The sequence below is a fragment of the Nitrospirota bacterium genome (assembly GCA_015233895.1).
Classification (GTDB): Bacteria; Nitrospirota; Thermodesulfovibrionia; order Thermodesulfovibrionales; family Magnetobacteriaceae; genus Magnetomonas.
Genome location: JADFXG010000007.1, coordinates 1 through 57,671, shown reverse-complemented (window position 1 = coordinate 57,671; position 57,671 = coordinate 1). Strand labels below are relative to the sequence as shown.

Sequence of the window (57,671 nt, the reverse complement as noted above, 5' to 3'; positions counted from 1 at the left end):
CATTTTCCATTAATCTTATGACCAATTTTTGATCAAGCCCTTTATCTGCAGCACTCTTATGGACGGCATCCCGCACCTCTTTTACGAAAAAATCTCCGCCCATAGTTGTTATTCTCTTTGTGACCACAACCTCACCTTCATCAGTACATTCAGAATTTACTATATCCTCCCCTATAAGGGAAATCTCCTCGTTAGTTAATAACTTAGTAAAATCTAAAACAAGTACCATCCTGTCATCACCGAGATTAGCAACTCCCTTTAGGCATTCATCCGTATTTGTGCCAACAAATCCGACCTCTGTTACAATTGAATCATTATCTATATTCATAACACCGGTTATGGAATCCACCTTAACTCCAAACGTAATGCGTCCCATATTGACCACTATAACATTGCCCTCTCCCTGTGAGTCGGCGTTAAATAGTCCTAGCTTTTGTTTTAAATCTATAACTGTAATCGTCTTGCCGCGCAAACTGATTATACCCATCACAAAATCCCTTGAATGCGGCAAAACTGTGGTCTGAGTTGGCTTCATGATCTCCTGCACAATCAGAATAGGAACTACATATTCCTCCCTGCCAATGTTAAAACCTATATACTGGCCCATGTTTTTCCTCCGGCAGCGAAATTATTTTTTCAGTCTTTCAAATATCTTATCCAGCTTATCCTTAAGCACATCCGCAGTGAAAGGTTTAATGACATAGTTATTAACACCAGCTTTAACAGCCTCAATGACCTGCTCTTTTTCTGCCTCTGCTGTTACCAGTAACACAGGGATAGCCTTTAATTTTGCGTCTGCTCTAACTCTTTTGAGTAACTCAAGGCCGGTAACGTTAGGCATATTCCAGTCGGTTATCAAAAAATCAAAGTCACCATTTTTAAGTTTGGTAAAGGCCTGTTCACCGTCCTCAGCCTCTTCAATTTTCTCATATCCGAGCTGCTTTAAGATGTTTTTAATGATTCTTCTCATTGTTGAAAAATCATCAACCACAAGAATTTTCATGTGCTTGTCATATGGCATTAAAATTTCCTCCTGAATTTAATTTTTTTTTGCAAATATTTTAACATTCTTATTGAGTGTATCGGCTGATATCGGCTTTACCAGATAACCGTTTGCACCTGCAGCCATAGCTTTGCTTCTTTCAGCCTCATCATTTTCCGTAGTTATCATTACTAATGGAATATCCTTAAAAGAAGGATCCGTTTTAAGGGTTTTAGTCAACTCTATGCCATCCATGTAGGGCATATTTAGATCTGTCAGGATTAAATCGACCTCGTTGGCAGCAAGTTTTTCTATAGCGTCAAGGCCGTTTTCTGCAAACACAGGTTCGTGCCCTCCGCCTTTCAGATAGAGGCCGAGTATTTTCCGAGTAGTCTTATCGTCATCCACTACCATTATCTTCATACTCTTTCCTCCATCCCGCGGCTTATGCCTTCTGATAAACCACTGTTTTATCTATGACTGCAGGCTTAAACGCACGTGTTACATCGTGCAGTGACTCAGCCATTCCTATTAGAAAATGGCCGCCGTTTTTCAGCGACTCATAAATACTTGTTACTACAGATATTTTTGCTTTTTTATCAAAGTATATCAACACATTTCTACAAAGCACAACGTCCATGTCCCTGACACTTCTCATCTTTGCTGCATCAAGAAGGTTAATCTGTACAAATTTCACCTTTGAGCGAACCTCGGTATTTAAGGCATAATTGGTACCTTCTAACTGTTTAAAATACTTTTTCAGATAGTTTTGAGGAACGTTTCTGATTGAGTACTGGCCATAGGTGGCTACTCTGGCTTTTTGTAAAACGGATTCGCTTAAATCCGAGGCAAGTATCTCAAATTTTATACCTGCCGTTTTGGGGTTTTCCATAAGCATCATTGCGATAGTGTAGGGCTCCTCTCCGGTTGAACTGGCTGATGACCAGATTCTTAAGGTTGCAGGTTTTAACTCCGCCTTTATCTTAGGTATTATGTGCCCCACAAGCACCTCTAATTGTTGGAGTTCACGAAAAAAAAATGTCTCATTTGTTGTTATTCTTTCAAACATAACATTCAGTTCACTGATATTGTTATTATATTTCAACATGTATAAATAATCGTCAAAGCTTGCCAGTTTGTTTTCCTCTATTCTTTTGCCTAATCTGTTTTCTATAAAATACTTTTTTGTATCCGGTATGTATATACCGCTTTTTTCATATATGAAATCTCTGAAATTTCTAAATGTTTCATCTTTAAGTTCCATTACAAGCTCTGTAAGACCTCTTCAACACGCTGCCTTATTGCGTCATCTGTATGATCTCTGATGGAATAGATGGCCTCATACGCATCCTGTCCGCCTAAAATTGAAAGCGCATCAATTGCCCCCATAACTACAAGGTTTTCACGGTCATTAAGTGCCTGAGCAAACAGATCAGGGTACTCAGCACCCTTTGTAGCAGCAATCGCTTTAAGTGCATAAAATCTAACCCACATATCACTATCGTTGACAGCCGTTAAAAGAGCATCAACAAAAACACCGTACTGGCTGAGAGTCATTGCTGAGGAGCGTCTTAGTTCTAAATCATTATCATTTAAGAGTTCAGAAAGTCTGTCATAAGCATTTTGCTGATTAAAAGAGCCGAGCCGTGAAATCGCCGCTATTTTAACACTTTTACTGTCATCCTTTGAAAGGTCAAGCAATAGCTCCGTCTCCTGAGCATATTTAGCTATATAGATTTTAAAATTTTCAGGATAAGAGGAGGCTTTATGCAGAAACTTTGATGAATCCATAGAAAGCAGGGCCTTAACCCCTTCATCAACAACATCCTCGTAACCCTCTTTGCTTATAAGATCAAGTATGGGTAAAAAAGATTTTTTGGCTTTCAACTTTCTTAGAGCATAGATGCTCTGTTTTCTGACGTGGCCGTCCTCATCAGAGAGTGCCTCAATCAGTGAGTCCACACAGCGCTCATCTGCAATTTCAACAAGTGCATGGGCAGCCTCCCTGCGAATATCCCTGAGTGAACTTCTAAGGAGTTTTACAAGTGTATCAATAGCCTCAACGCACTTAAGTTTTCCGAGTGTTTCCACCAAAATTGCCATGCCTCTGAATTTTAGGTTATTGATGTCACAAAGAGAGAGCAACGATGAGCAGTCGGCAATATTTAAAACAGCATCCTTTATGATGGCTGTATGTTCTTCATTTTCAGGATAAGAGGTGTCCAGGGAGCCTGCCATATCCAGAAGAGTATAAAGTGAATCTTTATCTTTTATTACTGAAAGACCTGAAATAGCTGCAAATCTATCCTCCCAGTCATCACTTTGGAGCATAACTCTGAGGTCAGGGGCAAGGAAAAGCATATCAGGCTCTATGCCAATCTGAACCAGGCTCTTTACTGCAACTGATTTTGTAAAGGAATCGGTGGTTTTAGTGCACTCGATGAGTGCATCTTTGGATTGTTTAGAGGGAATTTTACCTAGAGTTTCAAAAGCTGCAAACTTAAGCACCAAAGAGGAACCGTTGCAGAGTTCACTAATAGCGGTTACCCCCTCCTCAGACTCCATGGCACCAAGAGCCTCCAAAGCGGTAAAAGCGACCCATTCCTCAGGGTCAGAGAGAGCCTTCTTAAGATACTTTACACCCTCTTTAACGTTAAGAAGGCCGAATGAACGGCATGTTGCGGCTCTTACGTTTGCGTTTTCATCTTTAAACATAGGTATCAACAATTCATAATCAACTCCGATATGAATATCGCCAAGCAGGTCAACAGCAAACTTTCGCATATCTTCATCCCTGTCCTTTAAGAGATCATACAGAAAAGGAACTGAGACCTCGCCAAGGTCTTTGAGAATTAAGAGGGCTGCATTTCTTTGAGAAGCCTCTTTCCTTAAAACCGGTATGGTCATATAAGCTACAGCCTCGCCGCCTATTTGAATCAAAGATTGGGCAGCAGAGTCCTGTACGGCAAGGCTTTTGTCAAAGAGAGCCGTTATTAGTGGATAAATTGCCCGCTCATCACCCTCCCCAAGCATAGAGGCAGCCTGCCGCCGCCTTGAGACATCGGAGTGGTTCAAACTCTTTTTTAATTTCTCTAATCTTGCTTTGTTCATTCGAAACCATTGTATTATATAATTCAATACATGTTAAAATCAATTAGGATGTTTCTGTTTTGTTTAGAAATTATGATTTAATGTTTGCTAAATGGAAAATAATACAAAACATACAGAGAAAGTAGAGAGTTTCTTTAACAAATATTCCGGCTCATGGGAGAAAAACTACGAGGCAGACGGGGTAATGGCCGCAAGGACTATTAGATTCTCCAGCGTTCTAACAGAAAAATTACCGCAAGGTTCACTTGTGCTTGACTTTGGCTGCGGGAGCGGGGACTTGACCAATTCGCTAAAAGAGGCCGGATTTAATGTACAGGGCTATGACATTTCGGAGTTGATGATAAAAAGGGCACAGGAGAGGTATAGCTCATCAGGCATAATATTTACAGGCGCCGACAAGAACCGCCCGCAGACATTACCGTTTAATGACAAGACTTTTGATGCCGTAACAGCATCAAGCGTGTTTGAATACATTGGGGAGCCAGCTGTTTATTTCAAAGAAATATTTAGAGCTTTAAAACCAGGCGGGTACTTTGCTCTGACCGTCCCAGATGACAGGCATTTGGAAAGGCGGATTGAAAACGTCAAAATAAAATTCTATAATCATAACATTATAATCAAGCTCATCGGATCCCTTCCTGAGAATATAAAAAGGCGCTTAAATGTGGATTTCTATCGGATTTCAAAGACAAGACTTAAAGTTGACAAGTGGGTGGCTATGTTGAAAACATGCGGCTTTACGGTAGAAAGCACCCCAGAGTGCGACACTCCGCTTATAATGCTGACAGCCAGGAGAATTTGATTTAAGGAAGATATTTTAAGGAAGAGTTATGCCTGCAAAACGGATTGACAGATAAAAATATAATTTGCTACAATTTTTATACGGGTTAAAGAAAAAGGATTTTTTTGCATAAGGAGTGTATCATAAAATGGTTAAGACAGAAAATCCTCTTTATCAACTTGTCGGAGAGTTTTCTAATATAGCCCACACCAAAACAGATCTTTTCAGAGAGATAGCGGATTACTCCCCGGAGTTTAAGGTGCGTCTCAAAAGTGCAAGAAAAGAGGGAGTAGAGTCACTGCGTGAGATAGAGAATGAGATTCCTTCAATAGAGAAAGCGGAGGCAGGTGTTGTTGTTGACTTATTTCTTTCTTATCGGGCAGTTGGCGCCTATAAAAACATGATAGCATTGGTTGATAAGATGTCTAAGCCTTTAGCTTCTGAGCTTATGATTCAGGAACAACTTGGGTTTGCACTGAATCGCGATGGTAAATCTGAGGAGGCTGAAGCTGTTCTCTTAACACAGATAAACAAACGTGGTCCAAGCAGTGAGACATGCGGGATTTTAGGCAGAGTGTATAAAGACAGATGGGAGGCAGAAATAAAGAAAGGGCAAGAAATTGCTGCTGCTGATTATCTTAATAAAGCAGTCGAAACTTATTTAAAGGGTTTTGAATCAGATTGGCGGGATGCTTATCCCGGTGTTAATGCAGTAACTCTGATGGAACTACAGACTCCACCTGATCCAAGGCGTGAGCAGCTAATACCTGTAGTGCATTATGCAGTAGAGCGCCGGATAGTTACAGGAAAGCCGGATTACTGGGACTACGCAACGCTTCTTGAATTAAATGTATTAGCTAAAGAAAAAGAAAATTCACTTAAATCACTTACAAAAGCTCTGACATTAGTGCGGGAGCCCTGGGAGCCTGAAACCACAGCTCGTAATCTGCGCCTTATAAGAGAGGCAAGAGAAAGCAGACGTGAAGCGCTTTTGGCCTGGGACATAGAAATAGAAGAAGAGTTATTGAAAAAGGCTGGAAAATGAGGTATTTAGATGGTAAAGATGTACTTCCGTCATTTGTACCTAAACCCCGAAAGCTCAATAAACCTTGTGTCCAGAACCGGAGAGCGCCCTGTGGTGGTTAAATAATTTCCGATGAGCAGGCCATCGGCGCCTGCCATAAATATGAAGGAATTAAACTCTCCCAGTGTTTGCATCCTGCCGCCGCAGATGCGAATTTCCCTCTGGGGCAGTATGAATCTGTAGAGACTTATTATTTTTAGCGCATCTGCCGGGTCAAGCGGGGAAACATCTGCCATTTTGGTACCGGCAACAGGAGTGAGAAAATTTATTGGAATTGAGTCCGCCTCAATATCTCTCAGAAAAAAAGCCATATCTATTCTATCCTCCCAGTTTTCACCAAGGCCAAATATGCCGCCGGAGCACAGAGACAGCCCTGTCAATTTAGCGGCTTCGATGGTTTTGACCTTATCTTTAAAAGTATGAGTGTGGCAAACCTGTGGGAAAAACCGCTCTGATGTCTCAATATTGTGGTGGTAGCGGTTGAGTCCGGAATCTTTTAGTAAGCTCAGGGAATCTTCATTAAGAAGCCCCAGAGTGGCGCAAGGGAGCAGTCCCTCGGCGCTTATGGATTTGACCATATCGGAGAGTTTTATTAACTCGCCGTCCTGCACTCTTTTACCGCCAGTAACCAGACAAAAACGTCTGGCGCCGTTTTTTTTGGCGCTTATTGCAGCGGCGGCAATCTGCTTATAGCTTTTAAGCGGATAACGCTCAATATCGGCCTTAGACTCATAAGACTGTGCGCAGAAGGAGCAGTCCTCAGAACACCCGCCGGATTTGGCATTAACTATCGAGCACAGGTCTATTAAATCACCCCTGTGATGCTGTCTGATAGCAGAGGCGGCAGCCATTAGCTCATAAAGGCGGCTGTTGGGAAGGCTGCATATATCCACAGCCTCGTTCCTTGTCAGGCTTTTACCCTCAAGTACCTTATCTTTTAACTTTGTAACCATAACCCATAAAAAAAATGGCTGTAATTTAAAAAGGCCACTGTGTTTAAGTATAACAATTCCTGACATTTTTATTTTAGTTGCACACAAGAATTTTACTCTAACTTGACAATAATTTCTGTTATCATATATTATGTTATTGGCTATTTTGCATTTTTTCATGAAAATTCAAAAGGACAGAAACGTTCTGTGTTAAAGGGAATGCCCGTATGAGTGTTGTAAGAGAGACCGATTTCAGTGATTTAAAATTGCTCAGAAGGGGCAAAGTCAGGGATATATATGAAATTGGACAATACCTCCTGTTTATCGCAACAGACAGGCTATCAGCCTTTGATGTTGTACTGCCTGACTGCATACCCTCTAAAGGAGAGGTGCTTACTGCGATTTCCACTTTTTGGTTTTCGTTTCTAAAGGATATTGTTGGAAACCATCTTCAAAGCACTGATATATCAGAATTTCCAGAGGTTTGCCATAAATACAATGAGAGCTTGAAGGGTAGGGCGCTGCTTGTTAAAAAAGCCGTCACATTTCCGGTTGAGTGTATAGTGAGGGGATATATTTCCGGCTCAGCATGGAGCGAGTACAAAAAAAGCGGTAAAGTTTGCGGAATCAGTCTGCCTGAGGGGCTTAAAGAGTCTGATAAACTTAACGAACCGATTTTTACTCCCAGCACAAAAGCTGAACACGGCCACGACATTAATATATCGTTTGATGAGGCATCTAAGCTTGTCGGAGCAAGCCAAATGGAAAAACTCAAAGAGCTTAGTTTAAATATTTATAAAAAAGCTTCAGCCTATGCTTTGTCAAAAGGAATCATAATAGCTGATACCAAGTTTGAGTTCGGTTTATTTGACGGAGAGACTATTTTGATAGATGAGGTTCTGACTCCTGACTCTTCAAGATTCTGGCCAAAAGCAAAATACCGTAGTGGTGGCCCTCAGGAGAGTTTTGATAAGCAAATAGTGAGAGACTACCTGCTGACTCTCAGTTGGGATAAGACTTACCCAGGCCCTGTGCTACCGCCTGAGGTGATAGAAAAAACAACTCAGAAGTATAAAGAAATACTTAACATTTTAACGGGATAACGATGGATAATCAATTAAAAATGGTCTGCGGATGGTGTAAAAAAATCAGGGCAGACGACACTTCATGGCAAACTATAGAAGAGTACTTTGCAGCTAAGGGCCTGGGTGAGACCACTCACGGAATGTGCCCTGGCTGTTCAGAGAAAATTTTTGAAAAAAGAGTGTATCTTGAAAGCTATCAAAATATATGCAAAGTCATAAGTTCAAGTATTTCTTTAGAGGAAACCCTTAATCTGATTGTGACAAGCATAGTAAAAGTAATGAACGTAAAGGCAAGTCTTCTTAGACTTATAAATAAAAAGTCAGGAACTCTTGACGTAGCTGCACACTATGGTTTAAGTAAGGAGTATGTCAATAAAGGTTCGGTTGTAATTGATAAGAGCATTGAGGATGCCCTCTCCGGTAAACAAGTCTCTGTTTACGATATAACCTTTGATGAGGATTCAAAGTACCATAAGGAGGCTAAAAAAGAGGGAATCAGCAGTATTTTATCAATCCCGCTGAGATTCAAAGATGAGATCATAGGGGTACTCAGGATGTACACGGCAGAGCCTCGTGACTATGTCGAGGAGGACAGGAAATTTCTCATGGCTATTGCCGAACAGGCTGCTATAGTCATTATGAATGCCAAAGAGTATGAAACTATGGTCACAAGAGAAAAGGAATATCTGAGGCTGTTCAGGGAGATTTCAAAGGCGGTAAGTTCCTCACTTAAACTTGAGGAGGTTCTGAATAGTATAGTATTTAAGATAGCTGAGGCTTTCAGGGTTAAGGCTGTTACAATAAAGCTGATTGATGAAATAACAAAGAAATTCACTGTTGTGGCCTCATGCGGACTGAAAGAGAGATTTTTTGCAAACACTCCTCTGAAAGATATGAACATATCTCAGGCATTAAGATACCTGTATCTTGAGAATCCGGCATTACCCTTTCCTCACGAAAAGGACATAAGAATATTGCAGGAGCTTAATCTGTCCCCGGTTGCCATTTATGATGCAACAACGGACAGCCGGGTTCTAAATAAAAAGGACATCATAGAAGAGGGCATTAAGAGCATATTGACTGTTCCGATTCAGGTAAGAGATAAATTAATTGGCGTGCTAACCATATATACCGGGTGGTATAAAAACTTCACCCAGGAGGAGACCGATTTTTCATCTTTTCTGGCTGAACAGTGCGGGATTGCAATAGAAAATGCAAGAATGTACGAAAAGAAGTACAAAGAGGTAACCTATTTAAAAACAATACAGGAAATTACCAAGCTGATGAGTAAGCATAAGGACCCCAACGAGATTATGGATTTAATAGTGAAGAAACTTCCTGAGGTGATGAATACAAAGGCTGCCACTATAAGGTTAATAGATCCGGAGACGAATAAGTTAAAACTTATGGCATCCTCAGGGCTAAGCACCCAGTACCTTAGCCGCGGAGACGTTGAGGGCGAGGAAAATATAAAGGCGGCTCTTAAGGGCGAACCTGTTGCCATCTATGACGTAGGCAAGGACCCGCGTGTGGTGTATCACAAGGAGGCCGAGGAGGAGGGCATAAAGAGCCTGCTTGCAGTCCCCTTGATGTCGTATAACAACAACACTATCGGAGTGTTACGGCTTTTAACCACGCAGCACAGGGACTTTACTAAAGATGAAATAGACTTTGCAATGGCGCTTTGTGAAGAGGTCTCCATTGCATTAGAGAATGCCTTGTTGCTAAAACAACTTTCTCAATCGAAATAGTACCCACAGAATGCACTTTATAAAGCGTACCGGACTTTACCTGAAGATGATAAAGTTTTCCCACTCGGTGTTTGCCCTTCCATTTGCCTTTACCTCCGGAGTTCTTGCGTGCGCCGGGATTCCTACAGGCAGGCAAATTCTCTGGATAACGGCAGCCATGGTTAGTGCGCGCTCAGCTGCAATGGGATTAAACAGGATAGCTGACAGAAAAATTGATGCGCTAAATCCTCGCACTAAAAACCGTGAAATACCCGCTGGAGCCGTCAAACTGGCCGAAGCCTCAGTGTTTACCGCCATGTTTTCAGCCCTTTTTGTGCTCTCTGCCTACATGCTGAATCCACTATGTTTTAAACTCTCACCAGTTGTCTTAGCAGTGTTGTTTTTTTACTCATACACAAAGCGTTTTACGTGGAGTTCCCACCTGTTTCTGGGGATTGCGATATCCGGCGCTCCCCTTGGAGCATGGATAGCGATAAGGGGTGAGTTTTCTTTATCAATCTTGCCGCTGGTTTTTGCCGTAGTGTTTTGGCTTGCCGGTTTTGACATCCTGTATGCCCTTCAGGATGTTGACTTTGATAAGACACATGGCCTTTACTCCATACCGCAGAGATTTGGAGTTAAAAGAGCTATCACACTTTCAAGGGTTTTTCATCTGCTTACATTTATTTTGCTTGCAGTAACGGGAGTGTTTTTTAAGATGGGATTTGTTTACTTTATTGGAATCAGCGTTGTTGCTGCTCTTTTGATATATGAACACTCGCTGGTTAAACCCAATGATCTTAGTAAGCTTGATATGGCTTTTTTTAATATTAACGGCTATATAAGTGTCACGGTTTTTGTGTTTGTACTGCTTGAAAATACTGTATTTAAAAGATAGATGGAACAGGAACTTAAAGTAAAACTTCCTATTTATGAAGGCCCGCTGGATCTGCTTCTTTCCCTGATTCAAAAAAACAAAATAGACATCTATGACATTCCAATAGCGTTTATCACCAGACAGTACCTTGAGTACCTTGCAGCATGGACTAAGGAGCTGAACGTGGATATAGCAAGCGAGTTTCTTGTTATGGCAGCAACCCTGATACATATAAAGTCACGAATGCTGCTGCCGGTTGAGCATCAGGACGCATTGGATGAGGATGAGGACCCGCGGCTTGAGCTTGTACAAAGGCTGCTTTCGTATCAGTCATTTAAAGAGGCGGCACTGTTACTTAAGGAAAAAGAGAGTTTTGGAGAAACCTGCTTTTACCGGGACCCTCAGTGGATTGACGAGGATACCTCAGAAGTTAAACAGTCGTTGTTCAGCGTTGACCTATATGTGCTATTAAGGGCTTTTTCCTCTTTGATAGATAAAAAACCTGTTGAAGCGAGGCTTATTACCAGAGAGAGCTTGACCTTAAAAGACAAAATTGCTATCATCATGGAGAGGCTTGAAATAGAAAAAGAAATAACCTTTAACGATATTTTTGAAGAGACAGATGATAAGGTGGATATGATAGTATCTTTCCTTGCTTTGCTGGAAATACTGAGGCTGGGGCTTGCTTGTGTTTTTCAGGAGCAATATTTCGGTGAGATTAAAATTGTTAAACGCTAATGTGTAATTTAAATAAAATTACAAAGAAACACTCCGGAGGTAACAGAATTTGGATAAACTAAAAAATGCAGCAGTATTACTGACGGTAATGTCAGCCATGTTATTTTCCTGCGCAACTACACAGAGTGATTCGCCAAACAAGAACAAACTCCTGGTTTCACATTATAAGATGGGAATGTCTAAGATAAACGAACAGGATTTCCAGGGAGCACAGATTGAGTTTAAGAAAGCGCTTGAAATAGACCCTGACGATAAAGAGTCACTCAATGCACTTGGCCTTACCTGTCTGCATTTTCAGGATTTGAAAGGTGCAACAGAGGCTTTTAAAAAAGCTATACATTCTGACTCCAGTTACTCTGAAGCATACAACAATTTGGGGATAACTTATGCAAAATCCGGACTATGGGAGGGATCCATACATTGCTTTAAAAAAGCGCTGGAAAACCAATTTTATGAAAAACCAGATCGAGCCTACAATAATCTCGGCTACTCTCTCTACCGGGTTGGAAAGTTGCGGGAGGCCCTGAACGCATTTAATGAATCACTGATGAGAAATGTAAAAAGCAGCAGCTCCTTTGTCGGTATGGCACTGGTACTGAACGCTATGGGACGTTACGGTGAAGCCTCAGAAAAACTCATGCAGGCTCTGGCAATAGATCCCTACTTCAAAGGTGATGTTGCTAAGGCCAGAGAGGAATTTGAAAAAAGAAGACGCTCCGGCAATGATTACGAAAGAAGAGACAACTCAGACTTGCTTGAAATACTAAATTATTAAGGAACGAAACAAAGTGACAAGAGATAAATTAACAGCCTACATTCATACATGGGGCTGTCAGATGAATGTCCGTGATTCGGAACACATAAAGGGTATTTTGAAAGGGGAGGGCTACGATATTTCGGATACCCCTGAGGGAGCCTCCCTAGTGGTTCTTAACACTTGCAGCATAAGAGAGAAAGCGGAACAGAAATTCCTGAGCGAGCTTGGCAGATTAAGCCTGCAAAAAAAGAAACACCCCGAGTTAAAAATAGCCGTATCCGGCTGTATTGCTCAACAGCAGGGAAGGGCGCTTTTGAAATCGCATCCGTCAGTGGATTTCTCCTTTGGCCCTCAAAACATATTTGGCCTTAAAGAATTTCTTTACGATGAAAACCGGACTGCCTTTACAAAGGAAAACTATGAAGCAGAGGATGAAAAACTTCAAACACCACACCGTGATAATGACTTGCGAGCATGGGTTAATATTATGTATGGATGTAACAACTACTGCAGCTACTGTGTTGTGCCATACACAAGGGGCAGAGAGCGCTCAAGGCCGTTTGAACACATAATAACAGAAATCAGAGACCTTGCAGGTATTGGTTATAAGGAAATCACGCTGCTTGGACAAAATGTGAATTCCTATAACGGAGGGTGCACTTTCCCAGAGCTTCTAACGATGATAAGCAATATTGAAGGGATTTTAAGAATTCGCTTTATAACATCTCACCCCAAAGACCTGACAGTTCAGTTAGCTTCAACTATTGGGGAAACCAAAAAAATCTGTAATCACATTCATCTTCCTGTCCAATCCGGCTCCAGCAGTGTGCTTGCACGTATGAACAGAAAATACACTTACGAGGAGTATTTTTGTAAGATACAGCTTCTGCGCAAACACGTACCGGACATTGCAATCACTACAGATATAATTGCAGGGTTTCCGGGAGAGACCGACTCAGACCACAAAGAGACCGTAAGGGCGCTGAAAGAAATAGAATTTGACGGCATATTTGCGTTTAAATACTCTCAAAGACCAAATACTAAGGCAACCGGCATGGAACACCAGCTCAGTGACTCAATAAAATCTCAAAGACTTGCGGAAATCCTGACTGTTTCAGATACAATCACTGAAAGGATAAATAAATCCCTTGAGGGCAGGTGCTTTGAGGTCATGACAGAGGGCAAAAATGAAACCAATTCTGAGAATAAGTGGTTTGGACGAACTACCTCAAATAAAATTGTTAGTTTCCTGCCGGGTGAAAACACTGAAAGGGGAAGAGTTGTTATGGTAAAAATCATAGAGGGCTTTAAACACTCCCTTGAAGGTGAGCTCGTTGTTTAATGAAGTTTTCAATAATCTCTTTAGGATGTAAGACAAACCAATCAGAAACTGCCACATTAGAAAGATTTTTTCAGGAAAATTCCCACAAAGCAGTATCATTAGAAGAACATCCCGACATATGTATCATTAACACTTGCACGGTTACGGCAAAGAGTGATTATCAGTCAAGACAACTAATCAGGCGGGCGCTTAACTTATCAGGAAGGGTGTTTGTAACCGGATGTTATTCGGAGCTTAATAAAAGTGAAATAATGCAGATTGATTCAAAAATTGAGATAGTACGGAATAACGAAAAAATTGATTTTTTCAGGGGGTCAGCGACCCCTAGCGTAATGGGGTTAGCAACCCCTGGCGTAATGGAGTTAGCAACCTCAGGCATAATGGAGTTAGCAACCTCAGAGGTTATGGAAAACGCTGAGAAATCAGCGCTAAGCACATCAGCAACCCGAAGCCGAGCATTTTTAAAAATTCAGGACGGCTGTAACTGGAAATGTTCTTACTGCATAATAACTAAAGCGCGAGGGGCCTCTATAAGCAGCCCAAAGACTGATATAGTGGCAGAGGCAGCGGCAGCTGAGTATAATGGCTTTAATGAAGCAGTGCTTACAGGAATTCACATAGGCCAGTACGGATTAGATTTAAAACCTAAAGTAACACTTTCAATTTTAATAGAAAATATACTGCAAAAAACAAAAAAAATCAGACTACGGATAAGCTCACTTGAGGCAGGTGAATTAGATGAGCGTTTATTTGAACTCCTTAAAGAAGACAGAGTATGCAAGCACATTCACATACCTGTTCAAAGCGGTGACGATGAAATCCTTTCACTAATGAACAGACCTCATAAAATAGAAAAGTTTAGAGAAATCACAGAACGGCTGAATCGTGAAATAGAGAATATTTCAATTGGTACGGATGTTATCGTTGGGTTTCCCGGAGAGACAGATGCCCATTTTGAAAACACGTATAGATTTCTTCAATCAACTCCATTAACATACCTTCATGTATTTCCATATTCAAAACGAAAAGGCACTGCAGCATTCAACATGTCAAACCACATAGCAAAAAACATAAAGAAAGAACGAGCATTAAGATTGAGAGCATTGTCTGAAGACTTTAAGGATTCCTATATGAAAAAACAACCAGGACGGACGCTAAAAGCTATCGTTGAGAGCAATGACGGGGCTTTGGTTTTGGCAACAACAGACAACTACCTTAAAGTAACGTTACAAAATGTCGCGAACATTCCGATAAAACACAAATCCCTTATAAATCTAATAGTTACAGCCTATACTAACAACTCACTAACCGGCAGCCCAATAAATATAATCTAACTTGCTATAAAATAAAGATTAATATTTTGCCTAATATTTATACAAAACCGGTAAACCAACAAAGCAACAGCAATCGCATCGTGTTATATGCCAAAACCAAACAAGTTATCAACACCTGATGTTCAAAAACAATGTCCGATAAGTAATATTATGTAAAACATTTAATATAGCCATAGGCATCATTATGTTTTAGCGTGATACTTGAAGGATGTTATTTTAAGTGCCTTTTTATATAAACTTAGACAATATTCAGGCGTTTTGTTAATAAGTTGTTTAAGTGCTTGAGATAATGAAATAAAATCTGTGTACAAAATATTAGTAACTTGTAAGACAAAAAAATATTTGCAATAATGGTAAGGAAATTGTAGAATAACTGGATTGCGGGCGTAACTCAGTGGTAGAGTGAAAGCTTCCCAAGCTTTTGGCCGCGGGTTCGAATCCCGTCGCCCGCTTAAACATTTCTCTTTGGTTCAATTTGTGGCTGCCTTAACACCCCTAAGCTAACATTGTTATCATTTAAAACTAAAATTTCAACTACGGTCATTGTGGTGCCTTATAGAGTGTATGCTTTAATATAAGGGATATATGTTTCTTTTTGTGAGGTGCTATTTAAAAAAAAATTTAAACAAGGTTAACATGGCTACTAACTGCCCTGCCCAGAACAGGAACATCCATTTCAACGTTTCGGACTTAACTGATTCTATTTTAAGCTCAAGTCTGGATATGTCCTCTTTGTGGCAAGGTGTTCAGTGCTTGTTTCCTGAGTTACTCTAAGCGTTTCAGACAAGCCCTTTGCCTGTTCCTCAGAAAAGCCTGATGATTTCAATGTCTCAAGCCTGCAATCCATCCAAACAGTGACTCTTCAGATGCTTTCCTGCCGGTTGGAGCAAACGGAGTTGCCGATAAATCATAACAGCGCATAATCTTGCGTACTTTGTGTATTCTGTCTAGGCCGCCTACCCATTTTGTGGCCTCCTCCCTTCCTCCCGCCATGCCTTGATACGCTCTCTGATCTTGTTGACAAGGGAAATCTCTATAAAAACACCTGGATCATCAAATGATTTTGAACCCTCAATCGCTATAACGTAACCAGCCGGCCTGCGGCCATCTTTTAATTCAAACAGTCTGGTTTCTCTGTCATAACTCCAATACCTGCCCGGCTCCTCATAAGGGGAGTTAATTATCAGATTATCTATTTTCGACTTTGCCACTAGACCTCTACATCCGTCTGAGCTGCCGGATTATTTGCACGGGTCTTATCTCCGTGGCTGTATTGCTCTCCGTTTCTTTGCCATTTCACTAAGCTACTCGTTTCACCATTATATACAAACGGTGTTGATCATTTCAACTTGAACACAGCTATGCAATTGTGTTAACGTAAACTCAATGTCGGGGCGATTTGATAAGATATTAAAAGAGAGCCTGCGCGGAGCGCTGCATGTGTTAGTTTCTGAAGTTTTGGGCATAAAAGCTAAGGAGATAAAGCCATTAAAAACCAAGCTTCAGATAACCGATGAAAGAGAAGCGGACTTTTTACTTGAGATTACGTTACACGATGGAACCGTATACATTTTACATATTGAATTTCAGGCCACAAATGACAGCAACATGCCCTATAGAATGCTCCGGTACCGGATTTATATTGAGCAAACGTATGGAAAACCGGTAAGGCAGGTGTTATTTTATGTTGGCAGAGAACCGCTCAGGATGAATAATTATATCCGGGCAGATAAAATGGCCTTTGAATATGACATCATAGACTTCCGAAACATAGACTGTGGGAAATTTATAAGCTCCAATAAACCGGAGGATGTGATAATTGGGATTTTATGTAATTTTGCCTCAGAAGATGATACAATAGTAATAAAGAGACTGTTAGACAGAATAAAAAACACCGTAAAAGGGGAACTGGGCCGTTTAAAGTACATAAGGCAGTTAGAGATATTGGCACAACTGAGGGATTTGCAAGAAAAAGTATATAAGGAGGTAAAAGAAATGGCTTTAGTGTACGATATAGAACGGGATGTCAGGTATAAACAAGGCATAGAGAAGGGGATTGAGAAGGGGATTGAGAAGGGGATTGAACGTGGAATTGAGCAAGGGATTGAGCAAGGGATTGAGAAGGGGATTGAGAAGGGGATTGAACGTGGAATTGAAAAAGGGTTGATTAAAGGACTGAGGGAGGGGATTCAGTTAGGCTTAGAACTTAAGTTTGGCATAAACGGGCTGTCACTTATGAATATGATAGACCACATTAATAATGTAGAAAAACTGGAACAGGTTAAGACTTGTATCAAAACGGCATCCTCATTAGATGAGCTAAAAGACATGCTTATACAATAGTTGTGGTGATTGCTGATGGAATAAATGAAAAAGAGGACGTTTAACGCAATAGCTTATAATCTATTCATATTGTCACTGCTCTTTAGTATTACTTTTAATGCCGCTGCTTTTGCTTACGAGTATTCACTTAATGAACTTTATGAAATAGCACTGAAAAATTCGGAGAAAATTAAAATCTCAGAAGAGGAGCTCGGTGTCTCTAAAACCGGTAAAGATAAGGCTGTGGCAGCTTTTTTACCGACTGTAACTGCATACGGACAGTATTACAGATATAACAAGGCTAAGTATAACGGCTTAGACTTCATGAATTACAGCTTAAGCTTCCCAATTCAGCCCGAACATACCCTAATTGGCGGTGTTAAACTGGAGGAGACAATATCTCTTGGCGGTGCTCAGTTTAGCCGCCTCGATATTTCAAAACGAATGATTGAAAAGTCCGGCTTTGAACTTTATACAGCGAAAGAGACTTTTTTATATGATGTGACCTCATGGTACTTTAATGTTCTTAAGGCAAAAAAGTCGGTAACACTTGCTGAAAATAATGCTGAAAGGCTAAAAACCTATAAAAAATCTGCTGAGACTAAGCTTAAAGCCGGTGAAATCACAAAAACAGCCCTTCTCAGAGCTAAGGCTGAGCTATCCGGTGCTCTGGCCGAACTCCTTAAAGCACAAAATGACCTCAGCGTTAAAACCTCAGCTCTTGCCAGAAATATCGGCATAAATGGTGACTTTTCGATTGCTGAGTACACTACTTCACAGAAAACTAATGAAGCTGAAATAGAGGCAATTCTCTCTGCCTGTAAAACAGCTGAAACCACTTGTCTTGTTGATGCCGCTATGAATGAACGGACAGAGGTGAAAGCCGCTGTGTCAGCTTTAGAGATGACTAAAAAACAAATTACTTACGCTAAAAGCGCCTTTTTGCCCTCTGTTACACTTGAGGGCGTGTATCAAAAAAGGGACGACTCTCCTTCCACCACCGACACCATGCCCCCTGAAACTATGTATGGAGCCGTTATGCTCTCTTTTCCAATCTTTGAAGGCGGTCTGAGATATGCAGAAGTTTCTGAAGCCGTACACAAGAAAAACCAAAGTGAGCTAGCCTTACTTGATTTAAAAAAATCCCTCGAAAACGACGTTGAGGCATCATATTACACGTTCCTCACGCTTAAAAAAACTCTTACATATTTCAAAGAGCAACTGGACTACGCCAGCGAAAATTATTACGCTGTTACAAAACAATTTAACGCTGGACTTGCCACAAGCCTCGATGTTATTGATGCTAATAATCTCCTGACACTTTCTGAAAAACAGTACTCAGATGCTTACTACGATCTATCCCTCTCCACTCTTAAACTCAAACGTTCAACAGGCTTATTCTTAAAATCTATTCCAACTAAAAGGACTGATTAAGATGCAAAACACGCAGATTATGAAAAAAATACCGGCAACTTTGCTTATCCTCCTTATTTTAATCGTTCTATACGGCTGCAGCAAACCAGAAGCCACAGGCAAAGAGGAAAAGACAATAAACGTACAGGTGGCTGTAGTTAAAACAGTATTTTTAAAACCGTTTATCGAGACAACCGGCACTCTTGAGCCCTTTGAACGGATAACGGTAAGCAGTGAGGCAGACGGGCTCATTAAGCAGCTCTATGTAAACGAGGGTGAGAAAGTTAAAAAGGGCGCTCCTCTTGCTCTTATTGATACCAAAGACTATTCACTGGAACTTTCACGGGCACAACAGGCCTATAAACAAGCACAAGCCACACTCTCTAACACAAATTTGGAATTTGAACGAAAGAAAGCCCTCTATGATGAGGAGCTTGTTACCAAACAACAGTTTGACGATGTTTCAACCAGAAAGGCAATCGCTCAGGCTGAGGCAGAAAGAATGGCGGCAGCGTCTGAGCTTGCCAGAGTAAAATTCACTAAAACCAAACCGGTAAGCCCGATTACCGGAGCAATTGAACTGAAAAAAATCTCAGCCGGTGATTTTGTAAAATACGGCGCTCCAATGTTTAGCATTATTCAAACCTCTAAACTAAAGCTCTACTTTAACATCAATGAAAAAAACTCTGCTATAATTAAACCCGGCAACGATGTGGAATTTTCGGTTGATGCTATAACAACCAAAAAGTTCAATGCAAAAGTAACTATGGTTTACCCGGCTCTTGATGACAAAACCCGAATGCTAAAAATTGAAGCGGTTATTGATAATCCTGATGGCGCTCTTAAAGCCGGATATTTTGCAAAAGTAACACTATATGCGGCAAGGCCCGGTGATGTTCTGACTGTACCCTCAACATCATTAATACATGAAGGCGAAAAAGCCAAAGTGTTTGTAGTTGAGGGAACCACGGCAAAACACCGGCAGGTTTCAATTGGCCAGAGTTTTAGTTTAGACGGCACAGATCTGACCGTGATTTACGCGGGCTTAAAGGCTGGTGAACAGGTTGTTACAGTCGGACAGCAAACCCTGTTTGACGGCGCGGCAGTTAAAGTTATTGATAAGAACCACAGATGAAACTACCCGATATTTCAATAAAACGTCCCGTCTTTGCCACTATGATGATTCTCTCTCTCGTACTTCTGGGTGTTGTCAGCTATCCATCAATCGGAGTGGATTTATTTCCGAAAGTTGACTTTCCCATAATTAGTTTAACCACAATGCTTCCCGGTGCAAGCCCCGAAGTAATAGACATTGACGTTACAGACAAGATTGAGGAAAGCATAAACACCATAAACGGTGTTAAATCCATCACCTCCATAAGCACCGAGGGGGTCTCAACCATCATAGTGGAATTTGTGTTGGATAGAAACATCGATCTTGCCGCACAAGACGTAAGAGAAAAAATCTCGGCGATACGGGCAGCGCTGCCAAGGGACATTTATGAACCGGTGGTGGCAAAAGTAGATATGGATAGCGCACCGGTACTGTGGTTAGCTCTTACAGGCAAAAAGTCGGTTCGTGAGATTTCAACCTATGCAAATGAAACGCTAAAAGAGGCATTACAGAAAATTCCCGGCGTAGGCGCAATTCAAACTACGGGGCTAAGACTGAGACAGGTGCGAATATGGCTTGATAAAGAACGGCTTAAGGCGTATAGTCTGACAGGGAGCGACGTAGTTAATGCTCTCAGGGCAGGAAATATAGAACTTCCCGGCGGTAGAATCGAAAGTACCACTAAGGAATTTACTGTAAAAATAAAGGGAGAGTTTACATCACCTGAGGAATTTAATAATCTCATCATCACCTATAAGGATGGTAAAGCGGTGCGTCTGAAAGATGTTGGGCGAGCGCTCGATGATATGGCAGAGAGCCGCTCAATAGCGAGGTTTAACGGAGAGACAGCCATAGGACTTGGTATTCAAAAGCAATCCGGAACCAACACCGCAGATGTTGTTGACAGAGTGAAGAAGGAACTTGAAACAATCGAAAAAACGCTTCCTCCGGGGCTTAGTATAGGAGTCAGCTTTGACCAGTCCATATTTATAAAACGCTCCATAAACGAGGTCATGCATCATTTGATTTACGGAGGGATTTTTGCCTCCATTGCCGTCCTGATTTTTCTTGGCAGTATGCGTGTCACATTAATCAGCGCTCTTGCCATTCCCACAAGCATTGTGTCAACTTTTGCTATGATGCACTTTTTAGATTTCACTTTTAACAATATGAGTATGCTTGCGCTTTCCCTTTCAATAGGAATTTTAGTGGATGATGCCATAATAGTGATAGAAAATATCCACCGGCATATGAAACTTGGGATGCCTCCTAAAGAGGCGGCATCATTTGGCACCGACGAAATCGGACTTGCCGTCATGGCTACAACCCTTGCAATTGTGGCAATATTTCTGCCGGTAGCATTCATGAAAGGACTTGTAGGACGATTCTTTGTCCAGTTTGCTCTGACTGTTGTCTTTGCCGTATTGATGTCAATGTTTGTATCTTTTACGCTTACGCCGATGCTTGCCTCACGGTTTCTTAAAGCTGAGGCTGACTCTGACAGCAGCAAGAAACCATCCGGCTATAAGCGTTTTTACTATTGGTTTAACAGCCATTACCTGAAACTCGAAGGAGTTTACAGAGGTTTACTAAAATACTCGCTTGAACACCGATTAAAAATCCTTGCGTTTGGTTTTGCTATATTTGTGTTTAGCATATTTATGGTGAGATTTATTGGGAAAGAGATGCTTCCTCCGGAGGACCAGGCGCGCTTTATAGTAAGGCTTCAGGCGCCGGTGGATTATTCGGTCAGTGAGGTTGACAACATGTTTAGGAAGGCAGAGGATATAATCCGGGCACAAGCCGGAGTTCAGACGGTGTTTTATGCCCTCGGTTTTGGACAAACCGGAGAGATAAATAAAGCCTCAGTGTTTATCACGTTGACAAACAAGAGGGAACGCTCGAAGTCCCAGGAGAAGATAAAGTCTGAGGTGAGAAAACTCTTGAAATCTCAGGTGCCGGGGCTAAAAGCAACGGTAGAGGATGTATCAATAGTAGGCGGAGGGCAGAGAAACACTCCGATTCAATACAATATCCGGGGCCCTGATTTATCCGCACTTGAGGGGTACTCAAAAGACATTATGGAAAAGTTTTCTAAAATTCCCGGCATAGTGGACGTTGACACTTCAATGGAACCTGGCAAACCTGAGGTGCGGGTTTATGTTGACAGAGACCGTGCAGCAGATCTTGGTATTGATATAGCGACAATTGCCGAGGCGATTAACCTGCTAATTGGCGGCGAGGTGGATGTATCAAAGTATAAGGATACTGTTAGAGGCAGGCGTTACGATGTCCGGGTGAGGCTTAATCCTGAAGACAGGACTAAATCCGGCGACATCGGAGGGATTTACGTAAGGGCAAAGGATGGGCGGCTGATTGAGCTTTCAACCGTGGTAACGACTGTGGAGGCCGGAGGCCCTTCGGTCATAAACCGTGTGGACAGGCAGCGGGCAGTACTATTATTTGCAAACCTTGAGAAAAAGCCGCTTGGAGAGGCCATGGGGGACCTCCGCGGGATAGCAGAGGGGATTTTGCCTCAGGGCTATTCGGGAATCTTTAAAGGCATGGGCGATACGATGGGAGAGTCGTTTTATTATCTGACATTTGCAATCTTTCTGGGCATTTTTATGGCCTACATGATATTAGCGGCGCAGTTTGAGAGTTTTATTCATCCTGTGACGGTGCTGCTTGCGATGCCGTTTTCATTTATCGGGGCATTTGGCGCTCTTTTGATTACTGGTATGACGCTTAACATATTTAGCTTCATAGGGCTGATACTTCTAATGGGACTTGTTAAGAAAAATTCGATTTTACTTGTTAATTACACAAACACGCTGAGAGCGCGTGGAATGAGCCGGCGTGAGGCACTGATTGAGGCAGGCCCGGTAAGACTGCGCCCGATACTTATGACAACCTTTGCGATGATTTTTGGAATGATGCCAATAGCGCTTGCCCTTGGCGACGGCTCAGAGACACGCGCCCCAATGGCCGTAGCCACAATCGGCGGCCTTATCACTTCTTTGTTTCTGACACTCTTAGTCGTACCCTCCGCTTATGACCTCTTTGACGATATCCAAATGAAAATAATGAGAAAAGGTAATTCTAAGAAATTCTAAAGGGATGGCTCTGCCCTCCCTTTAAATCCCACCCGCAAGGGGAATGATGCTCTTCTCGAAGCCGGTTTTTCGCCAAATACTCTCAATTCCGCTTATGATGAAGAATTTATTTGTGAGAAATTTATTTCAGTTACGCGGGAACTTGGTCGCTTTCCGACCCGAGGAGATTTGAGTGTAAAAAAACACAATGAACATGATTTTCCAAATCCTAAGACTATGGAAAGATTGTTCAAAAAAGATGCTCTCACAAAACTATCTGAATATGCTGCAAAGAAGGAATATGATGATATTGTGGAGCTATGCAAAGAGATTATTGGAAATTCTGATAAAGAAAAAGACTCTTACGATTCAGACACCAGTCAAGTTTCAGGTGAAGTTTATCTTTTTAAATCTGGTCGTTATTACAAGATTGGAAGGACTAAGGATACTGTTAGACGCGGAAACGAATTAAGAATTCAATTACCTGAAAAACTTGATATGATTTATTCAATAAAAACAGATGACCCAAGCGGAATTGAAACATACTGGCACAAACGTTTTGAATCGAAAAGGAAGGGTGGAGAATGGTTTGATTTAAGCTCCGCCGACATAAAGGCATTTAAGCGTTGGAAACGTATATTTTAAAGTAGTATGCCACAATTAAGGTGATCAATCAGAGTATTTAGCGCTTGCTTTAATTTGTGTTGTGTTTCACTCTTTTGTGCCTTAATGAATTTAACAGCTTTACTCTTAATTTCTAACGTCCAAGCCATTCAGTCATATCAATAAAATCATTAGTATTTTCGTTTAAGTCCTCACTATCATGGCATTGGTTAATTTCCTCCATTTCCTCATCTGAAACAAAGGGAAGAAGGTTGACAGACAAATTGATGAACTCCTCCCTGATAACCTCTCTCATAATCTCTTTAAGTTTTGACTCATAAACTGAAATGCTCACAGGCTCCCCTTTTTTTAATAAATTAAAACACTTTTAATAAAATGATTATATCGCCATACATATAGTATAATAACGTATCACATCAATAAGTGGCAATAATACCGAGTTACGTTCAAAGATATAAATAAAAGACCTGGATTCCTGCCTTCGCAGGAATGACAAGAAAGGGACAGAATGACAAGAAAGTAACCCCAGCCTCCTTTGTCATCCCGCACCACCCCTTTGTCATCCCGCACTTGTTGCGGGATCCAGTCCTTTTTCTCCACCATTATATTACCTTTTTGGCAGCAACTCGGTATAAATGCGAATACTATAGTTAATCGCAAAACGATAAATCTTTTAATCTTTTCGTCAGTTGTGCGGGCGGAGCTCTCATTGAAGCTTTTTAAGCGGCGGAACGCCGGTTAAAAAACTCTCTACCCACAAACACACCAACAAAACATTAAACATAATCAACCAATCGTTGCTAACAAACCTGAGGTCAAGGAGGCTGGCCTCCTTGTAGGAGAGGGTTTAAGGGAGAGGGCAACGCCCTTTCCCTTATTCTTATCTCTTCCCCCTACCCTACTCTTCCAATTATTTTAACTTTTCCCATTTGTTGTCAAATAATCATTTTGATTATGCTATAATATCGTTTGCTGATTGAGATTCAAATGGAATTAATTGAAAAGATAAAGACAAGAGAGGCGAAAGTTGGAATAATCGGCCTTGGGTATGTGGGACTGCCGCTTGTGGCAGAGTTTTGCCGGGCTGGTTTTAAAGTAACCGGATTTGATATTGACCCCAATAAGGTGGCGCTTCTTAAAGCTGGAAAAAGTTACATAAAGCACATTCCTGAGCAAAAGATTTCTGAGATTTTGCCTAATTTCTCACCAAGTACGGATTTTTCGCTCCTTAACCAGATGGACTGCATTTTAATCTGCGTACCGACCCCGCTTAATAAGTATAGGGAGCCGGATTTGACCTACGTGTTTAAGACATCTGAGGCAATTAGCAAAGAGCTAAGAAGGGGTCAACTGATAGTGCTTGAATCAACAACTTATCCCGGCACAACTGATGAGGATATGAGAGCGATTCTTGAAAAATCCGGATTAAAAGCCGGTGAGGATTTTTATTTAGCGTACTCACCGGAGCGTGAGGATCCAAACAATGAGACTCACTCCACATCTACAATTCCAAAGGTTGTGGGAGGTTTTACAAGCCGTTGTTTAGAGGTGACACGGGCGCTCTATGATACGATAGTGGTCAGCACTGTGCCGGTCTCTTCAACCAAAGTGGCAGAGGCGTCAAAACTTCTGGAAAACATCTATAGAGCTGTAAACATAGCCCTTGTGAACGAACTAAAAATGTTGTTTGACCGCATGGGGATAGACATATGGGAGGTTATAGAGTCAGCCAAAACAAAGCCGTTTGGATTTCAGCCGTTTTATCCTGGCCCAGGACTTGGTGGACATTGTATTCCCATTGATCCGTTTTATTTAACATGGAAAGCGCGTGAGTACGATGTTACTACAAAATTCATAGAGCTGGCAGGTGAGATAAACACTCAGATGCCCTACTATGTGGTGCAAAAGACAGTTGAGGCGCTTGGACAGCATGGTAAGACCATTCAAGGTGCACGGATACTCATTCTTGGCATGGCCTATAAGAAAAATGTGGATGACCTCAGGGAATCACCCTCCTTAAAACTGATGGAGCTTTTTGAATCAAAAGGGGCGCAGGTTAGCTACAATGACCCATATATTCCAAAGGTGGGCAAGACAAGAAAGTACAAAATTGAAAAGGAATCGGTATCTTTGACTGCCGAAACCCTGAACAGCTTTGACTGTGTGGTGATAGCCACCGACCACAGCTCATATGACGCAAAACAAATAGTTGAGCACTCTAAACTTATCGTTGATACAAGAAATTTAATCAAAAATGATCTAAACGTCAGAGGAAATGTAATTCGGGCGTGATGCTGGGTATCGTACTGCTGTAGCTTTTGTATTCTCCCTAAGTAAAACTGTTTGCTGTCTCTAAGTTATGCACTTCTTTTCACAAAAAGACAAGTAGTTTCGATTTTTGTAAGCGATAGAGTTTAAGCATAGTTCTTAATTAATTTAGACATCTTTATCCGTTTTTACACAATCATATGAGAAATAAAGCTTAAATAAAAGAAAAAGGAGGATTTTATGGGAAAAGGAGACAATTATATTCAAGATCCAAAAACAGGCAAATTCAATGGAAGCACTAAAAGCAGCGATAATAGCACTAATTCTTCAGAAGGGCTGCCAATTCCAAAAAGTTTATTTGATAATCTTACACCTGAACAGAAAAAGAAAGTGTTAGAAAAGGTGAAAGAGATTATTAAAAATAAACCTACTATTAAATCTAATGACCATTTTGAAATACACCCTCCGAACCCTGTCACCGGTCCAAGAGGATAATATTCATTTGGTTAAGTGTTATTTGTTAGAACTATATGATTGCAGAGTGATGGAAATTAATTAACCTTCTTATATAGGAGCAATCTTTTAGGTTGCTCCTATATTAAATGTAAAAAAATATGATAACATTATATACAGATAATGATAATTCCTTTAAGATATATATATTCTTTCCTGCTATCTTTTTTAATAGCATATTTTGTAACCGATATTTCATTTATAATCAGAGAATATCTTCCCATTATAGACGATTACCTGTATGGCAGGCGGTTTCCAACTAAAAGTAAGAGCACGACTCCGATACTAATTGTTGAAATAGATGACGAAACTGTTAAGAGATATGGTTATTTGCCCTATAAGCGTTCTTTATATAGCGAAGTCATATCAAGGATTCTTGAAGGGAAACCAAAAGTCCTGGGCATAGATATTTTTTTCTATAAGATTAGAGACCTTAAAGACGATATCAAACTTATTAAGATACTTGAAAATGCAAACACTAACGTCGTATTTGCCTATGAAAAAGATGAATTAGAAAGGTTACTATTAAACCAGGTTAACCATAAAACAGCTCATAGAAACAATGATAACGTTACCTTTGCAAACATAAAAATAACATATTATTCGCATAATAACGAGGAAATTGCTACAGATGTGAATACCGATACTTTTAAAGATAAATACTATCTGCCATTTCCTGTTGCTGTAGTAAGCAGATATCTTGGAGGCAAAGATTATGATCCGTATGGAGACCCTGAATTTGATATTTTTTCATCTGGTATAAGACACTGTAAGCTTGGCAACATAGCTATCCCTTCGTTTTACAAAAATTTTTTATCTTATTATACATTTATTAACTATACCAACAAGAAATTTCCTTCGATACCCTTTTGGAGGGTTAAGGAAACAGAGCCGGCAGTTTTTAAAGATAAAATAGTGCTAATAGCGGCAACTGCACAGCCGTTAGGCGATATACACTCAACTCCAATCTCAAAAAAGACACCAGGCACGTACATTCTCGCCTATACCATAGATATGCTGCTTAACGGAAATTTCATCACACCGGTAGAGGAAAAATATCAGAAAGCACTAACATTTTTAGCGGCTTTTGTAATTTCCTTAATAACGTTAACTTTAAAAAGACTACCGGCTTTTTTTGCAACAATTTTTTCCATAATAGTGATAAAGCTTGTAACGGATATGCTGTTTTATCATTACTTGTTATACATGTATTTTGCGCCTTTTTTGTTTGCCCTTCTCATTACACATTTAATCGTTATAGTTTATACAAACACCTTAAAACCGACTTATACCAATTAGCAGTCAGATAGAATGCTAATATTATACAATAAAACGAGTAGAACTGCCTTTGCCGTTAAAAGTAACTTCAAGGCGGGCGTCAATCCGCTCTTTGAGTTCAGGAATATGGGATATAATGCCAACAAGTTTACCGGCTTCCTGTAGATCAACCAGTGCTTTGAGAGCCAAATCGAGGGATTCAGGATCCAAATTTCCAAAACCCTCATCCACAAAAATAGTCTCAAGGTGAATTCCTCCCGAATACGACTGCACTACGTCAGAAAGCCCCAGCGCCATTGAAAGCGAAGCTAAAAAACTCTCCCCGCCGGAAAGCGTTGATACCTGACGGCTTATCCCAGTGTATGAGTCATAGACCTCAAGGTCAAGCCCTCCGGCAGCACGACCGGTCTTAGCTGAAACAGCCCGTTCCAAAGTGTACCTGCCCCTGCTCATCATCTGAAGCCGTTTTGAGGCTACCAACAGGCAATCGTCCAGCACCGAGGCAAGTACAAATCGCTGAAACGTTATGTTGTAGGCATTTTTACCGTTTGCCACATCAGATATATACCCAAGATTACTGTATGTTGTTTCAAGCGATGAGATTTCTTTTTCTGTTTTTTCTAATTTTGTAAGATAATTGCCAATATTAGTGTGAGTGTTTTTTAAATCAAAATAAATTTTGAGATGTGTTTCGAGTTCAGCTTTTGATGCTTCATAAGCATCCTCAAATATTTTTATATCTGATAATGACAATCCCCGTGCAGCAACCTGAGCACGCCCTACCCTGTCTTTGGCTGTCTGCATGGATGCAAAAAAGTCAGTGATTTCAAGCTCCAAAGTTTCAATTCCTTTAGACGATATTTTAGAGTTTTGAAACTCAGCAATATCGTTAAATCCAGCTTCTTTTAGTTTGCTCTGAAACTGAATGTGAAGTTGTTCTTTACGTTCTGATGAAAGCTGCAAGTGTTCCTTTATGTTTTTTAGCGATTCTGTTTTAGCTGCAAAATTTGCGCTTGCTGCACTTTCATTAGCACGGGCTTTTTCAAGATTTTCTTTAAGTTTTAAAATAATCGCCTGCTCTTGCTCTATGGCTTTTAAAAGAGCTGTCTCCGTACGAAATTCCTCACTGACATCTTTTTCTATAACCTCTGCCTTAGACCTCGCTTTTGATTCGTTTTCTATTACTACCTTTAATTCAGTATCGCTGCTTTCGAGTTCCTTTTGCAGCTCTGCCACCTTCTTTTCTAAGGTATCGAGAGTTTTGCGTATAGTTTCAAATCTTACTCCTGCATCTGTAGCCGACTTGAGTTTTCCCTGTGCCAGAGTTACTGCGGCGGCTGTGTCTCCTCCATCAGTAAGAGCGCCCTCAAGGGATTCTATGTTTGACCTTAGCACTGCAAGCGTGCTTTCAACTTCGGATTTTTCCTTAAGTGTGTTGCTATTTATCTTTTCGAGTTGTTCAATCGTCTCCTTTTGGACTTTTAAATTCATTTCTGTCGGGATTTCATTTGTTTTAGCGGCAGGAGCAGGATGCTCAGTGGCTCCACAGACCGGACACGGTTTACCGGCAGTTAATGATTCAGCAAGAAAAGCAGCCTGGCCATCTATCCAAAGCGTATTAAGGGAATCAAGTTTTTCTTTTGCTTGTTTGAGGTTTAATTGCAGATTTTCATAGTGATCCTGTTTTTGTTTTAATGTATTTTGAGTAAGAGAAAATTCATTTTTTAATTTATCCAGCTGAATACTCTGTTGATGTTTTTGTTGAAGAGTTGCAAGTTCCCTTTCTAAAAGCTCTTTTTGCGATGCTATGGCTGACACGTTTACCAGTTCGCTTTGATATTGTGTCAATTCGTTTTTAAGATTTTCGTATCGCACCTTAGTGTTAACTATTTTTTCAGAAAGTTTCTTTCGGGTAGTCTCTAGTAGGATGATTTCTTTCTTTGTGATTTCAATATCTTTGACCTTCTCTTTAAAACCAGTTAATGAAGAAAGTGTTTCCTGAGCCTTAAGACGCTCACCCTCCCCTGCCAACTCACTGTTCAATGATTCCTCTGCTGCTTTTTTCATAACATCAGCCTCCGTAAACTCCCTCGCTGCGTTTTCGTGTTCTTTAACCGCTTTTTCAAATTCTTTAAGCCTCTCATTGAGAGAGTGTTCCACCTCAGTAAGTGGAAGCGCCTTACGGGCATTTATGAGCTTAACCTGTTTTTGTTTAAACTCATCCTCCCGATGCTGAAGGGATTTTAAAGCCTCCTCTGCGTTTTCCTGCTCCTTTAGTTTTTCATTATCTCTTCTAACTCTCTCCAATAAATTCCTTGCCGACTCGGACTTTTCCTGTGAATCTTTAACAATCACTTCATATTTTGCGATACACTTACCATACTCATCATACTTAAAACTCAGGTCTTCAAATGATGAACAATCGCTTTCGTTAAGTATCTCACGTCTTTTGATAAGCTCATGTTCCGCTTTAGATTTTATGTCTTTAGCAGCCTCTTTTAACGCCTCCTCAATTAATCTGTACTCCTCGGTTTTAAAGAGAACCTCAAGGATTTTTTGACGTTCTTTCACAGGCGACATAAGAAGCTCTCTGAACTTGCCCTGAGGAAGCACAACCACCTGACGAAATGTCTCGGCATTAAACCCAAGCAGTGTAATCATCTTTTCATCAGCCAGCGTTTTTTTGTTTGCCATCAACTCAGGATTATTGTAATCGGTGATTTTCCATAGTGCTGCTCCTACCAATTTTTTACCATAGGCAGGGTTTCTGGTAATGCGGTAGCTTTCACTGCCCACAGTGAATTCAAAAGTAACTTCAGTAGGAACGCTGCCGTCTGCAAAATTACTTCTCATCTGAGTGCCGGTTCTTTCATTGCCTGAGGTTTCTCCGTAAAGGGCAAAGCATATAGCGTCCAATATCGTGGACTTGCCTGAGCCTGTGTTACCGTGAATCAGAAACAGTGTTCTGTTTCCTAAAACAGTGAAATCAATAACCTGCTTATTTACGTATGGACCAAAGCCTTCTATTATTAATTTTAACGGTTTCACTGGTTGTCCTTGTTGATGTTATCCAATATTTCGTTAAAGACAATTTTTTGTTCATCGTTTAAATCTTTATTCTCCACTTCTTTAAAGAAGCAACTAAAAAGCTCTGATTTTGTTGCTTTTTTGTGATCCCGATTATTTGAAAATTTAGAGTCAGCCCTCATAAGCATCGGACGTTCTATTTTAAGCACATTTGGATATTTCTCCCTTAATTTCTCCATGGGATTAAGCAGAGCTCCCTCATCAAGGAGCGTAACCTCAAGGTAGTCATCCGACCGGTTTTCATTACTAAGAATGTCTTTGAGAAATCCGGTAATTTGCCTGAGGTCTCTTTTTGGAGTGAGAGGAATTCGTTCCGATGTACAGTTACCGTCTCTGTCCATATCCACGAGTTCCACGGATTTTACATGGTTTGCCTCTGAAAAGGAATATTTCATCAGTGAGCCTGAGTATCTGACCTTATTGCTGCCAATGGTCTGTGCTCTGTGCAAATGTCCTAGTGCAGTATAATGAAAAGCGTTAAAGAGGGATGTGTTAACAGTATCTATACCGCCAGCAAATGAGGAGGATGACAGGGGTCTTTCCGATTCACAAGTCTCTCCACCGATTGTGAAAACGTGTGCCATCACGATTGCTCTGTTTGTAGAGGGGTGTTTTCGTTTTATAATGTTTAACACTTCGGAGACGGCGCTATTGTGGTCGGTGATGTTTTTGTCACTAAGGGCATCCCTTACAGTAACCGGTTCGGTGTATGGCAGCGGGTAGATATTAATAGCGCCGTAAGAGTCTGATATGGTTACTGAGTCAATATCAGGATTAAACCCGCCAAAAACAAACAGTTTTTGTTCCGATAAAAACCGAGAGGCAAAAGCAAGGCGCTCTCCGCTGTCGTGGTTACCTGATATAATAACTACCGGAACTTTCAGCTCTGCTATGATTTTATAAAGAACCTCATCTAAGAGAGCAACAGCCTCTAAAGGCGGCACCCCGCGGTCATACAGATCACCTGAGATTAACAAGATATCAGGCTTTGTGTCTTTAATGAGCGGTATAAATTGTTCTTTTAGCAGATATTCCTGATCAGCAGTTAGATGCAAACCAAAGAAAAACCTGCCCAAATGCCAGTCCGATGTGTGTATGAATCTCATAGTGGTGAGGCCCAGTTGTTTTTATCATTTCTCTGACAAAAAAGACAAGCTTTTTTGGTATTGCTAATAAAAAAATATGATTGACAAACCTTATATATGAACCTATAATACATAATTCTTATGGCAACAGGAAATGGTATCAAGAACAAGCTATAAAAATTGTTGACCACCCTCCACGATACCGTGAACTGCTTCTGCCCAAACTGATAGACAGGGAGATTGATGTTTCAGAGCTTGATATAAAGGTGAATCCAACATGAATTATAGGCTGATAGCTACCAATATAGGGCATTGGCATTGGAATAATATAGAAATAAATTATATAGGTATGATTGCTAATGCTTTATTTCCTTTCCAGAAAGAATCTTTTCCTAACGACTTCATAACATCTGAAACGGCTAAGTTAATATATGACTGGATTTTAACGCTTGCAAAACAGAACATGGAAGAATCTAAAATAAACGAATTATTATATAAATTTATAAAAGAGATAACACCAAACACAGATATGAATGATATTTATGAGTATTTAAATGAAGATGTAGTAGAAGTTTCTTATGACACGAACTTAAACGATTTCGTTTCAAGAAATTATCATAGCGAGATAAATATAAACTGTGAGCGTCTATTTAATGACGGACACTATTTTCATGCTGTTTTTGAGGCAAGTAAAGTATATAACAAACTTGTTAAAGAAAAGTCTCAAAGTAATAAAGATGGAAGCGAATTAATGATGTCTGCTTTGAATAAAAATGGTGTACTAAAGTTCACAAGATGTGAGTCTGATACAGATATAAACGTACAAGAAGGGATTATGCATCTTTCCGCCGGTCTTATGAGAGCTATTCGCAATCCTCAAGCGCATGAGCCTGCTATAGACTGGAATATGAATAATGAGGACTGTTTGGATATACTAAGTCTAATTTCTTATCTTTTAAAACAACTTGATAACGCTATATATTGTAAATAAACTTTTTGATATGAATACATTCTCTGAAGATACGCTTAATGGCAACTTGCTAATATCGCTGTGGAAAAGATAGAAATTAAACTTGAGGATGCAGAAAAGTATGAGTGAGTTATACAACATATATTGCGATGAAAGCTGTCATTTAGAGCATGACCAACAGAAAGCAATGGTTTTAGGTGCGATTTGGTGCAAACGAGATAAAGCAAGCGAAATATCAGTAAGAATTCGTGAGAAGAAAATTGAACATGGAATAAGTAAAGATTTTGAGATTAAATGGACAAAGGTTTCCCCTGCAAAGAAAGCTTTTTATTTAGGGTTGGTTGATTACTTTTTCGATGATAATGATCTGCACTTTAGAGCGTTGATTGTTCCTGATAAATCTAAACTTGACCATTTAAAACACGGACAAACTCATGATGAGTGGTATTATAAAATGTACTTCGACATGCTCAAAGTAATTATAAGCCCGGAGCACACTTATAGAATTTACCTTGATATTAAGGATACAAGAGGTGGTAAAAGAGTCAAGAAGCTTCATGAGGTTCTCAGCAATAACAGATATGACTTTTCTAAAACTATTATAGATTTTATACAATTGGTAAGGTCACATGAAGTCGAAGTACTTCAATTAACCGACCTTTTGACTGGTGCAATTTCATACCTGAATCGAGGGCTATCAGGGAACTCGGCAAAAGAGGCAATAATTCAGAGAATAAAAGAACGCTCACACTATTGCCTGACAAAAACGACCCTGCTCCTAGAGAATAAAGTAAACCTTTTCAGGTGGAATGCTTCAGAGGCAAATAATGACTGAGCAGCCTAAATGGTTACCTCAAATGGTGTCCACAGATGGGCAATGGAATGAAGTCCTTAAGGCGTTGTATTCCATATTTGAAAGTGACATTAAATACGGAAATCTAAAGCTCTGTGGATTAATGGTGTGGTGGGATAGAAGAATAAAAAGTGGAGAGAATTATGAAGAGGGATTCTGGCACTTAATAGAGAGAGACAATCGTGAAGCTGGGGAACGACAGTTTGACCCGCGGAGGGCAGAGCGATTGCCGTGGTGCCGCACTTGCGTTGACAACTATACTGATATATCTATAAAGTTTTGGGATAATAAAGATTCTCAAAAGATAGATACATACATATGGCTTGAAAACTATGATTACGTGATTATCTTTCAAAAGCGAAAGTTAAGAAAAGGCATTATATATTTCTTAAAAACAGCATACTACGTCGAAGGAGATGCTACAAAACTAAAATTAAGAAAACGCTTTAATGAACGAGTAACATAAGTGCATTTGCCGCCCTTTTAGGAGCGGCAAAAGATCTCCTTCTACTCGTGGTAGATGAGGCTATCTATATGCTAATAGATAAACGTGTGTAAATGCAAATAAAATATATTTATATATTTATAAGCTAAATTTATAATATGAATTAATACTCTTAAGATACAATCATTTGCAACTTGTTATTGTGGCTTTACAAATCTAAGCCATCTAAATCGTTCTACTGAGCGGCAGGTTCATCTCAAAACTGCTGCCTTTGCCGGGTTCGCTTTTGACCTTTATTGCTCCGTCATGAACGAGCATTATTTTTGACGCTATGGCTAATCCTAATCCTGTGCCCCTGTCTTTTGTGCTGAAAAATGGATCAAAGATTCTCTCTATATTCTGATGGCTTATCCCCTCTCCCTCATCTATTACTTTAATAACCGCTAAATTGTTTTCTGTTGCTTCTGCTATTTTTATCGTCCCATTTTCTGGCGTTACATGAACTGCGTTTATGATTATATTCATTAGCACCTGCTTCAAAAGCTCAAGGTCTCCTTTAACTAAAGGTGAGGTGCCATCATCAAATCTCTGCAGCGTTATCCCCCGTGCCTCAATTAATGGCAAAAGCATATCCAGAGATTCGTCTATCACTGAGGAGGTTTTAATATCAACAAATAACGGTTTCTGAGGTTTTGCAAAAAACAGCATGTTTGTTAGAATGTTGTTTAGGCTCCTGATGCCGGTTGATATCCCTCTGGCAAGGGTTGCGTGCTGAGTTTGTCCAAGTTCGTTTTCAAGCATACTGGCATAGAGCTCAATACTGCAAAGCGGACTCCGTATCTCATGCACAATTTGTGCTGCCATCTCACCCATCGCTATCAAGCGCTTGTTTCTTTCGTGCTGGGTTTCAAGCTCCTTTAGCCTTGTGATGTCCTGAAGCAAAAAGACCTTTCCCCTTACCGCTCCCTCTGAATCAGTAACAGTAGAGCTTGACACAAGTACATTATATTGGCTGTTTTCAACATTTAAAAAAGTATCAGGGCCCTCAGTTTCAATCGTAAAATCGAGGCTCTCTATCGGTTTCCCAATAGCCTCCGACTCTGCTATCCTGAGAAGATTCACCGAGGCTCTGTTAAACATCGTCACACTATCGTTTGAATCGGTTACAATAATTGACTCACTGAGACTCTCTAAAATCCCCTTCAGATAGTCCTTTGCCTCCTCTGTGTCGCTGAGTGCCTGCTCAAGCTGTTTGTTTTTTTCCTCAAGCTCTATCGTAAGATAATGAACACGTTCCTTAAGCTTTTCATACAAAAGCTCAAGACTCTTAGAGGCAACTGTAAAGTTGTTGAATGCTTCGTTAAGTCTGCCTATATCTTCCATATCAGGGGTTTGCTCCCTCCAGTTTTTTATCCAGCTCCTTTTGCTGGAGCATTGATTTAGCATAGTTTCCAAGCGTTGAATTGATAAGACTCAGTTTCTGTAAAGCATCCCCGGCCTCGGCTCCGGTTGAGCCGGTTGCAATGCCGTAGAGCGCTCTGTCATTACCGGGGTCGGTCTGTAAAATTTGTTTGTAATACTTTATTGCCTGCTCTTTTTTGCCGGCACTGGCATACATGTCGGCAAGCAGCAGGTAATCGCTCTGCGAAGCACCTAATGTATTGATTGTCTTTTCAAAAAATGCCGCTCCCCTTGCCTTGTCATCTATCTGACCAATTGTATCAACGATTATTTTTTTGTCATCCTTTTTTAATTCCTTAAGATCCATCATCTTCAGAATTGCATTCCTGAAATCACCATTTGAGTAAAACATATCAGCCTCAAGACGGTTGATTTCGTCAGGTGTCGCATTTAGCCCCTTAAGCTGTCCCAGATATTTAACTGCAGCAGACTTATCTCCAGCCTTTGATGACATATCGGAGAGTTCCCGGAGGGCATTGTACTTTTCCTTTTCAGGTCCGTTTTTAGACTGCCAAAGCAGAATATTTTCGTAGGATTTGCCCTGGCCTTTTAGCGCATTTTTCACATCCATTATAAATTTTTCACGGGATGGATTTAAAAGATACGAGCCATATGAGTCCCATAACGAAAGGAATTCCTTTTTATCTCCTTTCATAGCCTCACTAAGCACATTTTGAAGCATGTCAGAAAGTTCCTTAGAATCTGGTGAACTCTTCAATTGTTCAACTATCGCATCTATTGCATCTTTAAACTTTTTCCCCTTAAGCTTCATATTTACATTCATAAGACTTAATTCATTTTTTTCATCAGTTGTCAAATTCATAGACTTTATAACATCAAGTGTTTCTTTAGCTTCATTTAACACACCCGATTTAACCTGTGTGTTTACAAGTTTAAAATAGATTTTTCTAAGCATTGCCTTGTCATCCTCAGTAAGGTTCATTTCCTTAAGCGACGCAATAAGTTTTGTTGTCTCATCAACAATTCCTTTGTCCAGGTACGTGTCGGCAAGTTTCAAAAAATATTTTCGAAACAAGGCTTTCTCTTCATCATTCGTTAGCATGTGTTTAAGGTTAAGGAGCACTTCTTTTGCCTTATCAGGCATACTGTTTTTCATATATGCATCAGCAAGTGATAAGAGAGTTTTTCTGAACTTTACTTTCTCCTCTTCAGTCATAAAAAGAGCTTTGAGGTTTTCAAGCGCTTCTTTTGCCTTATCCGGCATATCGTGCTTAATAAATAATGCAGCCAGATTTAAGAACGCTTTCTTTTTTGCTAAACTGTCCTTTGCACTTGCTGCCTCCGTAAGAAACTCTATAGCTTTATCTGGTTTTGCATCCTCCATTGAGATAATCCCAATATAGAGCTTCGCCCTGTCCTTAAATTTTTCGTCTTTTACCAAAGATAAGAAGCTTTTTGCCTTTTTAGTATTACCATTAGTAAATAAATTCTCGCCATAATAGTACCGAGTTTTTTCGTCTTTTAAAAGATAACCCATACCTTTTGAAATGGCTTTTGAGTATGCTTTTTCAGCCTCTTTGTATTTTCCCATCTGATGCAGTATATTAGCTTTGCCATATAGAACCTCAGGTGAATCTTCAGCTTTGTCATAGTAAGTAAGAGCCTCTTCTATAGCTCCTGTTTCCTCCAGACTCTTAGCCAGGTATGCTCCAGCCTCTGCAGCATATTTTGATTTTGGGAAATTCCTCAAAAATGCCTTAAACTCAGCCCTGGATAGAAAATATCGTTTTTTCTCATAATTGATTTTACTTTGTTTAAACAGCGCCTCTTCTCTTATATTTTTGTTTTTCGCATATACATAAGCCCTGCCGTACCTTTCTGCTGCCTCAGTATCGTTGCCCCTTAACTGAAGAACTTTTGCATAGAGATAATTACAGGCGGCCAATTCATCAGCACCCTTGCTTTGTAACGGCCTGCACTCATCAAGCATTTTTATTGCTTTGCTGTAGTCCTTTAGTTCAATCAAAACCCATGCCTGCTTTAACTCCGGCGTCAAAATGAGTTCAGGGAGCGATAATGCAAAAGCATTTGTCATTAAAGAGACAAAGATTAAAAAAACTATTGAAAAGATATAGACTTTCATCAAATTATAGTAGCAAATTATATACCAGTTGGTAAGTTCTTAATTTAAAAAGGTTATTTAAATCTCAACACGTCAAACAAATGACATGTTTCGGCTATATGTCGTGCTGCTGTCATTGTGAATCACCAGACTTTATAGTATCTATTCCCTTCTTTTTTAATTTCTCTATAAAGGTGGTCCTGTTTAAACCCAAAAGAGCAGCGGCCTTACTTTTCACTCCCTGAGAGCGTTCCAGTGCTTGGTGTATTATATTGGTTTCTATGTCATCAAGAAAGGAGTTCAAATCTATCCCCTCAGGGGGAAGTTGGGATAAGCCGCCTGATGACATAACAGACGTGTGAGGATTAGCAGGAAAAAACCTCTCCGGTAGATCCTCAAGAGTTACGACCCCGTTTTCCGTCAGTATGGTGAAACGCTCTATAAGGGTTTCAAGTTCCCTGACGTTTCCAGGCCAGTTATACTTCACTAAAAGCTCCATAGCGTCGTCATTAACCACAATATGCTCTATAGCTCTTTTGTCGGAGTATATCTTTATAAAATGGTCTCTTAGAATAGGAATATCTTCTTTTCTGTTCCTAAGAGGCGATATCTTAACAGGTATGACGTTTAGTCTGTAGTAGAGATCCTCTCTGAACTCTCCGCGCTTTGTAGCCTCCTCAAGATTCTTATTTGTGGCAGCCAATATTCGGACATCGCCCTTTACGGTTTTAACTCCCCCTACCCTTTCATATTCCCTTTCTTGCAGAACTCTGAGGAGTTTTACCTGCAGGGATGGGTGCAGCTCACCAATTTCATCAAGAAAAATCGTGCCTGTATCGGCAAGTTCAAAGCGTCCTTTGCGTGCACAAATGGCGCCAGTAAAAGCACCCTTTTCGTGGCCAAAGAGTTCAGACTCAAGTAATTCTTTAGGAATTGCACCACAATTAACAGGTACAAAAGGATTCTCTGCCCTTACACTTAAAAAATGAATCGCCTTAGCCACCAACTCCTTACCAGTTCCACTCTCTCCCATTATCAAAATGGTACTATCTGAGGATGCCACCTTCTCTATTATCGAATAAAGACGCTGCATCTCCTGAGACTTACCGATTAACTTATTAAAACATGTTCTGGTCTGTCCTTCTTTCATTAATAATATTGTATAGTTATTCCTTTAGTATGTCAATAATCAGACACCTATTAAAGTTAGTTTAACTGTCTTTGTTAAAAAAAAGCTGCGATAACCTCAAAACTGCTGTGTTATACTAAATCCTATGAAATTAAAACAAATTCATAATATCATTAACAAGTTTACCGGTCTTTTAAATATTAGGCTGATTAAAATATCTGTTATTATTGTCTTAGCAGTACTTGCTTATAGCAATACTTTAAATTCACCATTTGTACTTGATGACCACAACCTCGAAAATCTTTGTCAGTACAGAGACTTTACCGAGATGAGGTTTGTAACCGAAACAAGTTTCTTTTTAAATTGTAAACTCCACGGACTCAAGCCACCTGGCTATCATATTGTTAATATTTTGATTCATATAATAAACGGTCTTCTTTTATTTGCTTTTAGTTTGCTTACATTGAATGCTGTATCAGGAAAATCTACTGCAGAAAGTTCAGAAAGAGCAATAAATGAAAATGTAGCTTTCCTGATTGCTTTAATTTTTACACTACATCCGAATCAAATTCAGGCAGTGACGTATATCATACAGAGGTATTCCTCGTTAGTTACATTGATGTACTTGTCGTCGTTGGTGTTTTATGCTTTATGGCGGAGGACCGGCTGTGGTGATCCTAAGATAAAATTAAAAAAATACGTGTTTTATGCTTTGTCACTGTTTTTTGCTTTGGTTTCAGTTAAGACCAAAGAATCTGCCATTACGCTTCCTGTGATACTTACCGCCTATGAATTTTTATTTTTTAAGGGTAAAGTGACAAAACGAATATTTTTTCTTATTCCTTTCTATGTAATTATTCCTTTAATTTTAATAAAATTAGGAACATTCGGCATCCATCTCGACTTAAGTAAAGTTAATGACTTCAGCTCCGTTGATAAATCCCTTAGCTATTCTGCCACAAGAAACCCTCTGTATGTTTATTCAGCCGGAGAAAACTTCTTTACCCAGATAAGAGCGGTTGTAACTTATATAAAAATGCTAATCTTTCCGGTTAACCAAACCCTCATATACTACTATCCGGTCTCAAAGGTTTTTTCAGACTACCGGGTGATTTTATCCGGAGTTTTTGTTCTGATAATTCTTAGCTATTTAGCAGTCTTAATTTTTGATTCGTTTAAAAAGAAAAATGATGATAACAACCGTCTCTTTTACAAATTAGCAGCCTTTGGAATTTTATGGTTTTTTATTAATATTTCACCTCAGCTACTGGTTGCCGTAAAAGAATGGGTATTGCTTCAGTACAGGGCATATTTGCCATCGGCAGGATTTTCTCTTTTTGTGGGAGCTTTAGCATTCAGATTTTTGCGGAAATTCGGAGAGAAAGTAATAGTAATAATCTCTTTAGGAATAGCGATTATTTTAACTCTTACGACTTATACAAATAATGTACACTGGCAAAGCGAGATAACATTGTGGGAGGATAATGTCAGAAAAGCACCGCAGCATCCCCTTCCCTACAATTTTTTAGCAAACGCATATTTCAACAAATATCGCTACGACGAAGCACTCAGAGCAGCTAAACAAGCTATAGAGTTAAACATAAACGACTATCAGTCAATCAACCTGACAGGATATATTTATGAACACCTTGGAGAGATTAATGATGCTAAGAGCGCTTATGAACTGGCAATAAAAACGAATCCCCTTTTTGCTCCGCCTTACATCAATCTTGGAAATATTTATGCCTCACAAGGGCAATACGACGAAGCACTTAAGCTGTATGAAAAAGCATTACAATTAAAATCCGATCTTGCTCAAACTTATAATAACATTGGCAATATTTATCTTAAACGCGGCGTGCTTAAGAAAGCACTGGAAAATTACAAAAAAGCCATAGCTATAACTCCAGCCTTTGCAGTGGCTCATAACAACCTAGGTGCACTTTATTTAAAACAGGGACTTATAGAGGAGGCAGTGTCAGAATTTGCAATAGCGTTAGAATATCAACCCGATTATGCAGATGCTGCCCGTAATCTAAATTCCATTAAATGTAATCCAGGTTTAGTTTTGCACTAATTCCAGGTTAATTCATTGCTTTGCCTGAGTAAAAATCTTGGGAAATCAAATTGGTGCAGTTTTACATAAAACCATTAATGAATTAACAGATAAATTGTTGCGAAAGTAATATTAATACTAAGAAAAATTACGTGCTAAATCCCCAAACTGTAAGAATTGGAATTACTTTTTAATACAGGGTAGCGTTCAAATACAAAATTAAGTTACAGAAAAAGGAGGAGATTGCTACGCTGCGCTCGCAATGACTACAAGGGTTAGCGTCTTTCTATCCGTCATTACGAGGAGCGGTAGCGACGTCGTAATCTCCTCTTTATATAAAACTTAGATTGCAATTCGATATTAAACCCCACTCCCCTGAAACGCGGTGTTGGTTGCTCCAACAACGGGTTTAACAGCTTCTTGCAAAATAATCATAGAATCTGTACAATAATCCTATAGAAAACTTTAATCATTATATAGCAGACCGTGTTTCTTTTCGTTCTGCTATGACAGAACATTAACAGGAGTAATTAGAGGATCAATTATGGGGGCTTGTTCAAAATGGATGAAAATGAACTATTAGAAGTAATCAATAAAGCGTATGAAAATAAAGCTAAAGAACTAGACTTGGCTAGTGAAGAACTAACAAGCCTCCCACCTGAGATTGGAAAACTTAAGAATTTGCTTAGACTTGATTTATCTAGAAACCAACTAACGAGTCTCCAGCCTGAGTTTGGAAACCTTAATAAATCACTTGCATTTTGGGTAGATGACAACCCACTTGTAACCCCGCCGATAGAGATAGCAAGAAATGGCATTAATGCGATAAGAGAATTTTTTGACTCATTAGAAAAGCAAAGTACAATTACAGTGGCATCACCAGTTTTATATACATCCATTATTGCTACAGCAGAACAAAAACCAGAAATTGAAAAACGATATGAAGCAAAGTTAATAATTGTTGGGCAGGGTGACGTTGGAAAGACAAGTATTTTAAGAAGACTAATTGATAACAGTTTTTCAGAAACTCAGGAAACAACAAAAGGAATAGAAATAAAGTCGTTAACTTTAAAAATTCAAGACAATCAGAATATAAAGTTAAATGTGTGGGATTTTGGCGGACAGGAGATTTACCACGCAACCCATCAGTTTTTCCTGACAAAGCGCTCTGTTTATATGCTTGTATGGGATGCCAGACAAGAGGACGAATACGGCAGAATTGAACACTGGCTTAACACCATTAAGGTATTCGGTGTGGGCAGTCCGGTTATTTTAGTTCTTAATAAGTACGACGAATACGCAGGTGATATTAATTTAAAAGATTTAAAAGAGAGATTCCCCGGTATCATACAAGGTTTTTATCGCGTAAGTTGTAAAGAACCTGATAAGGTTCATGATAGTTTTGATAAACTGAAAGCCGATATAGCTGAGATAGCCGCCCAGTTGCCACATATGGGTAGTGATTGGCCGCAGCCATGGATAAAAATCAGAGAGCAATTAGAAAATGATACAAGAAACCATATTGAGTATTCAGAATTTCAAAAGCTGTGCAATGAAAACGGAATTGAAGCAGGTAAGGAAAATGTGCTTGATGAATATCTTCATGATTTAGGCGTGTTTTTACATTTTAAAGACGATTTGACACTGCACAATACGATAATTATAAAACCATCATGGGGCACTAATGCGGTCTATAAGGTTGTGTCGTCAAGAGCAGTTATAGAAGGAAAAGGGATTTTACATAAGAACGATTTGACTGATATTTGGAAAAAAGAGGATGGCTATCCAAAAGAAAAACACGATGTACTTCTTAATTTAATGAAAAGGTTAGAGTTATCATTTCAAATAGAGAAAAAAGAAAATCACGTCATAGCTAGCGCTTTAACCAAAGAAAGCGTTGACATAGACTGGGATTTAAAGGGCAGCGTAAAGGTCATATATGAATATGACTTTTTACCAAAAACGGTTATCCCAAGGTTTATTGTAAGAGCCCATGAATTAATCAAACGAGATGAAAACCAAAATTATTTATGCTGGCGTACTGGTGCGATATTACAGAAAATTGATAACGGCAATAAAACAAAAGCTTATATAAGAGCATATCCAAACGACAGGAAAATAGAGATTACAATAGCTGGAGATAAAAAACGTGAAATTTTGACTACTATAAGAAATCACTTTGAGAGTATTCATGAAATAACCAAAAATCTTAAGGCTGATTTAAAAGTGCCATGCCCGTGTTTTAAAGACTGTAAGTACCTATTTGAATATGATTTTCTCACTCAGATGGAAATTCAGGGCGAACTCAAAGTTAACTGTGGTAAAACTGCCAAACCTGTATCACTTAAAGAGCTTCTTGAACATACAAAAAAGTACGATGTGTTTATTAGCCACGCCCGTAAAGATAAGGACACAATTGAAAATGAGATATTGCGTGATTTGAAAACTAAAGGGATAAGCTATTGGATTGATCATGAAAAGATAGGATTTGGCGAGAGGATCATAGAAAAGATAGAAGAGGGGTTGAAAGACAGTAAGCACATTATGCCCTGCCTAAGCGAAAATCTTGGAAAATCAAATTGGTGTAGAGCCGAATATGAATCTGTTTTATACGATATTTTTTCTAAAAAAACAGATAAAAGAGTAATTCCTTTAAGGCTGGATAATTGTGGTGACGATGATATTTCTCCTTTTCTCAGAGGTCTCAAAATGGCGAAATATAAAGGAGATAATTCTTATAACGAATTACTGGACTTTCTTGCAGAACAGTAGTTATACCGAGTTACGTTCAAAGATATAAATAAAAGACCTGGATTCCTGCCTTCGCAGGAATGACAGGAAAGGGACAGAATGACAGGATAGGAACCCCAGCCTCTTTGTCATCTCGCACCACCTCTTTGTCATCCCGCACTTGTTGCGGGATCCAGTCCTTTTTCTCCACCATTACATTATATTAGCTTTTTGGCGACAAATCGGTATTAACGTAATGCTATAAATCCTTTCATCTTTTCGTCAGTTTAGCGGGCGGAGCTCGCTGTGAGACTTTTTAAGCGGCGGAACGCCGGTTAAAAAATTCTTTAACACAACATATAACATTCTATAAAAAAAGGAGATTGCCACACCCCCTGCGGGGGTTCGCAATGACAGCTTCGGATGATCACTAACCCAAAACCTGGGGTCAAGGGGTTCAAAACCCCTTGCGGGAGGGTCTAAGGGAGGGCAGCGCCCTCCCTTATTACTTATTCATTTTGTTCTTTCTACCACTTAATCAGAGCGGATGCCCATGTGAGGCCGCCGCCAAATGCCTCAAGCAGGATATAATCTCCATCCTTTACGCGTCCGGTTACGACTGCTTCATCGAGGGCTATTGGGATTGAAGCTGCCGAGGTGTTGCCGCATCTGTTGAGATTTAGCATCACTCTGTCCATAGTAAGGCCAAGACGGCTGGCTGTTGCAGCGATTATTCTCAGGTTTGCCTGATGTGGGATTAAAAGAGCCAAGTCTTTTGGGTCAACTCCGTTTTTTTCAAGAGCGTCAACCACAAGTTTCTCAAGAGTTCTGACAGCAATCTTAAAGGTCTCGTTCCCTTTCATTTTAATATAATGAAGCCTGTCATTTACAGTTTGAACCGAGGTAGGATGTTTTGAGCCGCCACCCGGTAAAAGCAAAATATCAGATAGAGCGCCGTCGGAGTGAATATCAACAGAAAGCACTCCATTGTATCCATCATGTGCTTCAAGAATGACTGCTCCAGCGCCGTCTCCAAATAAGACGCATGTGTTTCTGTCCTGCCAGTCTGTAAATTTAGTTAAAACCTCTGAACCTATTAAGAGAATTCTTTTATATAACCCTGCCTTTATGTACGCATTAGCGGTTGAAAGGCCAAAGATAAACCCGGAACATGCGGCATTTATATCAAACGCTGCGGCTTTGGAGGCGCCAAGCTTTTTCTGCACATAGCAGGCTGTAGCCGGAATCGGCATATCCCCGGAGATTGTTGCCACTATTATTATATCAAGACTGTCTGCCGATAAGCCTGCCCGTTGCAGCGCCAGCTTTGATGCCTCATAAGCCATATCTGATGCCGTCTCATTATCAGCGGCAATCCTGCGCTCATGTATTCCGGTTCGTTCTACTATCCACGTGTCAGAGGTGTCAACCATTTTTTCGAGATCACTGTTTGTAAGAACCTTCTCAGGCAGATATGAGCCTGTTGAAATTACTCTTGCATTGCTCAAATCTAAGTTCCCTCGGTTCTGAGCATATTTTGTGAGGCGATATCATCGGCTATTATTTTATTTATGTTCTGCATAGCAAGTTGATGCGTAAGTTTCAAAGCGTTTCGTATGGCTTTTGACGATGACCTGCCGTGGCAGATTACGCATGTGCCGTTTATTCCTAATAGAGGTGCGCCACCGCTTTCGTCATAATCGGTGTGCTTTTTAAAATTTCTGAATGCTGGTCTTAAACACAAAAACCCAAGTTTGCCAAAAGTTAAATCTGATATTTCATTCTTAAGTATCTGAATTACTGCCTCTGCCAGACCCTCACTTACTTTAAGAACAGTATTTCCGATAAATCCGTCACAGACAATCACATCGGCAAGCCCCTTAAAAATATCCTTTCCTTCAATGTTGCCGATAAAGTTGATTTTTGCCGATTTTAATAATTTAAATGTCTCTTTGGTAAGCTCATTGCCCTTTGAATCCTCCTCGCCTATGCTTAGAAGGGCAACTGTGGGCGCCTCTACGTTATAAACCAACTTGTAGTAGGCTGATCCCATAAGAGCAAACTGAAGGAGGTTTATAGGCTTACAGTCAACATTAGCTCCGGCGTCAATTAAAAGAAAACGCCCCTTAATTCTTGGCATTAACACAGCTATGGCAGGCCTGTCCACACCGGGAGCCTTCTTTAATATCGTGAGTGAGGTTGCCATCGCCACCCCTGAATGCCCTGCGCTTACCGCCGCCTGTGCCTCGCCTGATTTTACCAGCTCAACAGCCACTCGTATGGAGGAATTTCTCTTCTTTCTTAACGCATTTGCTGTTGAGTCATCCATGCTTACGACCTCGGAGGCATGTCTTATTTCGATTGCTCCACTACGGTATTTCTTTTTTGCAAGCAACGCTTCTAAGACATCAGTTTGACCCACCAGTATAATCTTTATATCCGGCAGCTCATTAACTGACTCCACCGCTCCGTCCACGTTGACTCCGGGGGCATTATCGCCTCCCATGGCATCCAGGGCTATTATCATTTTTCTTTACTCTTTTCTATAAATTTCTTATTCTTTTTCTTTCACTGCGAGAATACTTCTGCCGTTGTACTTACCGCAGCTCATACAAACCCGATGCGGCAATTTCACCGCCTTACAATCCGGACACAGTATCAGAGTCGGCGCTGTTCCTTTCCAGTTAGCCCTCCTTTTGTCCCTTCTTGACTTTGAATGCCGCGATGTTGGATTAGCCATTTACTACTCCTTTTAATTTGTTTTCGTTAATAAATCTTTTAGTTTAAAAAAACGTCCCTCTCCGGACGTATTTTTGCAATTACAAGTTTCCGTGTTTAAATTGATGCCGCACACAGGACACAGCCCCCGGCAGTTGTCTGAACACACTGCACTGATTGATACGTTAAGAATTACCTGCTCTCTCAACATTTGTGCTATATCAATCTCTCCTTCACTGTATTGGCACACGTCCATCTCACCGGTGCTTAACTCCACACTGTCCTCTGAGACCGGTTCACCCTCCGGAGCGTACAGAAGATTAAGGTCAAGCGGCAATTCGCTTATAAATTCGCTAAGACACAGGCCGCACTGCAAACCTATATCCACCTTTGCCTTACCACTTACTATTACCTCAGTGCCGCTTCTCTGTAACTCAATGTGTCCCCTTACCGGCCCCTTCGTCTCAATTCCCTCTGCCTTCAGTGCCATGTCTATGGCAATGTGCATCCCCTCATCCGGGATATCCATCACTATCACTTTCATACCTTATAACCCTACCCTCCCTAACAGTTCTAACTCTGCTTACGTAGCGTAGAGTAGAATTATAATTTTAATAATTAAAACTTGTCAAGCTTAACAACAAAATGTTACAGTAATGAGCTGTGATTATTTTAGGAATAAATCTAAACCGTAACTGGTACAAGTGGAAGAGCTAAGCGAACTAGTAGAGCAGAGAAAGAAAAAGCTGGAGGAGCTTCGCTCTATGGGTGTTGAACCCTACAGTGCAACCTTTAACCCCGGCAATTCGGCACGGGAGCTTGCTGAGCGGTTTGCTACAAAGACACATGATGAACTTGAGGCCGAGCGTGTTGAGTGCAGCGTTGCAGGACGCATCATAGCTTTAAGAAACTTTGGGAAAGTCTCGTTTTCTCATCTGCAGGACGGCTCTGATGAAAAAATTCAACTGTACATTGCTAAAAATATATTATCAGAAACGAAATACCTTATTTTTAAAAAAATAGATATAGGGGATATTGTAGGAGTTTCAGGCAGGCTTTTTAAAACCAAGACAGATGAGCTAACTATAGAGGTTTTAGATTTTAAAATCCTCTCTAAATCACTGCGACCGCTCCCTGAGAAGTGGCACGGGCTAAAGGACGTAGAAATCCGCTACAGGCAGCGGTATGTTGATTTAATCGTAAACCCTGAGGTAAGAAAAACCTTTGCCATTCGCAGCAAACTGGTGAAAGCCATACGTGATTTTCTTGAAAGCCACAACTTTATAGAGGTAGAGACCCCGATGATGCACCCAATTCCGGGAGGAGCAGCCGCAAAACCATTTAAGACCCATCATAATGCGCTCTCAACGGATTTATACCTAAGGATTGCCCCGGAGTTATATCTGAAAAGGCTTCTTGTCGGAGGGTATGAGAGAATATTTGAGATAAATAAAAACTTCCGTAACGAGGGCATCTCTACAAAGCATAATCCTGAGTTTACAATGCTTGAGTTTTACATTGCATACAAGGACTACAATTTCCTTATGTCATTTACAGAGGAGATGTTTTCGTTTGCGTTAAATAAAGTGGTGGGAGCTCTTAAGCTAAAATATGGAGAGGTTGAGCTTGATTTTACGCCGCCATGGAAACGGGTGTCTTTCTTTGATTCATTCATAGAAAAGGGGGTTCCGGAGGAGATTTTAAGAGACACTGCAAAGGCCACCGAATGGGGCAGAAAAGAGGGTTTAAATATTCCTACCGGAGCATCTTATACAAATGTGATAGATGAGATATTTAAGGTGAAAGTGGAACCGGATTTAGTCCAGCCTACCTTTATAACGGATTATCCTGTTGAGATTTCACCGCTTTCGAAAAGGCGTGCCGATAAACCGGAACTTGTTGAGCGTTTTGAGCTTTTTATTATGGGACGCGAGATAGCCAATGCGTTTTCAGAGTTAAATGATCCAATTGACCAAAGACAGCGGTTTATAGAGCAAGTGAAGGCTAAGGAGAGCGGAGATGAGGAGGCGCACTGGATGGATGAGGATTTTTTACGCGCACTTGAGTACGGAATGCCGCCTGCCGCCGGGGAGGGTATCGGTATAGACCGCCTTTCAATGCTAATAACAGATTCACACTCTATCAGGGATGTTATCCTGTTTCCTTTGCTTAAGCCACAGATGTGAAACTTCCATACTTTTTTGCCATAGCGCTTAGATATCTTAAATCTAAGAAAAAACACAAAAGTATCTCCTTCAACACGGTCATATCCACAGGCGGGGTGGCGCTGGGGGTTATGGCGCTCATCATAGTGCTCTCGGTAATGAGCGGATTTCATGAGGATTTGCAACGGAAAATCCTTGGCGTCAACACTCACCTTCTGGTACTAAGCCATGAGGGCACAATCCCAATGTATGAGGAGCTTGCAGCTAAGATACAGAAATTTCCCCATGTTGAGGCCACAGCTCCGTTTGTGCTTGGCCAGGTGATGGTTTCTCAGGGAAAAAGAGCTCAGGGGGTTTATCTAAGGGGGGTTATCCCAGAGCTTGAAAAAAACGTGACAGACTTAAAGAAGTACATTAAAAACGGCTCACTTGATGAGCTCGGCAAAACAGAAGACGGCATTGTGATAGGCACAGAGCTTGCCGGAGGTCTTGGCGTCACAGACGGAGACTATGTAAATATTATCTCTCCGGTAGGTGAGATAGGTCCACTGGGTATGATCCCAAAGGCCAAAAAATTTAAGGTTGTGGCTGTGTTTGAAATCGGGATGTATGAATATGACTCAAGCCTTGCTATAACAAACATGGCAGCAGCTCAGAAGTTCTTTGGATTAGGGGACACGGCAAACGGTGTTCAGGTTAAACTTGACGACATCTACAAGGCTTCTGAGGTCAGAGAGACGCTTAACACAGCGCTTGGGTTTCCCTACAGGGCAAGGGATTGGATGCAGATGAACAGAAATCTTTTTTCAGCGCTAAAGCTTGAGAAATTTGCCATGTTTATCATATTGACCTTGATAGTGATTGTAGCGGCCTTTAATATCATCTCCACTCTTATAATGAATGTTATGGAAAAGGAGCGTGAAATCTCAATTCTTAAAGCTATGGGAGCAACCAACTCCGGCATCATGGCAATTTTTATGATTCAGGGGTTTCTTGTAGGTTTAACCGGCACACTGATTGGAGTAACCGGAGGAGCGATAACTTGTTATCTCTTAGATTCCTATCAGCTCATAAAACTCCCGCCAGATGTGTATTATCTCAGCCATCTGCCGGTTAAGTGGAAACTATCAGATTTTGTACTGGTCTCAGTATCAGCTTTAACAATTAGTTTTTTATCAACAATATATCCGGCATATCAGGCGGCAAAGCTTGACCCCATAGAGCCGCTCAGGTTTAAATAGTTAAAATAGCAATACTAACTTTTTCCTTTGTTATAACACATCATCCAATTTTATCGTTCAAACTAAAATGCCTTCTCTATACACCGCCTTAATAAATGAAGATTCCCGTATAGGACTTTCTTTCAATGCACCAACGGTAACAACTATAGGAACCACAACAATATCATCAGGAAACCCGGCTTCCCATGCACAGTCGCTTATTATGTTGTCTATATAATGATTTGATATGTCCACAACAACCAATACATCCAGATCAGAATGTTCAGATGAATCTCCCCTAACTCGTGAACCGTACACAACGATATCAGAAACTGATATTTTATCTGATAAGAGAGATTTAAATCTATCTATAACATCAATTATTTTTTGTTCCATATACCTCCCAAAATCATATTATACAACATATCTATTCAAGGTCTGTAGTGCCAAAATAAAAGAGTACCGTTATGTCTTTGCCGTTTCTCTATACGGTTTAATTTCACTAATCAAATCCTTGTTTCTTTCCCGGGCCTTATACAGGTCGTACTGGTCCTGAAGATTCAGCCAGATCTCCTCTGATGTGTCAAAAAACCGTGCAAGTCTAAGCGCCATATCAGCAGAGACATTTCGCTTACCATGAATTATCTCATTCAATGCAACAGATGTGGTCTTAAGACTCTTTGCAACCTCTGCCTGAGTTAGGCCTAGTGGAGAAATGAACTCATCTCTGAGTATAACCCCCAGATGAGTCGGCTGTCTTTTTAGGTCGTACATAAAATCCTCCTTAGTGATAATCCACTATCCCAACATCATAGGTATCCCCGTCTCTATACCTGATCGGCAAAGGACTTTATCATCTTTCTTAGTTTAACACACCGTTTTGATGTATGTGAAGATGGGATATTTTAAGAGAATATGCGATTAGCTTTGCAGAGTACTCTCTGATATGTTAAACTTGACAAGTGGATATTGTAATTAAAGCAGAACTGGTATGTTTAAGCTTATAAAACGGATTATATATTTAGCGATTTTTTCGGTAATTGGGTTTTATGTTATATCATATGTTTCAGGCGGTGAGCAGTTCCGGTGGTTTGGTAAGGAGACGGAACGTACCGGCAAAGCAATTAAAGAACTATCGGAAAAGGCCGCTGAAAAGGCCGATGTTGTAAAAAAATCAGACGGGTTTTTAAAAGGAATCGTCATACGCTCCTATAATAAGATAAAATCCATCATCAATAAAAAAACAGCCGTCAAAGAGGAAATTAAAGACAACACCACAGATAAAGACGACAATATAACTCCAGCTAAAACCCACAAACGACACCATCAAAATCCAGTAGATGAGAAAAAGCATGGTTATAATATCTGACCTCAGTAAATCGTTTAAAACCGATGCTGGTGTCCTTGAGGTTTTAAAAGGGATAAACATGGAAATAGGGGACAGACAGCTGATTTCCATAATGGGAGCCTCAGGGGCCGGGAAAAGCACCCTGCTTCATGTCATGGGCACACTGGACAGACCAACCTCCGGCACAGTTAGCTTTAATGGTCAGGATGTGTTTTCATTGGATGACAAGAAACTGGCTGCATTTAGAAATAAAACGATAGGATTCATATTTCAGTTTCATAATCTCTTGCAGGAATTTAACACTCTTGAAAACACGATGATGCCGGCACTTATTTCAGGAGCAAACCGTGAGGAGGTGACAGAGAAGGCAGCCGCACTGCTTACCGAGCTTGGGCTTAAAGAGCGCATAACTCACCGTCCGGCAGAACTCTCCGGCGGCGAACAGCAAAGAGTGGCGGTAGCACGCGCACTTATCCTTGACCCACTTGTAGTCCTTGCCGATGAACCCACCGGTAACCTTGACACTAAAACAGGCGAGCACCTTATTGAGATAATGCTTAAGATGAATCAAAACAAAGGAACAACTTTCATAATCGTTACCCACAACGAGTCCTTCGCTAAAAAAACCCAAAAAATTTACCACATGGAAGACGGCAGATTGCTGGATTAGACATCCTCGTAGCTTTCTTTGATTTTTAAAATCTCATCCAGATGTTCAACAAAAACCTCAACCAGCGCGGAATCAAAGCATAAACCGGAGTTCTTTTTTATTTCTGCAACTGCATCCTCCACGCTCCATGCTTTCTTGTAAGGACGTTTTGAAGTCAGTGCATCGAACACATCACAAACTGCAACAATACGCCCCTCTACGGGTATAGCCTCACCGGAGATGCCGTACGGATAACCTTTGCCGTCCCACTTCTCATGGTGAGTCAGCGCTATGGTTCTGGCAAGAATCATTATCTCTGAATCGTGGTTGTCAAGAATTTCCGCACCTTTTGTTGTATGGGTTTTCATGATTTCAAATTCCTGAGGGTCAAGTTTTGCAGGCTTTAGAAGTATGCTGTCTGGTATGCCTATTTTCCCAACATCGTGCATTGGGCTTGCATGAAGTATTAACTCACAGTGTTCCTTACTAAAACCCGCACCCCTTGCCACTACCTCACAAAACTGGCTCATACGGATTATATGATTTCCGGTCTCATTGTCCCTGTATTCTGATGCCCGGCCAAGACGGCGGATTATCTCCAACTGTGTGTGTTTTAACTGTCTCGTTCTCTCCTGTACTTTTTCCTCAAGACTCTTGTTGTAATCTATCACTTCATTATGTAGAAGGCGAATCTCCAGCATGTTTTTTATTCTCGTTAACACTTCAAGTCTGTCAAACGGTTTTGTTAAGAAATCCTTTGCACCGTACTCAAGCGCCTTTACCCTTATTGTCCTGTCCGTGTAAGCAGTCAGTACCATTATTGAAAGATACGTTTTACTCTCTATCTTTTTTAGCTCTGACATCACCTGAAAACCATCCATAAATGGCATATTCAAATCTAATAAAATCAAGTCTGGATTATGCAACTTATACAAATCCACAACATGGCGTGAATCCGTCGTTGTTAAAATATTCTTATAACCCTCAGCCTTGAGCATCTTTTCTACCAATGCCACGTTTGCCTGGCTGTCATCCACTATCAATATTGTAGCTTTAGATATTTGCTCTGCGTCCAAAATTTATTGCTCCTTAATCTTTTTCGCTAAAAGTCCTTCTATTATACCCATAAGCTCTTTAAAATTAAATGGTTTTAGTAAAAATCCGGTAAAGTCATTCCTGTTTACACTACATTTGTTACCCTCATCTACATAGCCGCTTAACGCTATAACAGGTATCTGTGCTGTTTCAGCATCTTCTCTGATTCTCTTTAACACCTCTACTCCTGATATATCCGGAAGGTTAATATCAGTAAGTATAATGTCCGGTCTATGCTCTTTAGCAAGTTGTATTCCAGTTAACCCATCATTTGCAGAAAGGAACTCTATATTGTTATAACGTGATACTATTCTGCCAAGCAGCGTTATACTTGCCGGATTATCATCAATGTAAACTATTATATATTTATCTTTTCCTTCTTTATAAAAAATATTATCAGATATACATGACCGCTGTTTATTAAATTCATTGTCTGAAAGTGCAGTTGATACCGGAATTGTGAAATAAAATCTGCTCCCATTGCCCTCTTTGCTTTCCACCCCCATGGTGCCGCCCATAAGGGAAATAAGCTCCCTTGTCATAACAAGCCCTATTCCCAGTTCGTCAATTGGGCAGCAACTGTAGTCAGTATTGCTAAAAGGCTGAAATAAATACTTTAGATTTTCCTCAGATATGCCAATCCCAGAATCTGACACACTGACTTCAAACATCTCATCAGCTCTATTGCATTGTACAAAAACGCTGCCTCCCTCTTTGCTGTATTTAACGCCGTTGGAAAGTAAGTTAAGTATTACCTGTTTCAACCGCATCCTGTCAGCTCTGACAAATGTCCCGGTACAGCTTTCCATGTCCAATGATACAGAGACACGACAGCTTTCACCAATAGGTGTTAACAACGATATACATTCCTCCACTAGTGCCTGCAAATTTACAGGTTCAAAGGAAAGCTTTACCTTGCCGGATTCAATTTTCGACAAATCTAAAACATTGTCAATTAATTCAAGCAGATGACGACCGGCTTTCAGGATTTCAGCTGTATTTTCCAACTGATATGTAGTAAGGGGGTCGTATGGGTCAGATTCAAGGAGTTGTGCAAAACCCAGTATTGCATTCATGGGGGTATGCAGTTCATGACTCATTAAAGAGAGAAACTCCGACTTTGCCCGATTTGCCTGTTCAGCCTCCTCTTTTGCCTTATTGAGCTCATCCTGAATATGTTTAATTTCGGTTATGTCAGTAAGTGCACCGTCAGCATATAACCTGCCGTTTTTTTCATAAGCTAACATAGAACGGCACATTAGCCAGAGCTGTCTTCCTTCTTGATTTATTACCCTGACTTCTACCGAGAAAGGTTTGTTGTTTTCAAACAGATCGGTATAAGCGGCTTTAAGTTTGCCAACATCATCTGGGACAATACAACCAGACTTATAAATATTGACAGCATTTTGAAGTTCTAACGGAGTCTTTCCTATAAGATCCTCGACATTTTTACTTATAAAAACAACCTTACCACTGATGTCACATGTCCAGATAACGTCGGGAATATTGTTTACAAGAGAGCGGAACTTCTCCTCGGAATGTTTAAGGGCCTCTGCTGTTATGTAATTATAAGTGATGTCTCTCTCTGTTAATATAAAATGAGTGACGGTCCCATCCGAGCCCATTACAGGTGACACAGTGATATCCACATAATAATGTTCACCGTTAATGTCCTTATTTTCAGCTACTCCTCTGTAAACATTGCCCTCAATTACAGAGGTACGTAGTTTGGAAAAAAACTGCTCAGTAAACGGCTCTTCGTTGATGTCTTTGATGAGCTTTCCTATGACATCTTTTTCCATAACTCCCTTAAGTGAAAGATAAGCCCTGTTGACAAACTCGATGTAACCCTCTATATTAGCGATAATAACACTGTCAGCGGTGTGCTCTACTGCTGCAGAAAGTTTTCTAAGATTCTCTTCGTTCCTTTTCCTCCGGGTTATATCTCTGACTATAGCTACAGCATTCCACGCTCCTTTTATTTTAACCGGCGAGAGGGACAGCTCAACAGGGAAAACAGTACCGTCTTTTTTCACTGCCGGCAGTTCTATTGTTTTCCCTATGACATTGCCATGCCCAGTGGCAGCAAATTCAGGAAATGCCTTTGCATAGACATTAAAAAAGTCCGGATGAGCAACTATCTTGTGTACATCCTTATTTATTACCTCTTGTGATGTATATCCAAAGATTTTTTCCGCACCCGGACTCCAAAACGTAGCACATCCGGTGTTGTCTATCATGATAATGGCGTCTGAGGCTGAGCTTGTTATCTTTTTTAGAGTTTCCTCGCTTTCCCTTAACGTCTCCTCAGCCTCACGTCTTTCGTAGATTTCACGCTCAAGCAGGGCATTTACTTTTGAATGCAGTTCCATGTTGTCTTGTAGTTCTTTGGTTGTCTCTTTTGAAGATATTTCCAGTTCTATTATTCTTTTTCTGTAATAACTATAGAGAGCCCAAAAAACTGGCAGAGAAAAAGATGAAAATACAATGCCGTAAAAGATAAACCTCAGACTACTGCCTGTACAAGGAAATACACAATAAGAAAATGTAAAAGATGCTCCAAGAAAGAAACACACTGCAACAACCGGTAAAAAATATTTTTCTAATGTTTTCTTAGCATTCTCCATTGTTATTTCCCTCTAAATAAAAGATACAGCACCACATTTTTAATAATAACCTTTCTTTTAGAAATAAAACAAATGTTTTCCGGATTAAAACCCTTTTTTTACCGGTTTGGCTGAACTATTACTAAATATGTTATCATTAATTACATGGCTAAGAAAATAGAGTTTATACCGCTTGCAAGAGACACTTTCATTGCGATAAAGTCAAACACGTTAATAATAACTCCTACGATAATATTTTCTTTGATCTTATCCATGTTCACGTATAAGTACCTGGGGCCCGGGCTTACTAAATTATCCGCATTATCCACTCAATCGCTTAAACCACAAGACTTAGCGCTGTTTAAAGAACTGATCGGGAAACTTGCTATCGCAAATATCCTGAATTTTTATATGCAGATGTTTGTTCACGCAATGACATTAGCAATGGCACGTGAACTTATCGAAAATGGTACTTTAAGTTATCGGAGTGCTATAGCAGAGGTTTTAAAAAAGTTTTCCTCACTCCTTTTTTCCGGAACCCTCTTTGGTATCCTTTTGGTTGCAGGACTGATGCTGCTTATAGTGCCGGCAATATTTGTCAACTTCTTTTTTATGTTTACATACGTTCTTATAATAAAGGAAAACAAACACTCTTTTACTGCGATACGTGAAAGCATAAAGCTGGTAAGACGTAACCTCAACGCTGCATTTTCGGTCTATGTAACCCTTTTTAGCATAGCCATCACTGTATCCATAATCAATGTGTTGGCCACAAGTGCTATGGAAAGCATTGCTGATACAAACGCATTACATAACGCTGCTAACAGCATTTTAAGCGGAATACTCTCCGCCATTGCTCATGATAAATATGAAAAGATATTAAATATCATTAATAACACTCCCTCATATCTGGCCATAGCAATGACAACCATTCTAACTGGCGTTGTGATGGCTTTTATTGCCATTATGATACTGAAAACCTATGATGTGCTAAAAGAGCCGGACGCTGCCAATGCAGCCGTTACAGAAGCATGATAGATACCCACTGTCATCTTGAAATGACGCCCTTTGAAGGAGTTGTCGGAGAAATCGTAAGAAAAGCAGCTGAGGCTGGCGTAAGTCCCCTTATAACGATAGGCTCTGATGCAGGAAGTAACGAAAGAAACAAGGTGATAGCCGAGGCTTATGAAAATGTCTTTTTCTCAATCGGTATTCATCCCCATGAGGCAAAAGATTTAACCACAGCTGTTTATGAAGATTTGCGTGGTCTTTGCAAACACAAAAAGTGTGTGGCAGTGGGCGAGACCGGTCTTGATTACTACCACAACCACTCACCCAAAGATGTACAAAAGCAGGCATTTATCAAGCAAATAGAACTGGCAAAGGAAACCGGATTGCCATTGGTAATCCACAGCCGTGAGGCCTCAGAGGATACATTAAGGATACTCACCGACCACAAAGTAACACGGGGGGTTTTTCACTGTTTTACAGCCAATGTGGAGACGGCTAAAGAGGTGATATCAATGGGGCTTTATATTTCATTTTCCGGCACTGTTACTTTTAAAAACAACCCCGATGTTGAAAAAGTCGTAAACGCTGTCAGCGATAACCACCTTCTGATTGAAACCGATGCACCGTATTTGGCGCCTGTGCCGCACAGAGGGAAGAGAAACGAGCCGGCTTATGTAGTTCATACCGCTAAAAAGATAGCACAACTGCGCGGTATTTCACTGGAGGATGTTGACAGAATCACAACGCTTAACGCTCAAACCCTGTTTGGGCTAAATACTCAATCACATGAGGACAAAATCGCCTATCAAATAAGAAACACGCTCTATCTTAACATGACCAACTCCTGTACAAACCGGTGTGTATTTTGTCTTAGAAACATAAATACTACAGTTAAGGGGCATAATCTCAGCCTTAGGGCAGACCCTTCGGCACAGGATTTGATTGTTGCTATAGGAGACAATCCGGCTAGGTACGACGAGGTGGTTTTTTGCGGTTATGGAGAGCCGCTCCTAAAACTCGACAATGTAATAACTGTGGCAAAACACATAAAGGCACATGGTGGCCGTATCAGGATAAACACAAATGGGCTTGGAAATATAATCCATAAGCAAAACATACTGCCGCAACTAACCGGCCTTGTTGATAAAATCTCCATAAGCCTCAACGCACAAGACGCAGAGACCTATAACAGGCTTTGTGCCCCGACTGTGGTAAACGCCTACCCAGGGGTAATTGAATTCATACGAGAGGCAAAAAAATACATTCCGGATATTATCGTATCAGTAGTTGATGTCCCTGGCGTTGACATTGCAGGGTGTAAAGAGATTGCACAGGAGTTGGGCGTAAATTTCAGGCTGCGGCATCTTGATGTGCTTGGGTAGGGTTATAGCTTAGAATTCTTAGAAATACCAATTCGACATCAAAAAAAATTATTTAGAAAGATTTCCGGTAATTGTTAGAAGCGCAATGGGAACTAAAATCCACCCTGCAATAATATGAAAGTACATATAGTATCTAATAATACAATTGCAACCGTCTCTTAGTTTGTAGTTTTTTTCGACTTTTAGGTCAACCACAGG

At 40.3% G+C, this 57,671-nt stretch carries 51 protein-coding genes and 1 tRNA gene (1 of these 52 running past the window's edge); 30 read left to right on the top strand and 22 right to left on the bottom strand.

Annotated features, from left to right (window positions below; all coding sequences use genetic code 11):
* The 5 genes in view from HQK88_07050 to HQK88_07030 are tightly spaced (at most 36 nt apart) and all read right to left on the bottom strand, a layout consistent with a single transcriptional unit that may run on beyond the window.
* Positions 1–607, bottom strand: partial view of a protein phosphatase CheZ gene (locus HQK88_07050; GenBank protein ID MBF0616559.1) — the beginning only. Its footprint begins 671 nt before the window's first position; 607 of the gene's 1,278 nt are visible here — the first part of the coding sequence; the start codon lies at positions 605–607; its stop codon lies beyond the left edge, outside the window.
* A 21-nt stretch (positions 608–628) separates the two neighbouring features.
* The gene (locus HQK88_07045) at positions 629–1,003 is read right to left on the bottom strand and encodes a chemotaxis response regulator CheY (GenBank protein ID MBF0616558.1); all 375 of its coding nucleotides are present in this window, start codon (positions 1,001–1,003) and stop codon (positions 629–631) included.
* A 36-nt stretch (positions 1,004–1,039) separates the two neighbouring features.
* On the bottom strand, positions 1,040–1,405 hold the full coding sequence (locus HQK88_07040) for a response regulator (protein MBF0616557.1): 366 nt from the start codon (positions 1,403–1,405) through the stop codon (positions 1,040–1,042).
* A 22-nt stretch (positions 1,406–1,427) separates the two neighbouring features.
* The gene (locus tag HQK88_07035) at positions 1,428–2,246 is read right to left on the bottom strand and encodes a protein-glutamate O-methyltransferase CheR (GenBank protein MBF0616556.1); all 819 of its coding nucleotides are present in this window, start codon (positions 2,244–2,246) and stop codon (positions 1,428–1,430) included.
* Positions 2,246–4,093 carry a HEAT repeat domain-containing protein gene (locus HQK88_07030; GenBank protein ID MBF0616555.1) on the bottom strand — a complete coding sequence of 616 codons (1,848 nt, stop codon included), beginning with the start codon at positions 4,091–4,093 and terminating at the stop codon, positions 2,246–2,248. Before HQK88_07030 ends, HQK88_07035 begins: the two co-directional genes overlap by 1 nt.
* 91 nt (positions 4,094–4,184) lie before the next feature.
* Between HQK88_07030 and HQK88_07025 the strand changes: the two genes are divergently transcribed.
* A complete protein-coding gene (locus HQK88_07025) occupies positions 4,185–4,895 on the top strand; it encodes a methyltransferase domain-containing protein (protein ID MBF0616554.1) in 711 nt (236 codons plus the stop codon).
* Between the two features lie 127 nt (positions 4,896–5,022).
* On the top strand, positions 5,023–5,919 hold the full coding sequence (locus HQK88_07020; GenBank protein MBF0616553.1) for a DUF4071 domain-containing protein: 897 nt from the start codon (positions 5,023–5,025) through the stop codon (positions 5,917–5,919).
* A gap of 29 nt (positions 5,920–5,948) precedes the next feature.
* On the opposite strand, the gene bioB is transcribed toward HQK88_07020, so the two are convergent.
* On the bottom strand, positions 5,949–6,911 hold the full coding sequence (gene bioB, locus HQK88_07015; protein ID MBF0616552.1) for a biotin synthase BioB: 963 nt from the start codon (positions 6,909–6,911) through the stop codon (positions 5,949–5,951).
* 206 nt (positions 6,912–7,117) lie between these two features.
* On the opposite strand from bioB, the gene HQK88_07010 reads away from it, so the two are divergent.
* The 8 genes from HQK88_07010 to HQK88_06975 all read left to right on the top strand — a co-directional run bounded on the left by HQK88_07010 (position 7,118) and on the right by HQK88_06975 (position 15,205).
* A complete protein-coding gene (locus HQK88_07010; GenBank protein MBF0616551.1) occupies positions 7,118–7,993 on the top strand; it encodes a phosphoribosylaminoimidazolesuccinocarboxamide synthase in 876 nt (291 codons plus the stop codon).
* Positions 7,994–7,995: 2 nt separating this feature from the next.
* On the top strand, positions 7,996–9,726 hold the full coding sequence (locus HQK88_07005) for a GAF domain-containing protein (GenBank protein ID MBF0616550.1): 1,731 nt from the start codon (positions 7,996–7,998) through the stop codon (positions 9,724–9,726).
* A 10-nt stretch (positions 9,727–9,736) separates the two neighbouring features.
* Positions 9,737–10,603, top strand: a complete 867-nt coding sequence (locus HQK88_07000; protein ID MBF0616549.1) for a UbiA family prenyltransferase — start codon at positions 9,737–9,739, stop codon at positions 10,601–10,603.
* Entirely contained in the window at positions 10,604–11,320 is a 717-nt protein-coding gene (locus HQK88_06995; protein ID MBF0616548.1) for a segregation/condensation protein A, read from the top strand.
* A gap of 49 nt (positions 11,321–11,369) precedes the next feature.
* Entirely contained in the window at positions 11,370–12,095 is a 726-nt protein-coding gene (locus tag HQK88_06990; GenBank protein MBF0616547.1) for a tetratricopeptide repeat protein, read from the top strand.
* Between the two features lie 13 nt (positions 12,096–12,108).
* Positions 12,109–13,419, top strand: coding sequence for a tRNA (N6-isopentenyl adenosine(37)-C2)-methylthiotransferase MiaB (gene miaB, locus HQK88_06985; GenBank protein ID MBF0616546.1), 1,311 nt, complete (start codon positions 12,109–12,111; stop codon positions 13,417–13,419).
* Positions 13,419–14,753, top strand: a complete 1,335-nt coding sequence (gene mtaB, locus HQK88_06980; GenBank protein ID MBF0616545.1) for a tRNA (N(6)-L-threonylcarbamoyladenosine(37)-C(2))-methylthiotransferase MtaB — start codon at positions 13,419–13,421, stop codon at positions 14,751–14,753. Before miaB ends, mtaB begins: the two co-directional genes overlap by 1 nt.
* 380 nt (positions 14,754–15,133) lie before the next feature.
* Positions 15,134–15,205 (top strand) — tRNA-Gly (locus tag HQK88_06975).
* Positions 15,206–15,453: 248 nt separating this feature from the next.
* Here HQK88_06975 and HQK88_06970 read toward each other — a convergent pair.
* Together HQK88_06970 and HQK88_06965 are read right to left on the bottom strand one after the other, a co-directional pair.
* On the bottom strand, positions 15,454–15,600 hold the full coding sequence (locus HQK88_06970; protein ID MBF0616544.1) for a hypothetical protein: 147 nt from the start codon (positions 15,598–15,600) through the stop codon (positions 15,454–15,456).
* 109 nt (positions 15,601–15,709) lie between these two features.
* Entirely contained in the window at positions 15,710–15,964 is a 255-nt protein-coding gene (locus tag HQK88_06965; GenBank protein ID MBF0616543.1) for a hypothetical protein, read from the bottom strand.
* A 229-nt stretch (positions 15,965–16,193) separates the two neighbouring features.
* Here HQK88_06965 and HQK88_06960 point away from each other — a divergent pair, with 229 nt between their 5' ends.
* The 5 genes from HQK88_06960 (at position 16,194) to HQK88_06940 (ending at position 23,342) form a co-directional block, all read left to right on the top strand.
* The gene (locus HQK88_06960; protein ID MBF0616542.1) at positions 16,194–17,096 is read left to right on the top strand and encodes a hypothetical protein; all 903 of its coding nucleotides are present in this window, start codon (positions 16,194–16,196) and stop codon (positions 17,094–17,096) included.
* Positions 17,097–17,120: 24 nt separating this feature from the next.
* A complete protein-coding gene (locus tag HQK88_06955) occupies positions 17,121–18,509 on the top strand; it encodes a TolC family protein (GenBank protein ID MBF0616541.1) in 1,389 nt (462 codons plus the stop codon).
* Position 18,510: 1 nt separating this feature from the next.
* Positions 18,511–19,623 carry an efflux RND transporter periplasmic adaptor subunit gene (locus tag HQK88_06950; protein MBF0616540.1) on the top strand — a complete coding sequence of 371 codons (1,113 nt, stop codon included), beginning with the start codon at positions 18,511–18,513 and terminating at the stop codon, positions 19,621–19,623.
* Positions 19,620–22,718 (top strand): efflux RND transporter permease subunit, encoded by a 3,099-nt coding sequence (locus tag HQK88_06945; GenBank protein ID MBF0616539.1) that lies wholly within the window; start codon positions 19,620–19,622, stop codon positions 22,716–22,718. The genes HQK88_06950 and HQK88_06945 overlap by 4 nt, the downstream gene beginning before the upstream one ends.
* A 168-nt stretch (positions 22,719–22,886) precedes the next feature.
* Complete coding sequence (locus HQK88_06940) at positions 22,887–23,342, top strand: GIY-YIG nuclease family protein (GenBank protein ID MBF0616538.1); 456 nt, start codon at positions 22,887–22,889, stop codon at positions 23,340–23,342.
* A 112-nt stretch (positions 23,343–23,454) separates the two neighbouring features.
* Here HQK88_06940 and HQK88_06935 read toward each other — a convergent pair whose 3' ends face one another.
* Positions 23,455–23,655, bottom strand: coding sequence for a hypothetical protein (locus HQK88_06935; GenBank protein ID MBF0616537.1), 201 nt, complete (start codon positions 23,653–23,655; stop codon positions 23,455–23,457).
* A gap of 638 nt (positions 23,656–24,293) precedes the next feature.
* Here HQK88_06935 and HQK88_06930 point away from each other — a divergent pair.
* The 3 genes from HQK88_06930 (at position 24,294) to HQK88_06920 (ending at position 27,401) form a co-directional block, all read left to right on the top strand.
* Positions 24,294–25,613 (top strand): nucleotide sugar dehydrogenase, encoded by a 1,320-nt coding sequence (locus HQK88_06930; GenBank protein MBF0616536.1) that lies wholly within the window; start codon positions 24,294–24,296, stop codon positions 25,611–25,613.
* 216 nt (positions 25,614–25,829) lie between these two features.
* Positions 25,830–26,084, top strand: coding sequence for a hypothetical protein (locus HQK88_06925; GenBank protein ID MBF0616535.1), 255 nt, complete (start codon positions 25,830–25,832; stop codon positions 26,082–26,084).
* 141 nt (positions 26,085–26,225) lie between these two features.
* Positions 26,226–27,401 carry a CHASE2 domain-containing protein gene (locus tag HQK88_06920; protein ID MBF0616534.1) on the top strand — a complete coding sequence of 392 codons (1,176 nt, stop codon included), beginning with the start codon at positions 26,226–26,228 and terminating at the stop codon, positions 27,399–27,401.
* A gap of 21 nt (positions 27,402–27,422) precedes the next feature.
* Here the strand turns inward: HQK88_06920 and HQK88_06915 are convergent, their stop codons facing one another.
* Both HQK88_06915 and HQK88_06910 read right to left on the bottom strand, forming a co-directional pair.
* Complete coding sequence (locus HQK88_06915; protein ID MBF0616533.1) at positions 27,423–30,428, bottom strand: SMC family ATPase; 3,006 nt, start codon at positions 30,426–30,428, stop codon at positions 27,423–27,425.
* Positions 30,425–31,573 (bottom strand): exonuclease SbcCD subunit D, encoded by a 1,149-nt coding sequence (locus HQK88_06910; GenBank protein ID MBF0616532.1) that lies wholly within the window; start codon positions 31,571–31,573, stop codon positions 30,425–30,427. The genes HQK88_06915 and HQK88_06910 overlap by 4 nt, the downstream gene beginning before the upstream one ends.
* An 80-nt stretch (positions 31,574–31,653) precedes the next feature.
* Between HQK88_06910 and HQK88_06905 the strand changes: the two genes are divergently transcribed.
* The 4 genes from HQK88_06905 to HQK88_06890 all read left to right on the top strand — a co-directional run bounded on the left by HQK88_06905 (position 31,654) and on the right by HQK88_06890 (position 33,841).
* Complete coding sequence (locus HQK88_06905; GenBank protein ID MBF0616531.1) at positions 31,654–31,833, top strand: hypothetical protein; 180 nt, start codon at positions 31,654–31,656, stop codon at positions 31,831–31,833.
* Complete coding sequence (locus HQK88_06900) at positions 31,830–32,543, top strand: TIGR02391 family protein (GenBank protein MBF0616530.1); 714 nt, start codon at positions 31,830–31,832, stop codon at positions 32,541–32,543. Before HQK88_06905 ends, HQK88_06900 begins: the two co-directional genes overlap by 4 nt.
* A gap of 100 nt (positions 32,544–32,643) precedes the next feature.
* The gene (locus tag HQK88_06895; protein MBF0616529.1) at positions 32,644–33,357 is read left to right on the top strand and encodes a DUF3800 domain-containing protein; all 714 of its coding nucleotides are present in this window, start codon (positions 32,644–32,646) and stop codon (positions 33,355–33,357) included.
* Positions 33,350–33,841 carry a hypothetical protein gene (locus HQK88_06890; protein ID MBF0616528.1) on the top strand — a complete coding sequence of 164 codons (492 nt, stop codon included), beginning with the start codon at positions 33,350–33,352 and terminating at the stop codon, positions 33,839–33,841. Before HQK88_06895 ends, HQK88_06890 begins: the two co-directional genes overlap by 8 nt.
* Positions 33,842–34,045: 204 nt before the next feature.
* Here HQK88_06890 and HQK88_06885 read toward each other — a convergent pair whose 3' ends face one another.
* The 3 genes from HQK88_06885 to HQK88_06875 form a co-directional block, all read right to left on the bottom strand.
* Positions 34,046–35,203, bottom strand: coding sequence for a hypothetical protein (locus tag HQK88_06885; protein MBF0616527.1), 1,158 nt, complete (start codon positions 35,201–35,203; stop codon positions 34,046–34,048).
* Between the two features lies 1 nt (position 35,204).
* Complete coding sequence (locus tag HQK88_06880) at positions 35,205–37,268, bottom strand: tetratricopeptide repeat protein (GenBank protein ID MBF0616526.1); 2,064 nt, start codon at positions 37,266–37,268, stop codon at positions 35,205–35,207.
* Between the two features lie 229 nt (positions 37,269–37,497).
* Positions 37,498–38,514, bottom strand: coding sequence for a sigma-54-dependent Fis family transcriptional regulator (locus HQK88_06875; GenBank protein MBF0616525.1), 1,017 nt, complete (start codon positions 38,512–38,514; stop codon positions 37,498–37,500).
* Positions 38,515–38,638: 124 nt separating this feature from the next.
* On the opposite strand from HQK88_06875, the gene HQK88_06870 reads away from it, so the two are divergent.
* Positions 38,639–40,570 carry a tetratricopeptide repeat protein gene (locus HQK88_06870; protein ID MBF0616524.1) on the top strand — a complete coding sequence of 644 codons (1,932 nt, stop codon included), beginning with the start codon at positions 38,639–38,641 and terminating at the stop codon, positions 40,568–40,570.
* Between the two features lie 540 nt (positions 40,571–41,110).
* Positions 41,111–43,321 (top strand): TIR domain-containing protein, encoded by a 2,211-nt coding sequence (locus HQK88_06865; protein MBF0616523.1) that lies wholly within the window; start codon positions 41,111–41,113, stop codon positions 43,319–43,321.
* Between the two features lie 485 nt (positions 43,322–43,806).
* Here the strand turns inward: HQK88_06865 and HQK88_06860 are convergent, their stop codons facing one another.
* Genes HQK88_06860 through HQK88_06845 form a run of 4 tightly spaced genes read right to left on the bottom strand, consistent with a single transcriptional unit; the run spans position 43,807 to position 46,541 of the window.
* Positions 43,807–44,787, bottom strand: a complete 981-nt coding sequence (locus HQK88_06860) for a ketoacyl-ACP synthase III (protein ID MBF0616522.1) — start codon at positions 44,785–44,787, stop codon at positions 43,807–43,809.
* A 2-nt stretch (positions 44,788–44,789) separates the two neighbouring features.
* Entirely contained in the window at positions 44,790–45,806 is a 1,017-nt protein-coding gene (gene plsX / locus HQK88_06855) for a phosphate acyltransferase PlsX (GenBank protein ID MBF0616521.1), read from the bottom strand.
* Positions 45,807–45,833: 27 nt separating this feature from the next.
* Positions 45,834–46,019 (bottom strand): 50S ribosomal protein L32, encoded by a 186-nt coding sequence (gene rpmF / locus HQK88_06850; protein MBF0616520.1) that lies wholly within the window; start codon positions 46,017–46,019, stop codon positions 45,834–45,836.
* A gap of 12 nt (positions 46,020–46,031) precedes the next feature.
* Positions 46,032–46,541, bottom strand: coding sequence for a DUF177 domain-containing protein (locus HQK88_06845; protein MBF0616519.1), 510 nt, complete (start codon positions 46,539–46,541; stop codon positions 46,032–46,034).
* A gap of 160 nt (positions 46,542–46,701) precedes the next feature.
* On the opposite strand from HQK88_06845, the gene lysS reads away from it, so the two are divergent.
* Positions 46,702–48,183, top strand: a complete 1,482-nt coding sequence (lysS, locus tag HQK88_06840; GenBank protein ID MBF0616518.1) for a lysine--tRNA ligase — start codon at positions 46,702–46,704, stop codon at positions 48,181–48,183.
* The gene (locus tag HQK88_06835; protein MBF0616517.1) at positions 48,180–49,403 is read left to right on the top strand and encodes a lipoprotein-releasing ABC transporter permease subunit; all 1,224 of its coding nucleotides are present in this window, start codon (positions 48,180–48,182) and stop codon (positions 49,401–49,403) included. Before lysS ends, HQK88_06835 begins: the two co-directional genes overlap by 4 nt.
* A gap of 57 nt (positions 49,404–49,460) precedes the next feature.
* Here the strand turns inward: HQK88_06835 and HQK88_06830 are convergent, their stop codons facing one another.
* Both HQK88_06830 and HQK88_06825 read right to left on the bottom strand, forming a co-directional pair.
* On the bottom strand, positions 49,461–49,778 hold the full coding sequence (locus HQK88_06830; GenBank protein ID MBF0616516.1) for a nucleotidyltransferase domain-containing protein: 318 nt from the start codon (positions 49,776–49,778) through the stop codon (positions 49,461–49,463).
* A gap of 69 nt (positions 49,779–49,847) precedes the next feature.
* Entirely contained in the window at positions 49,848–50,156 is a 309-nt protein-coding gene (locus HQK88_06825; protein ID MBF0616515.1) for a HigA family addiction module antidote protein, read from the bottom strand.
* A gap of 217 nt (positions 50,157–50,373) precedes the next feature.
* On the opposite strand from HQK88_06825, the gene HQK88_06820 reads away from it, so the two are divergent.
* Positions 50,374–50,751 (top strand): hypothetical protein, encoded by a 378-nt coding sequence (locus tag HQK88_06820; GenBank protein ID MBF0616514.1) that lies wholly within the window; start codon positions 50,374–50,376, stop codon positions 50,749–50,751.
* Positions 50,735–51,400 (top strand): ABC transporter ATP-binding protein, encoded by a 666-nt coding sequence (locus HQK88_06815; protein ID MBF0616513.1) that lies wholly within the window; start codon positions 50,735–50,737, stop codon positions 51,398–51,400. Before HQK88_06820 ends, HQK88_06815 begins: the two co-directional genes overlap by 17 nt.
* On the opposite strand, the gene HQK88_06810 is transcribed toward HQK88_06815, so the two are convergent.
* Positions 51,397–52,455, bottom strand: a complete 1,059-nt coding sequence (locus HQK88_06810; GenBank protein MBF0616512.1) for a response regulator — start codon at positions 52,453–52,455, stop codon at positions 51,397–51,399. The two genes, HQK88_06815 and HQK88_06810, sit on opposite strands and share 4 nt — an antisense overlap.
* Before the next feature lie 3 nt (positions 52,456–52,458).
* Entirely contained in the window at positions 52,459–55,101 is a 2,643-nt protein-coding gene (locus HQK88_06805; GenBank protein ID MBF0616511.1) for a PAS domain S-box protein, read from the bottom strand.
* Between the two features lie 144 nt (positions 55,102–55,245).
* Between HQK88_06805 and HQK88_06800 the strand changes: the two genes are divergently transcribed.
* Positions 55,246–56,115, top strand: a complete 870-nt coding sequence (locus HQK88_06800) for a hypothetical protein (GenBank protein MBF0616510.1) — start codon at positions 55,246–55,248, stop codon at positions 56,113–56,115.
* Complete coding sequence (locus HQK88_06795) at positions 56,112–57,473, top strand: YchF/TatD family DNA exonuclease (protein MBF0616509.1); 1,362 nt, start codon at positions 56,112–56,114, stop codon at positions 57,471–57,473. The genes HQK88_06800 and HQK88_06795 overlap by 4 nt, the downstream gene beginning before the upstream one ends.
* The last annotated feature ends 198 nt before the right edge of the window (positions 57,474–57,671 follow it).

Coding starts and splice junctions, on each gene's coding strand:
- HQK88_07000 (MBF0616549.1), top strand. CDS start 9,737: ATGCACTTTATAAAGCGTACCGGACTTTACCTGAAGATGATAAAGTTT.
- HQK88_06910 (MBF0616532.1), bottom strand. CDS start 31,573: ATGAGATTCATACACACATCGGACTGGCATTTGGGCAGGTTTTTCTTT.
- HQK88_07045 (MBF0616558.1), bottom strand. CDS start 1,003: ATGAAAATTCTTGTGGTTGATGATTTTTCAACAATGAGAAGAATCATT.
- HQK88_06825 (MBF0616515.1), bottom strand. CDS start 50,156: ATGTACGACCTAAAAAGACAGCCGACTCATCTGGGGGTTATACTCAGA.
- HQK88_07030 (MBF0616555.1), bottom strand. CDS start 4,093: ATGAACAAAGCAAGATTAGAGAAATTAAAAAAGAGTTTGAACCACTCC.
- HQK88_06950 (MBF0616540.1), top strand. CDS start 18,511: ATGCAAAACACGCAGATTATGAAAAAAATACCGGCAACTTTGCTTATC.
- HQK88_06830 (MBF0616516.1), bottom strand. CDS start 49,778: ATGGAACAAAAAATAATTGATGTTATAGATAGATTTAAATCTCTCTTA.
- HQK88_06885 (MBF0616527.1), bottom strand. CDS start 35,203: ATGGAAGATATAGGCAGACTTAACGAAGCATTCAACAACTTTACAGTT.
- HQK88_07035 (MBF0616556.1), bottom strand. CDS start 2,246: ATGGAACTTAAAGATGAAACATTTAGAAATTTCAGAGATTTCATATAT.
- HQK88_06890 (MBF0616528.1), top strand. CDS start 33,350: ATGACTGAGCAGCCTAAATGGTTACCTCAAATGGTGTCCACAGATGGG.
- rpmF (MBF0616520.1), bottom strand. CDS start 46,019: ATGGCTAATCCAACATCGCGGCATTCAAAGTCAAGAAGGGACAAAAGG.
- HQK88_06925 (MBF0616535.1), top strand. CDS start 25,830: ATGGGAAAAGGAGACAATTATATTCAAGATCCAAAAACAGGCAAATTC.
- HQK88_07010 (MBF0616551.1), top strand. CDS start 7,118: ATGAGTGTTGTAAGAGAGACCGATTTCAGTGATTTAAAATTGCTCAGA.
- HQK88_06870 (MBF0616524.1), top strand. CDS start 38,639: ATGAAATTAAAACAAATTCATAATATCATTAACAAGTTTACCGGTCTT.
- plsX (MBF0616521.1), bottom strand. CDS start 45,806: ATGATAATAGCCCTGGATGCCATGGGAGGCGATAATGCCCCCGGAGTC.
- HQK88_06865 (MBF0616523.1), top strand. CDS start 41,111: ATGGATGAAAATGAACTATTAGAAGTAATCAATAAAGCGTATGAAAAT.
- HQK88_06900 (MBF0616530.1), top strand. CDS start 31,830: ATGAATTATAGGCTGATAGCTACCAATATAGGGCATTGGCATTGGAAT.
- HQK88_07040 (MBF0616557.1), bottom strand. CDS start 1,405: ATGAAGATAATGGTAGTGGATGACGATAAGACTACTCGGAAAATACTC.
- HQK88_06875 (MBF0616525.1), bottom strand. CDS start 38,514: ATGAAAGAAGGACAGACCAGAACATGTTTTAATAAGTTAATCGGTAAG.
- HQK88_06795 (MBF0616509.1), top strand. CDS start 56,112: ATGATAGATACCCACTGTCATCTTGAAATGACGCCCTTTGAAGGAGTT.
- mtaB (MBF0616545.1), top strand. CDS start 13,419: ATGAAGTTTTCAATAATCTCTTTAGGATGTAAGACAAACCAATCAGAA.
- HQK88_06845 (MBF0616519.1), bottom strand. CDS start 46,541: ATGAAAGTGATAGTGATGGATATCCCGGATGAGGGGATGCACATTGCC.
- HQK88_06945 (MBF0616539.1), top strand. CDS start 19,620: ATGAAACTACCCGATATTTCAATAAAACGTCCCGTCTTTGCCACTATG.
- HQK88_06955 (MBF0616541.1), top strand. CDS start 17,121: ATGAAAAAGAGGACGTTTAACGCAATAGCTTATAATCTATTCATATTG.
- HQK88_07005 (MBF0616550.1), top strand. CDS start 7,996: ATGGATAATCAATTAAAAATGGTCTGCGGATGGTGTAAAAAAATCAGG.
- HQK88_06805 (MBF0616511.1), bottom strand. CDS start 55,101: ATGGAGAATGCTAAGAAAACATTAGAAAAATATTTTTTACCGGTTGTT.
- HQK88_06800 (MBF0616510.1), top strand. CDS start 55,246: ATGGCTAAGAAAATAGAGTTTATACCGCTTGCAAGAGACACTTTCATT.
- HQK88_06920 (MBF0616534.1), top strand. CDS start 26,226: ATGATAATTCCTTTAAGATATATATATTCTTTCCTGCTATCTTTTTTA.
- HQK88_07020 (MBF0616553.1), top strand. CDS start 5,023: ATGGTTAAGACAGAAAATCCTCTTTATCAACTTGTCGGAGAGTTTTCT.
- HQK88_07025 (MBF0616554.1), top strand. CDS start 4,185: ATGGAAAATAATACAAAACATACAGAGAAAGTAGAGAGTTTCTTTAAC.
- HQK88_06995 (MBF0616548.1), top strand. CDS start 10,604: ATGGAACAGGAACTTAAAGTAAAACTTCCTATTTATGAAGGCCCGCTG.
- HQK88_06970 (MBF0616544.1), bottom strand. CDS start 15,600: ATGGATTGCAGGCTTGAGACATTGAAATCATCAGGCTTTTCTGAGGAA.
- HQK88_06815 (MBF0616513.1), top strand. CDS start 50,735: ATGGTTATAATATCTGACCTCAGTAAATCGTTTAAAACCGATGCTGGT.
- bioB (MBF0616552.1), bottom strand. CDS start 6,911: ATGGTTACAAAGTTAAAAGATAAGGTACTTGAGGGTAAAAGCCTGACA.
- HQK88_06895 (MBF0616529.1), top strand. CDS start 32,644: ATGAGTGAGTTATACAACATATATTGCGATGAAAGCTGTCATTTAGAG.
- HQK88_06820 (MBF0616514.1), top strand. CDS start 50,374: ATGTTTAAGCTTATAAAACGGATTATATATTTAGCGATTTTTTCGGTA.